The following is a 57671-nucleotide window of genomic DNA, read 5'->3' on the forward strand; positions in this document are numbered from 1 at the left end:
CCAAATCTATTTTATAGTAAAAAAGAAAGAGTGTCGACTTTGTCGACACTCTGAGCTGTTCATTTATAGTGAACAGCTTCTTTTTAGCTTACTCATTAAAGCATTTTATAATTTTCTAATAATTACAAATTCCATTTTCAGGATATATTGGCAACAATATATTTTTTATCTAAATGCTGTAATAAATAAACTACATCTTGTTTTCCAATACTAACACAGCTGCAGTTCCGCCACCTACAGTATAAGAATGTAGGTAGCACTTCCCCATCCCTGATATGGATTAACTGTATTTTAATTTTGTATTAATTTACATCAATATAACTAAACTTTAATCCGACTATCTTTTCTATCCATTTAGAATAAGTTAATACTGACTTATAAATCATTATTAACATCATAATAAGTCATTATAGACTTGCTTATATTCTAAAACAATGCATTTTCGACTTATTTCATCTTTTTTCTTATCTAGAAATTTATAAAACCTCACTAAACTCCCCATTTTAATTTTTGGCATAACTCTTGCTTTAATATTAAGCATAAAAATAAATTATATTTCTATATAAATTTAATGATAAGGACGTGATTAATATGTGTACAGCATTAACATTAAAAACTAAAGAAGGTAATCATTTATTTGGACGAAATATGGATATTGAATATACTTTCGGTCAATCTGTTGGTATTATTCCAAGAAATTTTGAATATGAAGATAGAACTAATGGATGTACAGGTCATACTAAATATGCAGTTATAGGAATGATGACTGTTATGGAAAATCATCCAATGTTAGCAGATGGAATGAATGAGAAAGGCTTAGCAGTAGCTGGATTAAACTTTCCTGGATTTGCTTATTATGAGCCTAAAAAAAGAGATGATAAAATAAACGTTTCAGTTTATGATTTTATGTTTTGGGTAGTTTCTCATTTTGCAAATGTATCTGAGGTAAAAGAACAAATTAAAAATATTAATATTATGGATACGCCTTTCAATGCAGATACTCCAATCCCAACTCTTCACTGGATGGTTACTGATAAAACAGGTGAAAGTATTGTAATTGAAAAAACTAAAGATGGTTTAAAAGTATTTGATAATACTGTTGGTGTACTAACTAATTCTCCAACCTTTGATTGGCATTTAACTAATTTAAGACAATATTTAGGTATATATGCAGATCAATCTACTAATGCTCAATGGAGTCATCAAGAATTAAATCCACTCGGACAAGGTGTTGGTGCAATTGGCTTACCTGGTGATTTTACTCCAGCTTCTAGATTTGTAAGAGTTGCTTTTTTAAGACATTTTGCTTTAGCAAATGATAGTACATTAATGGATGTTAATGAATTTTTCCATATTTTAAATAATGTTGCTATGGTAAGAGGCTCAGTAAGAACCCCTCAAAATATGAGTGACATAACAATTTATACGTCAAGTATGAACTTAGAAGAAGGAATCTATTATTATAATACTTATGACAATAACAGTATCAATGCCATAAATATGAATAACGTAGATTTAAATAGTTCTGAATTAATTTTATTTCCTTATGAAGATAAATTAAAAATTAATTATCAAAATTAATATTTCTATTTAAACTTTAAAATAAATAGGTTCTTTATTTAAATATACTAAGTTAAATAAGGAACCTCATTAAAAGAAAGGTGTGATTTTAATGGGATCAGTGTCTACTACACATACAAGCAATAGTAAAAGAAAAATTTTCATGATTTTTATCGCAATGATTATTCAAGCAATACCTTTTGGTGTTGCTCAAAATATACAACCTCTATTTATTCCTTATGTTGTTAAACATTTTTCATTTTCATTAGCAGCTTTCTCTCTTATATTTACTTTTGGAGCTTTAGCATCCTCTGTTTGTTCTCCATTTTTGGGTAAGTTATTTGGGAAAGTGAATTTAAAGATATTATTTATAATTGGTACAGTTTTATCTAGTTTAGGATTCTTAGGAATGGGACTTGCCACAAACTTACCTGAGTTCTATATCTTATCTGCTATAATGCAAGTTGGATGCGTATTATTCTCAGGATTAGGTATTCCATTCTTAATTGGTAGTTGGTTTCCTACAACTGGTAGAGGTAAAGCTTTAGGAATTGCCTTTGCTGGTGGATCAATAGGTAATGTATTTTTACAACCAATCGTTTCAAACATTTTAGGTAGCCATGGTGAATCTTTTTCATACATTCTTTTTGGAATAATTTCTCTTATTTTTAGTTTAGTTATTGTTCTACTATTTGTAAGAATTCCTAAACAAGGAGAAATCGAAGAAGTTACTAGTGAAAAAACTCAAGAAAATTCTACTACTTCTAAAGCAGTAGTTTATGAAGGTCCTGGTGCTGCTGCTACAAGAAAAGAAAAATATTTTTGGTTATTTGCTACTGGATATGCCTTTATTGGTATTGCTATTTCAGCATGTAGTACTCAATATGCTTCATACTTTAGAATGCAATTGCATTTAGATGCTCATTTAATAGGAATTTTAGGATCGGTATTTGCTTTATTCTGCTTAATTGGAAATGTAGGTGGTGGAGCTTTATTTGATAAAATAGGTAGTTTTAAAGCTATGATACTTGCTTTCATATTCCAAGGATTATCTATTATCGGAATGTTACTTGCTGGAAGTTCTCATGGTTTTGCATTTCTATTCTCTATTTGTTATGGATTATGTGTATTCTCATATATGTCAGGACCTGCATTCCTTTCTACAGATGTATTTGGTAGAAAAGATGCCAGTGTTAACTTAGGAACTATGAGTTTACTATTTGCTATAGGATTTGCTTTAGGTTCAGTAATCTTTGGTGCTTTTGCTCAATCAATAGGATTTAAAGTTGCATGGATTGCTATGATTGTATTCTTAGTAGTCGGATATGGTCTTCTATTAACATCAATTAGTGTTATGAAACGTAGACAAAAAGCAGAGCTTAGTAAAGTAACTGCATAAAATGGTTAAAGAGCTAGCTTTATCTAACAATTAGATAATCTAGCTTTTTTCTTTAAATCTAAACTAAAGGAGATGAGTACATGAAATCATCCCAAATAAATCTAGAAAATTCAAAAGGAAAATATTTAAATATAAAGATTATAATTGGATGTATGTTAATACAGGCTATCCCTTTCAGTATTGCCTCTAATATACAACCACAATTTATTAGTTATGTAACAAAAGGCTGTAATTTTTCATTGACTGGCTTCTCTCTTATATTTACAATTGGAACTCTTGTATCAGCCCTATCTTCTCCTTTCGTTGGAAATTTATATACAAAGGTTCACCCAAAAATATTGTTTATTGCAGGATGTCTATTATCCGGAATTGGCTTCTTATCTTTTGGGTTTGCAAGAACTTTAATGGAATTCTATATTATTTCTGCCATTGTTCAAATTGGAACATTAACCTTTTCTGCTATAGGAATTCCAACTATTATCAACACATATTTTAACGAAAAAACTAAAGGTAGTGCTCTAAGCCTAGCTTTTGCTGGTGGTTCTATCGGAAATATCGTTTTGCAAGAGGTTGTCGTATATTTATTAACAATGAAAGGATTTAGATTAACCTATGTAGTTTTTGGATTGATATCTACAATTACTAGTGTATTATTCACATTAATTTTTTTAGATTTTAAAAAATTAGATAAGAAAAATCTTATTAGTGAACAAAGAAGTATTAATCCAAATGTAGAACATAAAACAACTATGGAAAAAATTCCTGCTAGAGAAATGTTTAAAAGCAAAACTTTTATATTTTTCTCAATAGGCTTTATATTTATGGGGCTTGCTATGGCTGCATTATCAATCCAATATCCCAATTATTTAAGACATTTAATGAAAACAGTTACTAGCTATAAAGATGTATCTCTCACCTTTTTAGGTAATATTGGTGCACTATTTGCTATATTTTCTTTAATAGGAAATTTAGTTGGTGGTATTCTTTTCGATAAAATTGGTACAACTAAAACTTTGATAATTGCATTTATTTTAACTGCTTTATCTAATATTGCATTAATTTTATCAATTTTTTCTCCAATCTTTGCTTATATCTTTGCTATAACAAAAGGACTTTCTGTCTATTCATACATGATGGGTCCTTCTTATCTATCAAGCTATTTTTTTAAAGGAAAAAACTTTTCTAAGATATTAAGCTTAATAAACTTTATGTTCGCTATTGGTTTTTCAATTGGATCTACATTATTTGCTATAGTTTCTAGCAATTTAGGCTTTGTAACTAGTTGGATACTGATTTTAGTATTTGTTACTATTTCTTTTATACTTTTACTTTTCGCAAATTCAAGTTGCAAACAAAATCACATAATTTTAAACCCAACTATTTAATATGAAAAAGGCCAAGCTTTTATATGCTTGGCTTTTACTACTATTAAATTCTTAATGTGTATGTTTATGTTCCTTACATCCACAATGACATACTTCTTTTACATGACTATGTTCTTCACATCCACAGTTGCACTCTTCATGAGTGTGAGTATGTTCATGATTATGTGCATGTTCAGCACATCCGCAATGACATACCACCTCTTCATGTTTATGTTCTTCACACCCACATTTACATTCTTCATGTATATGTGGATACTTTTTTAAATCTTTCATAATATTTCTCCCCTCATAAATAATATTTATTCTACCTCGCTTTTTTCTTCTTTTATATATATTCTCTTTTATTGTATTATATGACTTAGTTTATTTTTTAAATACCTAACTTTTCAATATTTAATTACTCTTCATTATTATTAAATATTGAATCTCCTCATATTTTTTTATTTCTTCATTTAGTTTATTTATTAAATTTTCTTTTCTCTTTATTTTTAGTTCATTTTTTATAGTTCTTATATTTTCTTCTAGTTCTTCTCTCACTCTTTTTAATTCCTCTATCCCCTTAAATTTTTCTGTCTCTTGATTTTTTTTCTCCAAAACTCTCCCTCCTACTTTAAACTTACTCTTTTCTTTATTATACTATTTTAATTACATATTTTGGAATAAATTATCATTTTAATATAGAAAAAGGAGCGAAATATTTCTATCCCACTCCTTTTTTCACTTATTTAATTTTTCTTAAAATAAAGATGTTATATAGTTCCAAATTGAACCCCAAATTGAGTTTGATTTGTTTTCTAACCCCTTCATTCCATTCTCTATATTTTCATTTGCTTTATTTACTTCTTGCTTTGTAGAGTTAGTATTAGCTATAACCTTTTCTCCACTCACTATATCTCCATTTAAATTTTCAACACTTTTCGATGTATATTTAGATGAATCTTTTAATTTATTTTGTGCATTAGTTACTGTATTAACTAATGTATTTAGTTCTGGTCTCTTTTTAATTATACTTAATGCATAATTAATTAAATTAGTTGCTTCTATAGTTTGCTCTTCTGGATAATTATTTTCTATAATATAATTTCCTACCTCAAGTCTTTGTTGTAATAATTTTATGCTTTCTGCAGTATATGTTTCTGTTTCTTTTGGATTTGAAAGTATATTAACTACACTATTTAATGCACTTGTAAATTTAACTATATAAGGTTTAGTTGCTGATGCTCCATTATTTTTAACAACTTCTAGCTTAGTTATAGCATTTTCAATAGCATTAGTTGCATCTTTTACTTGTACTAATGTTACTAAATTATTACTCATTATCTTATTTCCTACCGCAATTGCATTTTTTAAGTTTTCTTTACTAGCTGCAGTATAATCTACTTTTGATATCAGCTTAGCATTTCCATCTTTAATTGCATTACCTAAAGGTTCTACGTTACTCTTTAATGCACTTAATCTCACTTTAATATTATTTATTGCCGTAGTAATTTGCACCTCTGTTACATTCGAACCAATTAATAACTTACTTCCTTCATTCATTGCATTTTTTAATAGGTTTAATGAAACTTCTGTATATCCAAAACATCCATTTTTACTTCCATTATTTATAGTATTTTGTGCATTTTGAATTTCTGTTTTTAATATAGATTCATCTTGTGTTACAGGATTTTTAATTAATTCATTCATAGTATTAGTTAATAATTCTGTTATCTCTTGTACTTGTTCTGTTGTTGAGTTACTATTATTGTTTATAGATTCTGCTATATTAAGCATTCTTTGTAAAGTAGCATTACTTTCTGCTGTATACTCCTTACTGCTTAGCTTTTCTTTCCCTTCATTTATTGCATTTATTAATGCTTGTTTTATAGTATTTTCTGTATTATTAGTTCTTGATTTAGTTGTGGAATTACTCACATTTGATCCTGTTGTAGCTGGTTTTGATACTGTCTTCTTTACTTCATTTGATGAATTCACAGTTAATCCTCTAGTTGTAATATATAGAGTTTCTGTTGTAGCTACTCCTTGTTTTAATGCTATATTTCCTTTTTGTTCATTTGCTAAAACTACATTATTTGCACTAATTAAAGATGAATTTAAATAATCTATAACAATTTTATCTCCATACGAGTATTTAGCTCCATTAAATACATTTGCAATATCTTGACTTGCATTATAATTGCACTCATTAAGTGTAATTTCCTTTATTACTTTACCTTCACTATTTTCTAGTTTTAATGAAAAAGCTTCTGCTGTTCCATATGGATTTGTTGCATTTCCACCTTGTGCTACTGTAATAGTGTTGTTTTGAGGATTAAATCCTATATCTGCAATATTACAATTCCAAACATTATTTATAATAATAGATGAATTTCCTAATTCATTATCTCCTAAATAAAGACCATTTCCTTGCATTTGAGTTAATAAATAAGAAGCTACTGAACTTTGACTTTGTGGTAAATTTGCATTTACTTCATTATTCAATGTACTAGTTATTGTATTAACATAATTATTAAAATCTTCTTGTGTTCCTTTTGTCATGTATATGTCTTTTAATTGAAGCAATAAATCATACATTGGCATTGGATAATCATTAAAAGTCTTAATTATACTATTTACCAAACCATTATATTGAGTAATTGTGGTATTTGAATTGCTCTTTTCTAAATTAACTAAATCAATCCATGCTCCAAGATTTAACGAATTTACTTTTATTGCTTTTTGTAAATCTTGCACCTTAGATTCATATGATGTTTGAGTTGTTGCTAAATATTTATACATATTAGATTCAGCTAAAGTTCCATTATCTGCAGCTTGATATAATAAATTATATGATGCAACATTATTTCCTGGTGCTATTGAACTTGACCAAGTACTCATATCTGCATCATAAGTTGTAGACCATCCATCGACAGCATTTCCAATTTCCCATTGGTTAATCTGCGAATCATACCATATAAATGCATTGTGTCCTGTTTGTGGTGTTTGAGTTGCTGGAATCCCAAATACTTTTTCTACAGCTCCTCCCATCATACCTGTTGCTCCACAAACTCCTCCTACATACCATACACTATAAATATTAGGATTTGGTCCATAAAAGTTATTTCCAAATACACTTGCTCCTGTATATGGATTTCTTGTATTGTAATTTATTGTATATGCTCCATTATGAAGTGTTCCTTCTCCAATAAGTCCATTATGATTTTGAAGAAGTACATTTCTCATATCTATAATTTGATTATTTGCTATATCTATATTAGTGATAAAACATAAATGACTTACATCTAAAGTACTAAACTCTGGTAACATTCCACCCTCTTTATTTAAAGTTTGGAATATATTATATCTTTGAACTGGACTACCAACTGGTGTTCCTGCTGGATATGCCCTTATCGGTTGTCCATTTGTAAGTGCTACTGCAATAGCTAATTTTAAATTAAATCCATAATGAGAATTTGTATATGTGTTCCAAATATTTGACCATACTTTTATACAATCTATATATGTTGCATTTGGTTGATCTTCTGGCTCATATGTGGCATTTGGATTTGGTCCTCCTAAGAATTCTTCCATAGCCGTAGTATTATTTAAAACCCAATTTAAAAATGCTGCATTTTGACTATTTTCTCCATAGAAATCCTCTAGATTTTGAAGCCCAACTTTATTAATAAATTCCGATGCTATAACACTATTTTTTGCATCTGAATTTACATTAAAGTTTACATTTTGACTATTTATCTTTTGAATATTTTCATTTAAGGTATTTGCATATGTTCCTATTTCCTTTTGATTCGTTAAAGTTACATATTGCTTTCCTTTTAAATTAATCATTAATTCATTTGAAGAATTTCCTGATAATACATATTCACCAAAACTTGGAGTACTAGAATTTATAGTTATTGGTACTAGCTTTCCATCTGCTTGTATTTCAATTTTATATTTATTCCCCTCTTCAATCTTTTGTAAAGCTTCTTTACTTAAATCTCCTCGAACAACTTGCCCATCTTTTGAAGAAGTCATCTTCTCTGATGCAATTGCTCCATTATTTGAGTTAACTAATACAATATTTTTATTAGCATCTAAGAATTCTTTTGAATTACCTTGTCCTAAATTTGCTGTAATTTGAAGATTTCCATTATTCCAAGTAACATTTGTTGTACTTGCTTTTTCTCCAAAATTTACTCTAACTAATCCGCTTGGTGTTATTTCAAAATATTCTTTATTACCATTTATATTTCCAATAATATTAGTTCCATTTAATACAACCGGTTTATATGTTGCTGAATTAAATGATAATCCTATAATATCTCCATACTCATATTTTTTACCATTTAAAGCCTCTGAAATTGAATTAATTGAACCATTATTAAACTCTCTATTATATATTTCTTGTCCATTTGAATTATATAAAGATAAATTAAATAATGAGCTTTGTCCATTTCCTAAACTATTTGTATAATTATGAACTGTAAAAGTTTGGTTTTCTATATTAAATCCAATCTTACTTGCAATATTACTCATTTCAAAAGTATATCCATTTATATAGCAATTAATAGAACTATTTTGTAATCTTACACTACTTGAATAAGAAGGATTAATATTTGATTGTAAATATCCATTAGCAGAAACGTTAATATTTGTATTTAATGTAAAGCCATTTTCATCGGAAATCTTTATGCTATATTCTCCATTTGAGTTTGTCTTTCCTGTAAAGTCCTTTCCATTTATATTAACTGTAACATCTTCATCTTTTCCTGCTTTTCCTGTTAATGTAGCTTCTGTAATTTTACTTCCATTTATTATTTCTAATGGATTTATAGTTACAAATTTCTCTGTTAAATTGACTAATCCTTTATTAGTTATTTCAAAGTATTCAGTTGCTCCACTAGTATTTCCTATCTCTTTGCCATCTTGCATAACATCTGTTTGAACATAATTTTTATCATATTGAACTTTTAAAATATCACCTGGAGTAAATTTCAAATTATTTAATTCATTCGCAAAAGATTGTATCTCTCCTGGATTGCTTGATGTAACACTTTTTATTACTTGACCATCTTTTGATAAAAGACTTATATTCATTTTATTTCCATAGAATACACCTGCATATATTTTATAATATTGATTTACATTAGCTTCAATTTCATTATTAATATAATTAAATTGTAATCCTATAACAGGGAAATTCGCATTATTTATTATTTGGATACTATTTGATGTATTATATTTTTTACTATCATAAGTTACCAAAGTACTTTGTATATTATCTTTATTTACATATGCTTCTACTTGTGTACCAAGCTGTGCATCTGCTATTGGTAATTGTAATGTAAATTCTCCTTTTGCATTAGATTTTACATCTTTACTCATATTTAAACTACTACCATAATATAGACTTACATTTGTATTAGGTGTAGTGTTTCCTGTAATATTTATCTCTGAATTTCCTACATATTCTGCTAAAACATTTGTTAAATTTTCATTTGCTACTGGCACTAATCCTTGTGGCTCTATAGTATATGATTGAAATTTTCCTACTGCATTTATATCAGTTGTTGTTGAATTCTTTGATTGATTACTACGTAATTCAACTGATCCATCTGATAAATAAGATTCTTCTGGTTCATATACAGTAATTATATCTCCATATTTAAAAGTAGATCCATTCAAATCATTTTTAGAATTAAATACACTAAAATTACTATTTCCAATACTTGATATAACTTGACCGTTATCTGGATTTATCAGTTCTCCTAAAAATGAATTTCCGTATTCATTAATAGTCATAGTAGTTGGATTAAATGATATATTTTGAGCTGTTCCTAATGCGTTATTTGGAAGATCTATATTTTCTTGTCCAATTTCTAAATTGGCAGGAGCTGTTGGTGTAATAGTTATTGGTATACATCCTTTAGTTGATACTTCTATTTTTACATTTCCATTAAATACATTTTTATCTACTAAATTTAAGCTAAAATCTCCCTTTGAATTAGTTGTAGTTTTAAACTTTTCTCCATTTACTAAAATATTAACTTCTTGGTTTGGTAATGTCTTTCCTGTAAGCGTTCCTTCAGTAGGGTTTGTTCCATTTAATACATCAAATGGATTTACAGTTAAATTTTCTTTAAAAGGCATCAACCCACCTTCTGTTATTTCAAAGTATGAAATTCCATTATCATCATTTGATATAGTAGTTTTCCCATTATTTATAGATATTTTTCCTTGACTACTATCATGTGAAATTGCTATTACATCTCCATAATTAAATGATTTTCCATTTAAAATGTTATTCAATGCTGATGTATTATCATTTCCTTTAAAGCTTCCTTGATTTATTGCTTTTTCTTTTTTTAGATTATATACAGATATATTTAAAAAATTATTACCATTACTCCCCAAATAGTTATTATATTGTGATACACTCATTTTCATAGTAACTGGATTAAATCCAATTTTTCCTGCTGGTGTTCCCCATGCATTTATAATTTGAATATTTGAAGATTGAAGTAATACTTTACTATTTTCTGTTGGATTTACTTCAGTTATTCCTACATTCTTTGCATAAATAAATATATTTGTTTCTTCTGTAAAAGGTTTTGTTCCTGAGATTTTGATACTATATTCTCCACTTGCATTCGATGTGCCTGTGAATATTTTCCCATCTACTTGTGCTACAACTTGGGTATTCGGTTTTGTCTTCCCTGTTACGTTAGTTGTGTCTAAATCAGGATTTCCATTACCTAATATATCTAATGGATTTACCTGAAGCGATTTATTTGTATTCTTAACAAACCCTTTTTCTGTTATTTCAAAAGATGAAGTCCCACTATTATCATTTGATATAGTTGTCGCGCCATTATTTATAGCTACCTGACCTTGATTTGCATCATGAGAAATAGATACTATATCTCCATAACTAAAAGTTTTACCATTTAAAAGATTATTTAATGCTGACGTATTATCATTTCCATTAAAGCTACCACTATAAACAATTTCTCCATTAGCTGGATTATATACTGTTATATTTAAAAATTCATTACCAGTACGTCCTAAATACGCATTGTATTGTGATACTTCCATTTTCATTGTAAATGGATTAAAGCTAATCTCTCCTGCTGGTGTTCCCCATCCATTTGTAATTTGAATATTTGAAGATTGAATCTCCACTCCATTACTTTGTACTGGGGTTATAGTAGTCATTCCTAGCCCCTTTGAAAAAACTAGTATATTAGTTTTTTCTGTAAATGGTGTTGAACTTGAAATACTAACACTATAATTTCCATTCTCATTTGATATCCCTGTAAATGCTTTTCCATCAACTACTACTGTAACTTCTGTATTAGGATTTGCCTTTCCTGTAACCTCTGTTTTAGATAAATTCGGATTCCCCTCTCCTAATATTGCTAAAGGATTTACTTGTATTGCCTTTACCCCATTTTGAACTAACCCTTGTTCTGTTATTTCAAAATAAGCTATTCCATTATTATCATTAGATACAACACTATTTCCATTATTTATAGATACTTGTCCTTGACTTCCATCATGTGAAATAGCTACTACATCACCATAATTAAAACTTTTACCATTCAAAAGGTTACTTAATGCTGAAGTATTATCATTTCCATTAAGATTACCGCTATATGCAATTTCTCCAGTAGTTGGATTATACACTGTTATATTTAAAAAATTGCTGCCATTATGCCCTAAGTATGCATTATATTCTGATACTTCCATCTTCATTGTAAGAGGATTAAATCCAATATTACCTGCTGGCGTTCCCCATCCATTTATAATTTGAATATTTGATTTATTTAAAGATACATTATTACTTAATACTGGACTAATATTTTTATTCATCATTCCAATTTCTGATGGTACTTCTAAGCTAACTTTAGTATTTGAATTAAAACCATTATTGTCAGTTACATTTAAACTAAAATTTCCTTCTGCATTTGTCATTCCAGTAAATGTTTGTCCATTTATTGATGCTGTAACTTGCGAATTAGCTTTCCCTGTTCCAGAGATACTTCCCTCTGTAACTTTATCTCCAGTTAAAATTGCAAAAGGATTAACTTTAATATTTGGAGTATATTTTTCCAATCCATTTTGAGTTATTTTATAGTAAACCATTTCATTCTTTTGAATAGTTCCTTTATTTTCTATATTAGGAGCATTAGTCCCCTCTTCAAAATCGATTCCAATTACATCTCCATAATTAAATGATTTAGAATTTAATAAATCTGCTAAGTTAGTACTACTACCATCTTCTACTGCTTGATTTATTTCAACTTTATTTTCCTTAGAATTATATAAAAATAGTTGCATATATGTGTTGTTTCCATTACCTAGATCTCCACTTTCTCTAGTAGCTTCCATTTTCATAGTTGCTGTATTAAACTCTAATTTAACCGAATTACCTCCCCAAATGTTATAAAAGTCGATATCATTACTTTCTAAAGGGCTTGCTTGAACTGTTTTTGTATTTAGCTGATCTGCATATGAAATTACAGTACTACTTATAGGTGCAAAATAATTTCCTGCTACGGAAATAGCGATTATTAAGGCCAATTTCTTTTTCTTCATCTTCTTACTTCTCCTTCGTTTGGTAAAATTATTATTTAATTATCGTACAATATATAATAATAGTTTGATTATCAAACAAAATCCACTGAATTGAATTTAATTAAATAAATGTTAATTTATTTTACTTTTTATTAAATTTGTTCACCTTAAATTTTCCTCTCAAAGCCCACTATTGCTTACATCCAAGCATCACTATATATAGAAATAACAAATTTTAATATATCGTAAAACTCTATTTTAATTACAAATAAATCCCAATTTATATTCCATTACTATTCATTTAAACTTTATTATTCTAGCTAATAATAAAAAGAGATAACTAAAAGCTATCTCTTCTATTTCATTTAATATTTTCCATTTTTTATTTTAAATGTTTATAATAAGCAATTCCTATACTTCCTGGTCCAACATGTAATCCAACAACCGGTCCTATAGATTGAATTTTTATTTTTCTATTTAATCTTTCTTCTAATACTTTAGCTAATTTCAATCCCTCTTCTTCACAATTTATATGATGTACAATAATATCTCCTAAGCCTCCATTTTCTATATCAGATAATGTTTCTTCTACTATTTCATCTATAGCTTTCTTTCTAGTTCTAACCTTTTTAAATATAGATGTTTCACCATCAATAATTGTTAAAATAGGCTTTACCTTAAGCATATTACCAAATAGAGTTGCTGCTGTACCTATTCTTCCACCTTTTTTTAAATACTCTAAAGTTTCTGGAGTAAATAAAAATCTACTACTTTTAATAACTTTTTTAGCATCATCTATTACTTCATCTATTGATTTTCCTTCCATTGCACTACGTGCTGCCTGTACAGCTATAAATCCTAATTGCATACAATTAGTTTCAGAATCTAATATAACTATTTCTGCATCTGGATATTCTTCTAGCACCATGTTTTTAGCCATATTAGCAGTAGAATATGTTCCGCTCATCTTTGATGATATAAATACACCTACAACGGAATCACCTTTTTCAACTATATTTTTAAATATATCTACCATTTCCTGCGGCATAGGCTGAGATGACTTTGGAAGCTCACTGCTCTCATTCATTTCTTCATAAAAATACCTATTATCTATTTCAACCTCTCGTCTACTAATTCCATTCATAATAACATTTAAAGAAGCTACCTCTATATCGTATTTCTCAATATACTCCTTTGATATATATGATGTACTATCCGTAACTATTTTAATCCCCATCTTTATTTCCCCCTTCAACATAGCACTACTATTTTTCCCAATTTGTACCATTTAAATTATTTTAGCATATTTCTCTTCATATAGAAATGATTTTTAATTTATATTTATTTAATCTTCAAACAAAAACAGAATCAAGCTTTTACTTGATTCTGTTTACTTATTTAGACATTTTCACTACAGTTTCCGCATGTGGTGTGTTAGGGAACATATCCTTAACTCTTGTCTTTTCTATTTTATATCCTGCTGCTTCTAAAACTTTTAGATCTGTTACTAGTGTTTTAGGGTTACATGATACATATATTATTTCTTTTGCATTGAATTTTATTACGTAATCCATTGCTTTTGGATGTACTCCACTTCTTGGTGGATCTAGGATTATTATATCTGGTTTATCTGTAACTGTTTTTATTGTTTCCGCTACGTCTCCAGCTATAAATGTACAGTTTTCTAGTCCATTCAATTTAGCATTTTCTTTTGCTGCTTCCACAGCTTCTGCTATAAGCTCTATTCCAACTACTTTCTCAGCTTTTGGAGCTACTATTTGACCTATTGTTCCTGTTCCACAGTAAAGGTCAAATACTACCTTATTTTCTGAATCTCCAATATATTCTCTTACTATACTATAAAGACTTTCTGCCCCTTTAGTATTTGTTTGGAAGAATGAGAATGGTGATATCTTAAATTTTAATCCTAAAAGTTCTTCCATTATATAATCTCTTCCATATAGAAGATTTAATTTATCACATATTACTGCATCAGAGAATGAATCATTTTCTGTGTGTAATACTGATACTAATGTTCCTTTAAAGTCTAATGCTTTTATAACTTCACACCATGGATTTAAATCAAAGTCTTCTTGTGTTGTTGTTATAAGATTAACTAAGATTTCTCCTGTATTTTCTGCTTTTCTTATCATTAGATGTCTTAAGAACCCTGTTCTTTTCATTACTCTATAATAATCTAAGTTTTTATCTTTAAAATAATTTACTGTTGCAGTTATTATTTTTCTAAAATCTTCATCTATTATTTTACATTGGTCTACAGTTATAATTCCAAAGCTTTTACCCTTCATGTGCATTCCCACACAAAGTTCTCCGCCTTTTTCCATATCTCCAAATGTGAATTCCATTTTGTTTCTATATTCCCATTGCTTTATGCTTCCTGCAACTCCTTCATATTCTCCTGTAGTTACTTCTGCATTTTTGAAAAGTTCTAAAACTTCATCACTTAAAAGTTCTATTTGTTTTTCATAAGTTAAGTTTTGTGATGAACATCCACCACAATCTTCAAAGTGAGGACATTTTGCTTCTATTTCATATGGTGCTTTTTCTAAAACTTCCATTAATTTAAGCTCTCTATATCCTTCTCTTCTTTTCTTAACTCTTCCCTTTATCTCTTGTCCTGGGAAACAGTTTTTTACGTATATTTTTTTATCTTCATAATGTGAAACACCTACTGATGGAAACTCAGTTTTCTCTATTTTCACAATCATTTCTGGTTGTTTTCCTCTTCTTCTGCCCATAAAAAGCTCCTATCTTAAAATTAAAGTATTCCTAATATTCTTTTTCCAATTGATCTACCTTTATTTTTTTCAAATACAGGTAAGTATAGTATGTTTAATACTACATATGCTATAAGAAGCATTGGTACTGGGAATGCAATATAATATCCAAATAGTTTTATTATAAGTGCAAATAAAACTACTACTATTGCTGATAATCCAAATAATATCGCTTGATCTAAAATACTTGCAAATATTCTTTTTCCTATAGATGGATTTTCATCTAGTTTATTTATATCTTCCTTTTTTTCTTTTACTTCTTCTGGCTCATCTATTATCTTTGTTGCTTCTTCTACCTTTTCTACTTTAGCAATAGAATCTTCTGTTCCCATTTCTACTGTTTTAGTTTCATTATTTTCTTTCACTTCATTTTCTACTAATTCTTCATTTACATTCTCTTTTTTACTCATTTATTTACTCCTTTTTAGAAATAAATAGCTATATACCAGATTCTTCTTTTACAAATTTATATTCTTTTGTTTCTAGAGTATAGACTATATATTCTTTACTTATAGCTATCTCTTCATGAAGCCCATAAACTTCATCTTCTACAACACTTTCTGGTTTATCGCTCTTTATTACTTCCATTATTTTTTCATTAATATTTGAATAATCCCTATTCTCATCCCCTGTTATTGTAGCTATATATTTAGCTAATGATGTATCTCCTAAATTGAAGTTTTCATCCTGAATTGCTTTTTCTCCATCAAACTTTAATGACATCTTTAATTTAAATCTGCCACCCTCTTGTGATTTTCCTAGAAATTCAGTTGAAAATTGCATACTTTCAAGTTTATTTTCTTCTGGATCTAAATTGTCAGCAGAAATAGATTTTATATTTGCTACTATACCATCTATCTCTTTAACTTTTTCATCCTCTTTACATTGTAACCCAAAATCACTACTTAATGCCTGAATTTTATCTGAAAGTTTATTTCCTTCTTCTTTAAAAGACTCATATGTAAATTCCTTTGATGCCCACTCGCCTGTTAATCCGTTAGTTTTTTCATTTTCTCCAACTTCTCTAGTATTCTCTATAGTTATGCTTCCCGTTTCTTTTCCATCCTTTGCTCCACAAGCTACTAATGTCCCCATTAAAGTAGTTACCATAATTAATCCAAGTATTGTTTTTTTTCTCATAAATTTATCCCCCTTAAAATATATCTATAAAATCCTATAAATGAATAATTTGTTAATATATTTACGCATATTATATCATTCTATGTCATATTTTTAAAGGTTTGCTAACTTATTATATCCCATAATCTCCCCATAAAAATGTAATTTTCCTTAAAATTTAAAAGGCTGCCTTAAAGACAGCACTAATTTTATTTTACTATAATATTATATTTTTCTTTTTTTATAGCTCGACCTATAACCCAAGCCTCTATATTTTTTTCTCTAAACTCTTTTAGAATTTTATTACCTTCTTCTTCATTACACGTAACTAAAAGTCCACCTGATGTTTGTGGATCAAATAATATATCTTCAAGAGATGGCTCTACATTTTCTAAAACATATTTATCTTTTATATAATTTTTATTTTGATATGCTCCAACTGGTATGATTCCCATATTAGCATATTCTTTTGCTGCATTTATATATGGAATGCTTTCTTTATATAACTCATATGAAGTCTCTGAACCATCTGCCATTTCATTTAAATGTCCCATAAGTCCAAATCCTGTTATATCAGTACATGCAGTTAATTCATATTTTCTAACTATTTCACCAGCATATTTATTTAAAAGTACCATCCATTTTACAGCTTCATCTATACTTTCTTCAGATGCTACTTCACCTTTTGCCGCTGTATTAATTATCCCTGTCCCTAAAGGTTTAGTAATTATTAATATATCTCCTTCTTTAGAACCACAGTTTTTAAGTATTTTACTTGGATGAACAGTTCCTGATACTGAAAGTCCATATTTAGGTTCATCATCTTGAACAGAGTGACCTCCTATAACAACAGCTCCAGCTTCTAAAACTTTATCAGCTCCACCTCTTAATATTTCTCCTAAAATCTTTCTATCAAGACAGTTTGGAAAACATACTATATTTAATGCAACTTTTGGATCTCCTCCCATTGCATAAACGTCACTTAAAGAGTTTGCTGCAGCTATTTGTCCAAATAAATAAGGATCATCTACTACAGGAGTAAAAAAGTCTAAAGTTTGTATAAGTGCAATATCTTCACTTAACTTATATACTGCACCATCATCTGATGTATCTATTCCTACAAGTAAATTTTCATCAATCATCTTTGGAATACTTTTTAATATATCTGAAAGAGCCCCCGGCTCTATTTTAGCTGCTCAACCAGCTGTTTTTGCGTAATTAGTCAATTTTATCATTTTACGTCACCAGCCCTTTTCTATTTAATTTAATCTCTATTGTACATTATATCCTATAATTATCAAACTTTATGCTATCATTATCACTTATTATTTAATTAATTATAGAAATTTTGTAACTTTTCTGTTAAAATATTGTCATAAACTATGATTTTTGAGGAGATTTTATGAGAAAATTTAATTTTTTTTACAAATTCCTTTGTCTTTTAGGAATTTTTTTAGGGTTAAACATACTAAATTCAGACATTACTACATATGCACAAACTATTAAACCACCATCAGTTTCAGCAGATTCAGCTATAGTAATCGATGCGGATACAGGACAAGTTATCTACTCAAAAAATGGAGATAAAAAGCAGTTTCCAGCTTCTACAACTAAAGTTATGACTGCTCTTTTAGTATTGGAAAATACTAATTTACATGATGAGGTTACAGTAGGTAAAAAGCCACCATATGCTGAAGGTAGTTCTATTGGATTAAAAGAAGGGGAAATTTTCACTGTAGAAGATCTTCTAACAGGACTTATGCTTGAGTCAGGTAATGATTGTGCTTTAGCTTTAGCTGAGCATATTGCAGGAAGTGAAGAAGAATTTGCGAAGCTTATGAATAAAAGAGCTATTGAAATTGGTTGTAAAAATACAAATTTTCTTAATGCTAGCGGATTACCAAATTCTCAGCATATAACTACAGCTTATGATTTATCTCTTATGCTAAAAGAAGCAATACAATACGATGATTTTATTAGAATAGCTACTTTACCTACAAAGAAATTAGCTGCTAGTAATCTAGATGGATATGAAAGATATGCTAATAATCATAATCATCTTATAAATAAGGATTCAAAACTTTACTACAAGTATGCTTTAGCTGGAAAAACTGGTTATACAGATACAGCAAGACATACTTATACTGTTTCTGCAAAAAAAGATGGCAGAACTTTAGTTGCATCTTTTATTAAAGCAGAAGATAAAAATAAAAATTTTAAAGAAGTTGCTAGCCTTTTAGATTTTGCTTTTAATACAAGTGAGAATGTTACTTTATTCTCTAAAGATTATATTGTTGAAGAACTTAAGCTAACTAAAAATAATACTCTTCCTTTAATTTTAGAAGATGATTTTATATATACTAAAACCGCTTCTGATATGCCTGAACCTAAAATCAACTTTGATTTACCAAATAATTTAAAATCAAAATCTTTAAAGAAGAATGATTTAGTTGCTAAAGGAACTGTTGTTATAGATGGTTTAGAAGTTGGTCAAGTAAACATTCTTAGTGGTAAGGATAGAACCTTTAATGCAAGTATCGCTTTAAAAGAATTTTTTATCAATCAACCTGCTAAGGCTTTAATCATATTAGGTAGTTTATTATTTGGTCTATTCTTAATATGGAGAATTGTATTATCTAAAAAAGATAAATTTGATAGGAAGAGAAAATGGAGAAAGCTAACTAAGAATGTTCGAAAAAATTAAATATATTATTAAAGTGTGGCTCCTTTTTTCAAAGTAGCCACACTTTTTTATTTTAATTTATCTATAAGCTCTATTATATCTTCTGGAAGTTCTGCTTTTAATTCTAGCATTTTCTTGTCTTTAGGCTCTTCAAAACTTAAACTATAAGCATGCAATGCTTGCCTTTCGATTAAATCTTTTTCATCATCACCATATCCATAAAGAAAGTCTCCAAAGATAGAATGACCTAAATGAGCCATATGAACTCTTATTTGATGAGTTCTTCCAGTTTCTAAAGTACATTCAACTAAGTCTGCATCTTTTAATCTTTCTACAACCTTATAATGAGTTACACTTCTTTGACCTTTTTCATCAATAACTCTTTTTATTTCATAACCTTCTTTATCTTCTTTTGGAACTCTATATATAGGAGCATCTACTGTACCACTTTCATTTTCTAAATGTCCATGTACTACAGCTAAATACTTTTTAGTAACTTCATCTCTTTGCATAGAATTTGAAAGTGCCATATGTGCAAATTGATTTTTAGCCACTATCACAAGACCAGATGTATTCATATCTAACCTATTAGCAAGTCTTACTATGCAATCTTGACCTGTTATCTTAAAATGATTCATAACACCATTAGCTAATGTTCCTGATTGATAACTTTTAGTTGGATGTACAACCATAAATGGCTTTTTATTTAAAACTAAAAGATTTCCATCTTCATATACAACTTCTATATCAATTTCTTCTGGAGCTATATCTTGAGTTTCTTTCCTATCTAATACAACCTTTATATTATCATCCTTTTTTATTTTAAAGTTCATCTTTACAGGTTTTTCATTTACAAGGATTCTTTTTTCTAAAGCTGATTTTCTTATAAGTCTTGAAGAAAGCTCCATTTCTTCTTTTAAAAACTCTCTTATCTTATATCCATCATATTTTTCATCCACATTTTTTTCTAAGGTGTTCATTTTTTCCTCCTAATCTTTAACCGGCTGAATCTAAACCTAATACTACAACTAAATCATACTTTGAGTTTTCATCTCCATCTTTCATAACCTTATACTCATCTATTCCTATAAGGTCTTTTTCTACGATTTTTTTTATATCCTTTGATTTAACTAAAGCATAAGTATTTTTTGAAACATTATTCTCTATAGTTCCAACATCTATTTTTTTAAAGCCTTCTCTATCTAAAGTTGTTTTATATCTTGCTGCAAGTCCCGAAACCTCCGTACTATTTAATATCTTAACCGATATTTCACCTTTTGATTCAGGTCCTTTATTTTCAGTTGTTCCATTTTTTAATTCTGCTAATAAATCTTTATTTTTTTCTTTCTCAAAAATAAAATATGATTGTCCGCCAATATCTTTTGGAACTCCTTTTATTGTTGTCATATTTACATTGTTAGATTTTACAAATATCATTTTTAAAGCATATTTAATTAATGTGCTTCCCTCCATATTTGTACTAACATTCTTTTCGATTGCTTTCAATATAGATGGTAATCTTAATACTATTGCAGGGCTTGTACACTTATCTACTACAGCTTGTAAAAACTCATGTTGATTTTCTATTCTATCTAAGTCTCCCATAGCAAGTCCTGTTCCATCATTATTTTTTCTCCATCTAAAGAATTCTTCTGCTTTTTTACCATCTAAGTGTTCTGTAGTGCCTTTTTTAAACTTAATTCTTAAGTTTTGACTCTTATCAGTATAATCCATGTCATGTTTGATTTTAACTGTAACTCCACCTATTGCATCAATAATATCTCTAAATGCTTTATAATCAATCTTTGCTAAATAATTTATATTTATTCCTAAAATATTTTCAACTTGCTTTGTAATTTCTTTTTCTCCACCAATAGGATAAGCTGCGTTTATCTTCCAGCTTCGCCCGTTAATATCGATTTTTGTATCCCTTGGAATTGAAACAAGATTTATTTTCTTTGTTTTAGGATTAAAATTTAAAACCATTATAGTATCTGTTCTCTTAGATGAATTATCATTTGGATTTTCAACACTACCAACATCCATTCCGAGTAATAGTATATTTACGGTTTCATCTGCCGCTACAGGCTTAGCTGCCATCATATTTTCATCTGTTATCTTAGAGAGCATACTAAATGCACTAATTGCATTAAAACCTATAAACATTATTAGTATTAATCCTATTATCCCTAATATTTTTTTCAATCCAACTCTACTATTCTTAAATTTCTTTTTCTTATTTTTTGAATTTCTTTTAGATTTCTTTTCTTTTTTCTTCCGTTCACTTCTTCTAATCTTAGAACTTTTCCCATTATTACTTCGTTTTTTTGCATCTGATGAATAGCTTTCTCCTTCTGAGTAATCTTCATCTAAAAGTTGCTCGTCATCTTCTTCATATAGACTTCTTTCTCTTAGCAGTTCTTCATTTATACTATCATCGTCTACTCTTCTTCTTGGATCATTTGCTCCTATTCTAGGAGCATTCCTTCGTATCTTCTTATTTCTTTCTTGTATTCTTCTCTGCATTATTATTTGTTCTTCACGAGAAAGCCTACGTTTTGGCTTTCTTCCCCTATTATCGTCGTCCCTTACCATTTCTCACCTCATAAAAATTACTTAAAAATTCTAGGCCTTACTTATTTCACATAATAAATAATTTCTAGCCTTTACTGTATTTTCATCTATCATTCCATTTTTAGATAATAAAAATGCAATTGTATGATTCATTCCCATTAATACACCCTTATCTAATCCCTTTAATACTTCTTCCCTAATTTCATTTACTCCATCAAATGTTCTTGATGGTTCTATCATATCTGCTATATATATAATTTTTTCTAAAGTAGTCATATTTTCTTTCCCTGTTGTGTGCCATCTTATAGCACCTAATATTTCTTCATCATTTATATTAAACTTTTCTTTAGCTTGGATAGGTCCCACTATACTATGCCAAAGTTCTGGTGTTTCTTTCTCACTTAATGTTAATTTTATATCATTCTTTTTCATTATTTTTAGCATATCCTCTTTTGATATATTTTTACTTATATCATGCAAAAGAGCTGCAAGTTCTGCTCTGGCCACATCTACATTATTTATACTTGCCAGTTTCTTCGAAGTAGAAACTACTCCTAAAGTATGCATAAATCTATTTTCCCTAAGGTTTTCCTTTAGATAATCATATATAACTTCTATACTCATAATGATACCCCCTTATTATTTATAAAGCTTTTCTCTTTTTATTATGTCTAAAACTCCATTTGGTAAGAAAAACTTAACATTTCTATTTTCTTTTATTCTTTTCCTTATATCTGTTGATGATATGTCTAAATCCTTTAAATTTAAAAATATTATCTTAGTCTCATATTTTTCTTCAATATATTTTTTCTGTTCTTTTAAATCTTCAAAAGTAAATCCTGGTCTTTTAAATACAACTAAATTGGCGTTATTAAAAATTTCTTTTATATTTTCCCACTCTTCTAAGTCCATAAGACAATCTGCCCCTGTTATAAAAAATAACTCTACATCCTTTTCTTTAAAAGCCTGTAGAGTTTTATAAGTAAAACTTGGTTCATCTCGCTTAATTTCATAGTCTGAAGCAATGAATCCATCTAATCCTTTTATTCCTTCACATACCATCTCATACCTTAGAAACCCTTCACTAACTTCTTTTAAAGCTTTATGTGGAGGGTTCCCATTTGGCATAAATATGACCTTATCTAGCCCTAATGAATATTTAGCTTCATCTGCTATATAAAGATGTGCAAAGTGAATAGGATCAAAGGTTCCACCTATAATCCCATATTTTTTCATTTTATTTGTTTGGTATTTCTATCTTAGGCTTTTTAAGTGATTTCTTATAAATTACTATTTTACTACCAATTGCTTGTATTCCTTCAGCTCTAACTTCTCTACAGATAAGATCTGAAGCTTCTCTAGTTACTAATCCACTATTTTCTAAAACTTTTATTTTTATAAGTTCTCTAGCTTCTAATGCCTCAGCAACTTGCTTTAAAAAGTTTTCCTCTATTCCATTTTTACCAATTTGAAATATTGGATCTACTCCATGAGCTAATTTTCTTAAGTATGCTCTTTCTTTTCCTGTTAACATTAATGTTCCTCCTATAATAAGTACTCGAATTCGAAGTCGTTAAGATTTACCATATCTCCATCTTTTATTCCTAATTCTCTTAATTCACTGAATATACCTTTGTTATTAAGAACTTTATGGAAGTATCTTAATGAATCTGCATCATGTACATTAACAGCACTTAAAAGTCTGTCTACGAAGCTTCCTTCAACAAAGTAAGTGTCGAATTCTTCACCTTTTTCAACTCTAATTTCATATGTGAATCTTTTTTCTTCTGGGATATACATTTCATCTTCTGAAATATCAAGTCCTGTTATAGGAATATCTTTAAGCATTGTAGCTGCTTCTTTTATTACAGCATCAACATTATCTCTAGTTGCTGCTGACATTTTGAATACCTTGTCATATCCAAGTTCGTTAACTTTCTTTTTAAACTCGTTAAATACTTCTTCATCATAAACAAGATCTGCTTTATTAGCTACAACTATTTGTGGTCTATCATATAGCTTAACTGCATATTTTTTTAATTCTTCATTGATTTTTAGGAAATCTTCAAAAGGTTCTCTTCCTTCTAATCCTGATAAATCAACTACATGTATTAAAAGTCTAGTTCTTTCAATGTGTCTTAAGAATTCTAATCCAAGACCAACACCTTCACTAGCTCCTTCAATAATCCCTGGAATATCTGCCATTACAAATGGTTCGATTCCTTCTGTTGCTACTACCCCTAAGTTTGGTTTAATAGTTGTAAAATGATAGTTTGCTATCTTTGGCTTAGCTTTTGTAGTCATTGATAAGAATGTTGACTTACCTACGTTCGGGAATCCTAAAAGTCCAACATCTGCTAAAAGTTTTAATTCTAAAACTACATTTAACTCTTCTCCTGGCATTCCTGGTTCAGCAAAATGTGGTGCCTGTCTTGTTGGTGTACAGAACTTAACATTTCCTTTTCCACCTTTTCCACCTTTAAGTAAAGTAAATTCATCATTTTTATCTGAAAGATCACAAATTATCTTATTACTTTCTGCTTCTCTTACTATAGTTCCCATTGGTACTATAATAGTAAGATCTTTTCCATCTCTTCCGTAACATTTTGATTCTCCACCATTTTGTCCTGGATCTGCTACGAATTTTTTCTTATATTTAAAATCCATAAGAGTAGTAACTCCAGTGTCAACTTTTAATATAACGCTTCCACCTTTACCACCATCTCCTCCATCTGGTCCTCCAAGAGGTACGTATTTCTCTCTTCTAAAAGAAACCGCTCCATCTCCACCTTTACCAGATTTTACGAATACTTTGGCTTTATCTATAAACATATACTCACCTTTCCTTATGTAAAATCTTTATATTTTTATTATTCCTTATCTTCTAATATTAAAACAATAAATTAAGTATTTTTCTTCATTATAACAATAATATTAGTTTTTAGATACCAATAAGCCTTTAATTTATTTTTTATATTTAAAAAGCACCCAAAATTCGGGTGCTTTCTATATAAAAAATTAAATTATTCAGCTATTTCTACTGCAACTGGATAAACAGAAGCTTTCTTCTTGTCTTTTCCAACTCTTTCGAATTTAACTACTCCATCAATTTTAGCGAATAGAGTATCATCCTTACCTCTTCCAACATTGTTTCCAGGGTGGATTTTAGTTCCTCTTTGTCTTACGATGATGTTTCCAGCAAGTACGAATTCACCGTCAGCTGATTTAACACCTAATCTTTTTGATTCAGAGTCTCTACCGTTCTTTGAGCTACCTACCCCTTTTTTGTGGGCAAATAATTGAAGGTTCATTATTAACATATCTACACCTCCTCTGTTTTAATATTTATATATTCTCTACGTTTATTTGTTCCTATTGTCCCATCTAAACCCATAATTACACTATCTAAGCTAAGCTTAAAAGTTTTAAGTAAAACTTGTGCTTTTTCTAATTCTTCTTGCGAAAAATCTCTTAGGTCTAAACTAAGGTATCCATCTCCAATCTCATAAGTACAGTTAAGTCCTAAAACATTATCTAAACCTATGATTACACTTTGTGATAAAACTGAAACTGAGTTACAGATCATATCAAAAGCTTCACCTACTAGAAGTTCGTTACTGTTAAAGTCTCTTCCTTCTGGCATTGCATGACTGTCAATAGTAAAACCTATTAAATTTTCGTTATTAGAATAAATCTTTCCGCTAATCATTTGACTATGCTTCGATCTTTTCTATAACTATTTTAGTGTAAGGTTGTCTGTGACCAGCTTTTCTTCTATAATCCTTTTTAGGTTTATATTTGAAAACAGTAACTTTTTTAGCTTTACCTTGAGATAAAACTTTAGCAACAACTTTAGCACCTTCAACTACTGGAGTTCCAACTTTTAAAGTTTCTCCACCAACAGCTAAAACTTCTGTTAATTCAACAGTTGAATCAACTTCTACTTCTAATTTTTCAATGAATAATACATCGCCTTCTTGAACTCTGTATTGTTTTCCACCTGTTTTTACTACTGCGTACATTCTAAAACACCTCCTCATAACGGTCTCGCCACTGTGGGTACAAAGTAAACTTTGTTTAATAAAACCCATTCATGAGCGGTTTACTAAATCATATTATCATAAACTACATTTTTTGTAAAGAATAATCCTAACATTTTTCTACAGCTTTTATAAGGTAATTTTTAAGATTTTCTCTTTGATTTAAGAATATTATTGGTTCCACCTTATATCCACTTATTCCATCAACATAATTTAAATATATCTCTTTATCTATTCCATCTATATTTTTAAGGAATGTAATAATATCTCCTGATACTCTTTCTTTATATGTTGAATCTAGTTCTATATAAAAACTTTTTATTGTATTTTCCTCTAAAGATTTTAGTATTTCATTCTTTATAAGAGTTTCTACATATGCAAGTCTTAATACATTTCCTGTTCCTTGGCATAGAGTACATTTTTCTTCTATACTATCATAAATACTCTTACCTCTTCTTCTTCTTGATATTTGAATTAAGTCTAACTCTGTAAATGGGAATATTTTAGAGTTCCCTCCATCTTTACTTAATGATTTTTTTAATTCTCTCATTACAGTAAATCTATCATTTTTATCTCTTAAATCAATAAAATCAATAACTATTATTCCACTTAAGTTTCTAAGCATTATTTGTTTTCCAATTTCTCTAGCAGCTTCTACATTTGTTTCTAATACAGTCTTTTGAAGATTTTTTTCTTTTATATTCTTCCCGCTATTAATATCTATAACATACATAGCTTCTGTTCTCTCGATAACTATATTTCCACCACAAGGTAGTGCTATTTTATTATGTCTTAACTTAAGTATTTCTTTTTCTATATCTAAATAATCAAAAAGTGTTCTAAGTCCTTCGTATCTTTCTATAATTACATTTTCTTTATCTAGAAACTTTTTTATAAACTCTTCATCATTTTCATTATTTACATATATTTTTAAATCTTCCTTAGTTATATTATCTATTATAACTTTACTTAATGCTGCTTTTTTTCCAAATACTCTCTCACAAGTATTACTATAATTAAGTTTTCTTAAAAGCTCATCATAAATATCTTTTAATCTATTACTCTCATTTTCCAAAGCTTCTAAAGGAGCTTTTGCTCCTTCAGTTCTTATTGTAAGCGTAACTCCATCTATCTTTTTAAGTTCTGCTAAAATAAGCTGTTTTTTAACATCATCATTTATTCTTTTAGAAAATACTATTCCATCATTTCCTTTAGATAAAACAATATATTTTCCTGGAATACTAACTTTATGCGTAACTTTAGCTCCCTTATCTCCTAAGGGCTCTTTTAAAACTTCAACTAAAAGCTCATCGCCTTTTTTTACATTTAATTTTTTAAGTTCATCACTATAATACATGTAACCTTCTTTTGAAAGTCCCATATCTAAAAATATTGAATTTATTCCAGGTACAATATTTTTAATCTTTGCTTTATATATTTCTCCTACTGTAGGCTCTTCTGTTTTCTCTTCTATAAAACATTCTTCTAAAATTCCATTATCTCTTACAGCTACTCTTAAAAACTTTTCGCTTCTTTCAATACAAATTTCTCTCATCAATTTCCACTTCCTATATACATTCATATAATGGAACTAATTTGTCCCCTTTAAAACAATACATTTCTTCTCTTTTTATATCAACAAATTCATCATTTAAAACATTAGTAGTATTTTTCTTTATTAAATCTACTACTAAATCCGCTGATAAATGTTCTCTACTTCCTGCACTTATAAGTACATTGAAGATTCCTTCATCATCTTTAGACCAGTACTTTATCTCTTTAACCATTGGTCTAATATCAACTTCTCTTTCTGAACGTTTTGATCTTTTTGTCATTATCCATTCTTCTTTATTCATTAACTCTTCCATTTCTTTATCAAAGTTTGAAAGGTCTGAATATTTTATTTTCATTATATATCTAGCTCCATCTATTAATGCCATAGCTTGTGGAACCTTTTTTTCATTTTGTTTTGGCGCTGGAATAAATACAGCTTTTGAAAACTTTACGCCTCTAGCAGAACTTTTATTTAATCTTTCTACTATTTCATCTAAATCTACTTCTTCATCTAACTCCATGTCCATATACTCTCCATCTGAATATACTCCTACCGATAGAGGTTGTGCTATTGATGTAGCCATATGTGGATTGAATCCTTGTGAGTAGTGAATTGGTAGTTCTGACCTTCTAATAGATCTTTGTATAGTTCTTAAAAGATCTAAGTGAGATATAAATTTTATATCTGCTTCTTTTGTATATTTAATTAAGTAACGCACCTTCAAAACACTTCCCTTCTTTAAAGTTTACGTTAACTCCACACCCTGTACATCCTTTTCTACAGTTTTGTGTAAGTTCTGCTTTTTTAGCTTTTTCATTTTCATTCTCTAAATATTTTCTTGTAACACCTATATTTATAAAGTCCCATGGTAATATTTCATCATAACTTCTCTCTCTAAATGCATAGAAGTCTCCATCTATATTACATTCTTCTAAAGCTTCTATCCAAGTATCAAATTTGAAATATTCACTCCATCCATCAAATCTACATCCTTTTTCAAATGCCTTAATTAATACATCTCCAAGTTTTCTATCTCCTCTTGCAAATATAGCTTCTAAATATGAAGTTGTTTGCTCATGATAGTTATAAACTACTGCTGGAGATTTTAATGAATATTTAACAGCTTTAATTTTTTCAATAACTTCTTCTCTTCTTTCCATAGGTGCCCATTGGAATGGTGTAAATGCCTTTGGAATAAGTATTGATGTACTTACTGTAACTCTAAGCCCTCTATTTCTTACCTCTTTAGGAACTTGGAAATATTGATCCACAATCTTTTGTGCTAAATCCCCAATTGCTGCACAATCCTCTCTATTTTCATAAGGTAATCCTATAATAAAGTAAAGTTTTAATCTGCTCCATCCTGCTTCAAAAGCACTTTTAGCAGCTTCTAATATCTTTTCTTCTGTTAACCCTTTATTTATTATATCCCTCATTCTTTGAGAACCAGCTTCTGGTGCAAAAGTTAATCCAGATTTTCTTACCTTTTGAATTTCCTTAATTAAATCTACTGAAAAAGCATCAACTCTTATAGATGGTAGTGCTACTCCTACTTTATTTCCTTCATGCTCTTTTATTAAATCATTTATAAGATTTTGAATATCTGAATAATCACAGGTACTTAATGATGCTAGAGATATTTCCTGATACCCTGTAGCTTTAACCATTTCTCTTGCTTGATTTACAAGTGTTTCACGTGTTTTTTCTCTAACTGGTCTATAAATCATTCCTGCTTGACAAAATCTGCACCCATTTGTGCATCCTCTAAATGTTTCAAGGACTATTCTATCATGAACAATCTCACTATATGGTACAACCATTTCTGTTGGATAATCTACTTTATCAAAATCATTTATTATTCTTTTTTTAACTTCCTTAGGTACATCATCATATTTTGGTTTAAATTCTTTAATAGTACCATCTTCATTATAAGAAACTTCATATAATGATGGTACATAGATACCTTCTATCTTAGAAATTTCTCTTAAGAAACCTTTTTTATCATTTTTTCCTTTATATTTTTTATAAACATCAAGGACATCATTCATCATTTCTTCCCCTTCTCCAAGTTCGAAGAAATCAATGATTTCATGAAGTGGCTCTGGATTATAAGCACATGGACCACCTGCCATTATTATAGGGTCATTCTCACTTCTTTCAGAAGATCTTAGTGGAATCCCTGACATATCTAACATATTTAATATATTTGTATAGCTCATTTCGTATTGAAGGGTAAACCCAAGCATATTAAATTCTTTTAATGGTGTTTTTGTTTCTAAAGAATATAAAGAAATATTATTTTTTCTTAGTTCTTCTTCCATGTCTGGCCATGGTGCAAAAACTCTTTCGCAATATGTATCTTTTCTTCCATTTATCGTATGATAAAGTATTCTTGTTCCTAAGTGTGACATTCCTACCTCATATACATCTGGGAAACAAAAAGCAAATCTTAAATCTATATCTTTTAAATCTTTTACTACTTCGTTTAATTCTCCACCAACGTATCTTGATGGCTTCTCAACTCTACATAAGATACTATCAGTAATTTTATTCATGAATATATCCTCCTAAATTTCAAAGTTCTTTCCTATATATATTTCTTTATTCTAGCATAAAACCTTAATTTCTTCTATTATTTTATAAAAGTGAATCTTCCCATTTTATTCACCATTATATAAAATTTAAGCCCTTAAAAAAACAAAATAAGCGGAATACTTAAACTTGTTTCATTAAGGGCTTTCTATCTTTGCGAAAGATAGCTTTTAGTGTGGAAATTAATGGTTTCATTTTGAAAGATATTGTAAAGATAGCTTTCTTTTATATTATTGCTCATTTTTCAAAATTAAATACTCCTTTAGAGAAATATTTCCATATTTTTTCAGAGCTTCAATTACTTCATCTTCTTTTATCATTCCTAAAAATTTTAATTCCTCATCTAATATATAAAATTCATTAAATTTATTTCTATCTATTATCTTTAAAAGATTTAAAAGTTTATTCTTATGAGAAACAGAAACACTTCTATTTTCTATGTACTCATATTTTTCTATTAGGTTTCCCTTTCTAAAAAGATTATCCATCATCATATAAATAGTTGATTTTTTTTCAATATAACTAGAATATATTATAAGTCCCGAAACTAACACTAAGCCTATTTCAAAATTATTTTTTGATAATCCCAATATAAAGATATAAGATAAGAAAAAGACAAATATATAACTAGTACCTCTTATTACTCTCTTTGCTTTCCTATAAGTAATCCACCTTGATAATATTATCTCTAAAATCTTAGATCCATCTAAAGGATATGCAGGTATCATATTAAATATAAATAATCCCAAATTAATATTTCCAATTATCATTAAATGCTCATTATAACTAATATTACTTATACAAAAACATAAAATAAAAATCAAAAGATTCATACTAGGTCCACTTAAATATAAATTTAATTTTTGAAAATCTTCTAAATCATTAACATCTGTTAATTTTGCATTTGTCCCAGTTAAACTTACGTTAAACTCATGTAGTTTACAGCCATATAAATTCCCTACAATTATGTGAGTAAATTCATGTATCAATACTGATATTACACTTATGAATATTCCTTCATTTATAGTCATTATTATAATTAACAAGATAGCCTCTAAGATTAAGCTTTTTATAGATTTATTCATTTTAGTTCCAATAAACCTTATTTTTCTATCTCTATCTTAAATTCTTTTATCGCCTCTAAGACTTTACCTTTTAAACTCAAAGCTATTTCTTTTTCATTAAAATAATAATCTGTTTTTATAATTCCACTTATGTTCTTATAGACTTCTTGTAATCTAGTATCTTTAGATACATTTGTAAAATACACTATTCCCCCAATTAAAGATATTCCTATTATTTGTGTTAATATCATCTCAACAGTTCCATTTTTCTTTTCTCTTTTAGTTCTTCTTGAAGAATTCACTATATTTTGATTTGTATAACCTTCTCCTCTTACGTAACTACTTTTCCCTGTAGAAATCCCTCTCACTCCTCTGTAATAATCCTCATATTCGCTTCTATAATATCCCATTTCTCCTTCCTCCAATTCCCTTCTATTATTAATTTATATTTTTTCCTCCTATCCTTTATTCCTATTTAAGATTCTTAACTTATCCTTTTTTATATTTTTTTATTTTTTCCATACAAAAAAGGCCACATCTTTTGATGTAGCCTTTAAACTATTTAAAACCTTATTGATTTCCTTCTCATTCCTATATTAATTACCAATCCTATTGTCATCATAATTGATAGAAGTGAACTTCCTCCATAACTAATTAATGGAAGTGTTATTCCTGTAATCGGCATAAGTCCTATAGTCATCCCAATATTCTGGAATATAGCAAATAAGAAATATGCAGTAATTCCTATACAAATTATCATTCCAAAAGTATCTTTTGCGCTCCGTGCAATATTAATCATTTTCACGATTAATATTCCATACATTGTAAGTAAGAATATTACTCCTACAAATCCCCAATTTTCTGCTGTTGTTGAGAATATAAAGTCTGTTTGAATTTCTGGAACGTGTTGAGCTGCATATCCTGATGTACCATCATTAGCTAGTGATGGTCTATCTCCAAACAAGCCTCCAGTACCAACACTTATTAAGGATTGACTTAAATGGTATCCTGTTGTTGATGCATTGGCTGATGGATTTAAGAACGATGTTACTCTGGCCTTTTGATATGGCTGAATTAACCCTACATTCCATACAATTGCAACAAACACAACTAATCCTAAAAATCCTCCAATAAATATTCTCTTATCTAATCCGGCGACAAAATATATCCCTAATACAATAAAGAAACAAACCATTGTCATTCCCATATCCGGTTGTATTACGATAAATATCATAGGAATAAGAGCATATATAGTAAGTTTTATAAAATTTCTTAAATTATTTATTTGTAAATCCATTTCTTCTAAACATTTTGCAAGCATCATAATCATTGCAACCTTTGCAATTTCCGATGGTTGAAAAGATAGAGGTCCAAGCCTTATCCATCCTCTTGCTCCATTTATGGTAGTTCCTAAAACCCTTGTAAGTAATAACAATGCTATAGAAACCCAATAAAATATTGGAACATAATTGTAAAAAACTCTATAATCTATTGCTATACATATATACATCGCTACTAGTGAAACAATCATCCATGTAAATTGTTTTTCAGCAAATGTTAATCCATAAGTTCCCTTTGTACAAAGATATATATTAAGTATTCCAAACATAACTATCACAATAGTTACAAATAATAACACTTTATCCATGTCTCTAAAGTTTCTTCTAATAGATCCTTTACTACTGCTTCCACTATTATCAAATAGTAAATCTCGTCTAAGCAATACTACACCTCCTAGTATGTTATTGTTCAGTAACATACTCTATTATATATCATAATCTTTTCATTCTCTATAAAAAACATACTTACATTATAAAAAATAATAAAATTTTAATAAACATCTTTTATTTCATTCTTTTAAAATCTAATTTTGAGATATTCTGTTATTATTTTAATTTTATTCTTTATAACATAATTTTATATAGAAAAAAGCCACGTAGTAATATTACTATTTTGTCTACGTAGCATAAATATTATTGGCCTTTTATATTTTTAATCGGTATATTTGCAATAAGTGATGAAGGACCTTCACCTTCTTCAATACCACTTTTGCTTACCGATATTTCAACATCTTCGCCTTGAATTTCTATATATTTTGTAATAACTTGTAAGATTTCTGTTCTTATTTTTTCTAATGTTTCTTCTGGCAAGTCACCTCTATCGTGAATAAGTATAAGCCTTAGTCTATCTTTTGCAATTTCTTTTGGTTTTTGTTTTCCGAAATTAAAAAATCCCATACTAAAAGCCTCCCTATTTACGTTTAAAAAGTTTCATTAAATTCCCGAAAAATCCTGAATTTTCTTCGGTAAATTCCATTATTGGAACATCTTCACCATTTAATCTCTTAGCAATATTTTTAAATGCTTTTCCTGTTTGTGAATCCTCATCTAAAACTATTGGCTCTCCTTTGTTCGTTGACACTGATACTCTTTTATCATCTGGAACTACACCTAGAAGTTCTACTGATAATACTTCTATAATATCATTTACTCCTAGCATATCCCCTCTAGCTGCCATTTCTGGGTTTAATCTATTTACTACTACTGAGTGATCAGTTATTCCTTTTGCATCAAGTTTTCCAATTACTCTATCAGCATCTCTGATTGAAGTTATTTCTGGATTTACTACAACTACAGCTTTTTCTGCTCCGATAGCTGCATTTTCAAATCCGCCTTCTATTCCTGCTGGAGAATCTATTAACACATAATCAAACTCTTCTTTAAGTTCTCTCACTATTTTAAGCATATCATTTGATTTTACATCATCTTTATCCTTTGATTGTGCTGTTGGTAACAAATGTAGATTTGGAAATCTCTTATCTTTTATTAAAGCTTGCTTTAATCTGCATCTATTTTCTATAACGTCTATTATTGTATACACAATTCTATTTTCAAGTCCCATTAATACATCTAGGTTTCTAAGTCCTGTATCACCATCAACTACAACTACTTTTTTCCCTAGTGATGCAAGTGCAGTTCCTAAGTTAGCTGTTGTTGTTGTTTTACCAACTCCCCCTTTACCTGATGTAATTACTATAGATACTCCCATTTAATTAATCCCTCCACTAATAAATGTATTTATTTACTAAGTATGGCTCTACTGTTATCATGCCATCTTTTATCTTCGCTATTTCTGGATATGTTGGCTTTTCAGAATCAGGTGACATAGCTATTCTATCAGCTATTTTTAGTATTTCTGGGTAAAGTGAAAATGCTGCTATAACCGCTTTATCGTTTCCATTAGAACCAGCAAACACTGTTCCATTAATACTTCCAAGCACAATTACATTTCCTGTTGCTATAACTTCTGCTCCACTATTTATATCTCCAATAATGACCATATTGCCATTATAACTAACACACTGTCCGCCTCTTATAGTTTTTCTTAAAAACTTTGTTTTTCCTTCATATATTCCAGCAAATACCTTACTGTTTTCTACTACTTTCTTTTCTTCAGCATTTGAATTTAAAACAATTTCGTTTATTCCAATTTTGTCTTTTAGACCCTCTTGTAGATGAATTAAATCCTTCTCCGTAATCATATTAAGATCGATTGTTATAGCCAATGAAATCCCCTTGTAAAATTGCTTTCCTTTTTCTAGCTTTTCTATAAGTTCTTTAAACATCTCACTATAATCTGGATATTTATTCATATCAATATCTGCAACAAGTCCTTTTCCATTTCCTTTGATTATTATGCCATCTTGCACGCTGATACCTCCGCTATACAATACACTTTAATATGTATTCTACAAATTTTTGTAAAAACCTTTATTTTAAATATTTTTATACTATATCATTATATCATCATTATACATTTTTTGATATAATCCTTTTATTTTTTCCTAATTTTTTATTTACAGCTTCATTTTTTCTAAAATTTCATTTCAAACTTTGCAAATTTATAACTTTATCACCTCTTTAAAAGAATTAAACATAACTCTATAATTTTAAATCTATTTTCAATTTTAAAAATTATTTTTTAATTAAAATTAGGGCCACTTTAAGCAACCCTAACCTTTAATTTTCTTTATTTTCAGTTTCTTCTTTATTATTCTTTGAATCATCATTATCTTGTGATTCATTATTATCTTTTGGCGCATTTAAAACATACTTTTTAAATGTGTCTGAATTTGCCACATAATTTGGATAATCCTTTTCTAAAGTTTCCTTATAATATGCTTCATATGCTGCTTTTGCAACTGGCGCTGTATAAGAACCATGTCCCCCATCATAAATTCCGCCTACAAATGCTATTTCCGGCTTATCTATAGGAGAAAAACTCACATATGTTGCATATGGTGATCTACCAAAACTTCTTTGGTCATTATGGTAATCTGCTGTTCCTGTTTTACCAGCTGTTGATATTGGGAATGTTTTAAATACAGATGCAGCTGTTCCTTGCTCACCATCATTTGCTCTTCTCATTCCTTCTTTCACAGCATCTAAATTTCCTTTATCAATCTTAGTTTCACTTAATATTGTTGGATCATTTTGCTTTAATATTGTTCCATCCACTGAAGTAACTTTATCTACAAGATTTAATGAATATCTAGTTCCACCATTTGCTAATGTTGTTATATAAGACATTAATTGTAATGGTGTAAATTGATTTATACCTTGTCCTATAGATGCAGAAATTATTTCAGTAGGCGACATTATATTAACTGGTTTATCATGTATCGTAAATCTACCTATTACTGATGCTACTTTTTTTGCTTGCTCATCTATGTTAGTATTTCTCCCACTTGCATTATAAGTATTTATATTTTCCGTATACTTTGGAGAAATTTCCATTATTTTTTTAACATCCGGAAGAACTAGCTCATAAAAAGCTTCATACTCAGTTCCTTTATCTCCTGTTCCAACAACTTCTAATCTGTCTGTTATTTTTTTCTTTAAATTAATTTTAGCTTGTTCAAGTTCAGGTGTATCTGCTAAATTAGCTGCAAAATCAAATGGAACGTAACTCTCTCCACCTGCATAAGTTCCATTAGCTAAATAATCATTCAGTTCAAACTTTGCAAAACTTATTATATTCTTTTTATTTGTAGTAAAATTATATGTTTGCCCTGTTGTATTTTCTTCAATTTCTATTCCTGTTGATGGATTTTCTTGACTATTAGGATCAGATCCTAGTCCAAATTTCCATGCCCAATTAGCTAAACTATTTAATGCTTTTTGTTTTGCTTCCACTTCTGGTAAATCCTTATTTTCATTCATTGTTTTTGTATATAATCTATATGCTGTTTCATACATATAAACATTGCATGAAACTTCTAAAGCTTTAGCTGCATTTGTAAGTCCATGACTTCCACCATTTGCATGAATCCAGCATGCTGGAGTTCCAAAATCACTTGGTCTACCTGTAAAAACTCCACCTGCCATTATTTGTTCTGAAGGTGTTATAACCCCCTCTTGAAGTCCTGCCATAACTGTAAGTGGCTTAAATATTGAACCTGGAGGTAATGTTCCTAATGTTGCATAGTTATAAAATGGCTTTGGATATAAATCATATTTATCTTCTCTATTTCCATTTTTATCTTTTGGAAATAATTCATCTATACTCTTACTCACTCCTGGCATTTGAACAATTTTCTTTCCATACGCCTCTAAATCTGGCGCAAAATACTGCTGTATCTCTTCTTGACTCAATTGTCCTGGAATTGCAAATTTATTAGGATCGTAATCTGGATAACTTGCCATACCTAAAATTTTTCCTGTATTTACTTCAGCTACCATTGCAAATCCTCTAGTTGCATTTCCAAATGTATGTCCACTATTATCTCTTTTATTTTGTTGTATATTTTTTATAGTATCCTCTAATGCTTGTTGCATTGCATATTGAACATCTTTATTTATATTTAAATGAACAGTATTTCCTGGAGATGACTCAAGTCTAAATAATTCTTCTGTTTCTCTTCCTTGAGAATTAACTTTAACAGTTTTTCCTCCTTTTGTTCCTTTTAAATCATTTTCATAAGATGCTTCTATTCCTGCTTTTCCTATAAGATCTGTTGATGCATCATATCCTCTTAATTCATAACTTGCTTGTGTCGAAGAATCAATTTTAGAAACATACCCTAATACAGCTGATCCTAATGTACCATATGGATATTCCCTTACAGGTTGCTTGTCTACATCAACTCCAGGTAAATCATTTAATCTTTGATAAATAGTAAATGCTGTTTCCGTTTTTATATTATTTGCTATAACAATTGATTTATCATTTTTAAAACTTTGAATTCTTAGTGCATCTTTTACAATAAAATACTTATATAAATCTTCTCTTGAATATTTTCCTTCTATTTTTGCAAGGATTTCATCTCCAGTCATATCTTTGTATATTTTCTTTCTTTCATTATATGCACTTAATTCAGTATCATAAGCTTGTTTATCTTCTTTAGTTAAAGTTCCACTTTTTTTAACTGGTTTTGAATCGATTATATCAATTAAGTCATATGTTTTAATTAAATAATTAAAAGCTTCTTTTGCTGTAACTTCTTTTAGTTTTTCATCTATTTCTTGCGATTGTTTTTCATCTAAATCTACATTTTGATTAGAAAATAATTTTCTTTTAAAATAATCGTTCATCCCTCTATCTTTTAAGAATCTTATCTTATCATAATCTTGACTTTCTGTATCTGAACTTTTAAATTCGTAATATGGTTCTCCATTTTCATTTAATTTTAAAATCGTATCATTTAATAAAACTTCCTCATTTTCTTCTAATATTTCAAATACTAACCCCATAGTTTCATAAAAATTATATTTCCCTTCTGTTGGAGTGCTATATTTTAATATGTATATTTGTTTATTTCCTGCTAATACATTTCCTTCATTATCTAATATTTCACCTCTCGGTGTCTTTTCATCTACAAATCTAATTGAGTTTGTTTTAGCTCTATCTACATAATAATCATGTTTATATACTTGCAAATATAAAGTTTTAACTGCAAGAACAGTAAATACTCCCCCCATTATGGCTTTCATTATAGTATAACGGGATATTTCCTTTTTTCTTTTTTTAGGCTTGTTTACTATCATCTTAATCCCCATTCTTTTTAATATAATTCCTTATACTTCATATTATATATCATTTAATTCATTATTCATTAACATTATATTAATAATATTACCATAATTTTTATATTAAAAAAATAGTTATTTTAAACTTTATAAAAAAAAAGCTGCTTTTTAGTAGATTTTTGTCTACAAAAGCAACTTTTCCCTATTTTTCTAGTTATTATTAAAATCTTTCATTACTTGTTCTTGTTCTTGTTTTGTTTTTTCTTGAGCCTGAGCCTGCGCTTTTCCTTCTGCACTTTCTGGATTATTATCCTTTGGTGCATTTAAAACATATTTAGTAAAGCTTGTCGATGAATAATGCATTTGCGTAAGTTGATCTTTAAAATATGCTTCATATGCTGCTTTTGCAACTGGTGCTGTATATCCACCATGTCCTGCATCATAAATTACTCCAACAAATGCGATTTGAGGATTATCAAATGGCGCAAAACTCACATATGTTGCATATGGTGCTCTACCAAAATCTCTTTGATTTTCTGCATAATCTGCTGTTCCCGTTTTACCTGCTGTTGCAATTGGGAAACTACCAAAAACAGCTTCAGCTGTTCCTCCCTCTTCATCATTTGCTCTTCTCATACCTTCTTTAACTGCCGCCAATGTTGATGGCTTTAGATTTAGTTTTTCTACAACTTCCGGTTCTTGTTTTTCTAACACACTTCCATTTGGTGTAGTTACTTGATCTAATAAATGTAATCTATATCTAGTTCCACCATTTGCTATTGTCATTGTATACTCTGCTAATTGCATTGGTGTAAAATGATTTATCCCTTGCCCTATAGCTGAATAAATAAGCTGTGCTGGTGACATTATTTCCCCTGCTACATCTCTTATAGTAAATTGTGTTATTGTTAATGCTACTTGCTTTGCTTGAGCTTCAACAGTTGTATTAGGGTTTGATTTTTTATAATTTTCAAAACTAGCCTGATAACTTGGAGATTCCTTCATTATTTTAAGGACTATTGGATAAACTTGATTATAAAATTCATCATAATCAGCAGATTTTTCATTTGTTCCCACTTTTTCTAGTCTATCATTTATTAGATTCTTCAATTGATTTTTTAAATCTGCTAAACTTTGTGAGTCTCCTGAATTTGCCGCAAAATCAAATGGTGCAAATTTATATGTTCCCTTATAGTCTCCTGCTTCTAAATAACTATTTAAATTAAATTTTGAAAATTGTATTGCATTATCTTTATAGCTTTGGAAATTATATACTTGCCCACTTGTATTTTCAGGAATTTCTATTCCTGTTCCTGGGTCTGAATTACTATTTGGATTATGACCTAATCCAAATTTCCATGCCCATTGTGCTAGTGAATTTAAAGCATATATTTGTGCATCCGTTCCTTGTAAATTTGAATCTTTTAAAGCTTTTTCATATAATCTATATCCCATTTCATAGAAGAAAAAGTTACATGATACTTGAAGTGCTTTTTCAACATCTACTGGTCCATGTCCTCCACCTGTTTGTGGATATATCCAACATTCTGGTCCAAAAGCTTTTCCAAACACATCTGGATGTACATTAAACTTTCCTGTATCATTTACAGTTTCTTCTGGCGTTACAACACCTTCTTCTAAAGCTGCAATTGCTGTAAGTGGTTTAAATATCGATCCTGGTGGCATTGTTCCTAATGTTGCATAGTTATAAAATGGCTTTGGATATAAATCATATTTATCTTCTCTATTTCCATTTTTATCTTTTGGGAATAATTGATCCACAGTTTTAGTTACACCTGAAAGCTTAGCTTCCTGTTCTCCAAAACTTTGCAAGTCTGGTGCAAAATACTGTTGATATTGTTCCTTTGTAAGTTGACCTGGTATTGCAAATAGATTTGGATTGTAATCTGGATAACTTGCCATTGCTAGTATATTTCCTGTATGAACATCAACTACAAGTGCTGCTCCCCTTGTTGCATTTGGGAATGATTTTCCTGCATCCTTTGCATTTTTTCTAATGTTATCTATAGTATCTTTTAAGGCTTCTTGTGTAGCATATTGTACACTTTTATTTATTGTTAACTGTACATTATCTCCTTGCGATACTTCTTGTGAGAAAAGACTTTGAGTTATTCTACCTTGTGAATTAACTTTTACAGTTTTTCCACCTTTTGAACCTCTTAAATATTCTTCATAGCTTTTTTCTATCCCTGCTTTTCCAACTAAATCAGAAGCTACATCATAACCTCTAAGTGCATATTCATCTTTTAACGAACTATCTATTGGTGATACATATCCCATTACTGATGATGCTAAATTATCATATGGATAATATCTTACTGGTTGTAAATTCACATCTATTCCTGGTAACTCATTTAGTTTTTGATAAATTGTAAAAGCAGTTTCCTTCTTTATATTATTTGCTATTGTTATTGATCTATATCCTTTAAAACTTTGCATTTTCATTGCATCTTTAACTACTACATAGTCTCTTATAGTTTCTAATGGATATTTTTGAAGTAATACTTTTAACTGCTCTGCTCCAGTCATTTCAGAATATTTTTTTACATTTTCATTGTATGTATTCATTTTGTTTGTATATTCTGCTTGCTTTTCCTTACTTGAATTTTTCCCAATATCCGCTGGTTTTGGATTAAGAATAGAAATTATATTGTATGTTTTAACTAAATAATCAAATGCGTCCTCTGGTGTTACTTTTAAAAGTTCTTCATTTATCTTAGCATTTTCTACATCAGTTAATTCTCTATTTTGTCCCCCATATATTTTTTTCTGAATTACTTCATTCATTCCTCTATCTCTCAAAAATCTTATTTTTTCATACTCCTGAGTTTGCTTTTCAGTAGTACTGTATGAAAAATAAAACTTCCCATTATCAAGCTTTAACATCATATCATCTTGAAGTGTTTCCCCATCTTCTTTTAGTATATTAAAAACTTGCCCCATAGTATTATAAAATTCGCCTTCTCCTGTAGATGGAACTGTATATGTAATATTATAGATTTCTCTGTTAGTTGCTAAAATGTTTCCTTTATCATCTAAAATTTCCCCTCTAGGAGCATCTTGCGCTATAAATCTAGTAGAATTCTCATTTGCTTTTCCCTTATAATATTCATGTTTATATAATTGTAGGTAAAGTACTCTTAAAGCAATTATTGTAAATACACCTATCATTATAAATTTTACAATTGTGTACCTTGATATAGGTTTCTTTTTCTTCTTAGGTTTATTTACTATCATTTAGCCCTCCTATTTTCTTTATTTTATTCATATTCTATATGTTAATTTAATAAAAACCTTTTCTTATTCACCTTCTTCATATTTATTTTAAAAAATTTGATTTCATTTAATATTTTATCATAAATATTAAAATACAAAAGAAAAAACTGTAGAAAAATTCATTTTTCTACAGTTTCTTAACTTAAATTTAATTTTTATATTAGTTTGATGGAGTTATTTCTCCTCCAACACTATCTTGTTGTTTTAACTTTTCATTTTCTTGGTTTGTTTTTTCGCTTCCTGCATAGTTATCAGCTGGTGCATCTAAAACATATTTAGTGAAACTTCCTGATTTATAACCATCTTTTATAAGTTGATCTTTAAAGTAAGCTTCATATCCAGCTTTAGCAACCATTTGTGCCATTGCTCCATCATACATAACTACCATTACTGCAACTTGTGGATCTTTATATGGTGCAAATCCAATATATGTTGCATAAGGTGATCTTCCATATGTTCTTTGATCTGATGAAACATCGGCTGTTCCTGTTTTACCAGCTGTTGCTATTGGGAAGTTTCCAAAACTTGCATAAGCTGTACCATCTGGTGTTGAATCAACTTCTCTCATACCTTCATGTATTGTATCAATAGTTGATTGACTCATAGGAATTTTGTCGACTACTTCTGGATCTGTTTTTTGTAATACTTGCCCACTTGGACTTGTTACTTCACTTACTAAATGTAATCTATATCTTGTTCCACCATTAGCTAATGCCATTATATATGATGCTAATTGAATAGGTGTAAAGTTATCAATACCTTGACCTATAGCTCCATAAACAAGTTGTGCTGGTGATAACATTTGATTTTGTTCATCTATTGTAAATGATGCAATTGTGTAAGCTACTTCATATGCTTGTTGTTTAATATTTGTATTTGGATTTTTAGCTTTAAATGCATCAAATGACTCTTGATATTGTTTTGATGTTTGCATTAATTTCAATACATCCGGATAAACTTGTTGATAGAACTGTTCAAAATCCGGTTGTGGATTATTTGTTCCTACAGCTTCTAATCTCGTATTTACCTTATTTATTATATCATTTTTAAGCTGATTAGCTTCACTTGAATCACTTGATGTTGTTTCGATACTAAATGGTGCAAATACAAATGAATCATAATTTCCTGAAATTAATCTATCATATAAGTTGTACTTTGCATAAAGAAGTGTATCTGCTTTAAAACTTTCAAAACTATAAACTTGCCCAGAATTATTTTCTGGAATTTCTATTCCTGTTACTGATGTTTGTGTATCAGCAGGTGAATGACCTAATCCAAATTGCCATGCCCATCTAGCTAAAGAATTCAATGCATAAATTTGTGCTTGTTGTCCTTTTAACTTAGTTGTTTGTAATGCATGTTCATATAATCTGAATCCCATATCATAGAAGAAAACGTCACTTGATTGTTGAAGTGCTGTTTGCAGAGTTATAGGTCCCATTCCACGTCCATAAGCTTTTCCATACCAACCTTCTGGATCAAAGCCTTTACCAAACACTTCTGGATATTGGTTGAACTTTTGAGGTGTATCATATATTTCACCTGGTTTATATAAACCTTCTTGCATTACTGCTGTAGATGTCATAGGTTTAAATATTGACCCCGGTGGAATAGCTCCCATTGTTGCGTAATTATAAAATGGTTTTGGATAAAGATTATATTTATCTTGTCTTTGACCATCTGGTCCTACTGGGAACATCTCATTTACTGTTTTAGTAACTCCAGGTTCATGTATCATTTTTTCACCGAATGCTTCTAAATTCGGATCAAAATATTCATCATATTGAGCTTTAGTAAGTTGCCCTGATACTGCAAATAAATTGGGGTTAAAGTCTGGATAACTTGCCATTCCTAAAATGTTTCCATTTTTAACATCTACCATTATTGCAGCCCCTCTTGTTGCATTAAACTCTGATGGGTCTCCTGGTGCAAGGTTATCACGTACATTTGCTCTTACATATGCCATTGTATCTTTTAAAGATTGTTCTAATGCATATTCAACATTTTTATTAATTGTTAAATGTACATTATCTCCTGGATATGGATTAATAGTATCTAATGTTGCTGTTGTTCTACCTTGAGAGTCAACTTTAACTGTTTTCCCTCCAGATTCTCCTCTTAAATACTCTTGATATGCAGCTTCAATACCTGAAGCTCCAACTAACGCTGTAGAAACATCATATCCTTGTAATTCATATTGTGCTTGCTCTGCTTGACTAATTGGAGTTAAATATCCAATTACTGATGAGGCTAAATTATTATAAGGATAATATCTAACTGGTTGCATTTGAACATTAATTCCTGGTAACCTATCAAGTTCTTGATAAACATCGAAAGCTGTACTTTGTTTAATATCTGATGCCATTGTTACAGTTCTTTCACCTTTGAAACTTTGCATTTTTATTTCATCTTGAACTATAGCATACTGCATTATATCTTGTTTGCTATATCCTTTTGCTTCAATAAGATTTAATAATTCTGCACCTGTCATTTTATTATATTTTGCCATTTGAGCATTATACTCTTGTAAATTTGCTTTATAATCATTTTCTACTTTATCTGATGCTCCTTTAGCAGGTTCAGTTGGTGCTGAATAAATAAGATTTATTAAGTTATACTCTTTAACTAAGTAATCAAATGCTTGGTCTGGAGTAACTGTTAATAACTCTTTGTTTATTGCATCAGTTTGTTGTTGTGTTAATGCACGAATTGCATCTCCATAAAGTTTAGTCTGAATAGCTTCATTCATTCCGATATCTGTTAAATATCTTATTTGGTCATCTTCTTTTGCTTCTTGATTATTTGTGTCAAATCCATAATACAAATTACCATTAGCATCCATCTTAAGAAGCATTGTATTAACTAATTTATCATTGTTTTCTTTAATGATTCTAAATACTTCTTTAAGCGTTGGATAGAAATCAACTTCTCCATTAGATGGTTCTGTATAAGTTAAATTATAGATTTCTTTATTAGTAGCTAAAATATTACCTTGGTCATCTAAGATTTCTCCTCTTGGAGCATCCTCTTGTACAAATCTTATAGAGTTTTCACTTGCTATATTGGAATAGTAAGAATGTTCTACTATTTGTAAATAAACAAGCCTACCTAATATAGCTGTGAAAATAATCCCCATAATTACTTTTAAAACAGTAAATCTCGAAAACCTTTTTCTTTTTTTCGTCTTTGGTTTGTTAACTATCATCTTAGCCTCCATTTATTTTTCAAATTATCTTTTTGTTTCGAAAATTTGAAAACCAATCTATATCCTATTAACATTATTATCGAGTTATAAATTGCATTGTAAATTATGCCACTTAAACTAACTTCATAATGCATTACATGGAATATAGCATAAACCGCCAAATGTTTTAATATAGTCATTGCAAAAATAGTTACAATCGGAACAAGTTTACTTCTTTTAAATACGCTACGTCCAATATATGCACATATAAGACAAATTAACATGTTTGTTAGTGCATTTACTCCAAATACTCCACCAAAAAATATATCTTGTAATAATCCACTTACTATCCCTATAAAAACTGCTTCTCTTTCATTATTTATAAGTGAGTATGCTATTGCAAATGTAAATAATAAACTTGGAAAGGCACCTCTTATTGCTAAGAAAGGTGCCACTGTGTTATCAATTATTAATAGTAAAATGCAGATTATTATAGTAATTACTCTTTTCATATCTTCACTCCTTAACTATTATAGTTGATATCACGTGTATTTTTAGGTGCTACTACAAATAATGAATCAATTTGATTAAAGTTAACTGCTGGTTTTATTATTGCAGTTTTCATTATATTTACATTATCTGTGCTAACACTTTGTACAGTTCCAATTAAGATATTTTGCGGATAAATCCCTCCAAGTCCTGAAGTAACTATTGTATCTCCAGCTTTAATGTTAGAATCCATAGCAATATTTTCAACCTCTGCATTTGCAGTTGTTTGATTTTGTCTTACTCCTCTTAATATACCTGTATTATCATTTGTATTTTGTACCTTAACTGCTACAGCTATATTTTCATTTAGTATACTTTGAACAGTTGCCCAATTACTTCCTACTGAAGTTACTTGGCCTACTAATCCATTTGGAGCTATAACTACATATCCTTTTTTAATTCCACTATCTGTACCTTTATCTATAATGTATCCATCTAATATATTTCCACCACTATACCCTATTATGTGTGTAGCAATATAATTATATTCACTGTTTTCAGTTTCAAAGTTTAAAACTTTTCTTAACTGATCATTTTGTGCTTCTAATCCTGAATACTGTAAAAGCTGATTTTTTAATTGAGCATTTTCAGCCTCTAATTGAACATTTTGGTCCTTTACTTCTGTAAAGTTTAAGCATAAATCAACAAACCCCTTGATTTTTGAATTTATAGTATATGTTATTTTTTGAATCGGGTTAAGGGCCGCGCCAGCTCCATTTGATATTATATTCTCTTGAGAACTTTTAAAGCTCCATGAGATTAATGCTAAAAATACAACTGACAGCACTACAACAGTGACTGCCAGTTTGTTTTTTCGAACTCTCATTCTATAATCTATCTTCCTTGCTTATCTTGTCGAAGTCTTCTAATGCTTTTCCAGCACCTAAAACAACACAATCTAAAGGTGATTCTGCAATGTGAACTGGCATGTTAGTTTCTTTAGTTATTAATTCGTCTAACCCTTTTAACATTGCTCCCCCACCGGCTAACATTATACCTTTTTCCATGATATCTGCAGCTAGTTCTGGTGGCGTCTTCTCTAGAGTTGTCTTAATTGATTCAATAATAGCATATACAGGTTCTTTAAGGGCTTCTCTTATTTGAGATTCTGATATTTCAACTATCTTTGGAAGACCAGTTATCATATCTCTACCTTTTATTTCCATAATTTTATTTTCATCATCTACATCATGAGCTGAACCTATTTCCATTTTAATTTGTTCTGATGTTCTTTCACCAATCATTAAGTTAAATTCTTTTTTAACATATCCAATGATTGATTGATCTAATTCGTCACCAGCAACTCTTAATGATTTACTTGTAACAATTCCCCCTAATGAAATTATAGCAACTTCTGTTGTACCTCCACCGATATCAACAATCATACTTCCTGTTGGTTCACTAACTGGAAGTCCAGCACCTATTGCTGCTGCCATTGGTTCTTCCATAAGAACAACTTCTCTTGCTCCAGCAAGTTTAGTAGCTTCTTCTATAGCTCTTTTTTCTACTTCTGTTACTCCTGATGGATAACAAACAATTATTCTTGGAGCTTTAAATGCACTTTTGCTAGCAGCCTTTTCTATTAATGATTTAATCATTGTATGTGCAATATCAAAGTCTGCAATAACTCCATCTCTTAGTGGTCTTATAGCAACAATGTTTCCTGGTGTTCTACCAATCATCATTTTCGCCTCTGTTCCTACAGCTAATGGTTTTCTTGTAGTATTATTTATAGCAACAACTGATGGTTCTCTTAAGACTACACCTTTACCTTTTACAAATACAAGTGTATTTGCTGTTCCTAAATCTATTCCCATGTCTTTGCTAGTTCCGAAAAATCCCATTTTTTTTATTCCCCTTTCAGTTATATAATTCCTTTTTCTCGTAGGCTCACATACTTATTATTTCCAATAATAATGTGATCTGTTAAGTTTATTCCTAACAATATTCCACAATCACTAAGCCTTTTAGTAATTGCTATATCTTCCTTACTAGGAGTTGGGTCTCCAGAAGGATGATTATGACATATAATTATTGAAGCAGCACTAGATTTTAAAGCTTCATTAAATATCTCTCTTGGATGTACAAGGGATGAATTCAAAGTTCCCTTAAACACATCTTTTGTTTTTACTATTTCATTCTTAGTATTTAAAATAATTAATTTTAATACTTCTTGCTTCAAGTTAATCATTTCAGGATAAAGAAGTTTTGCTAAATCATTAGGTTTATTAATTTTTTGCCTAATTGATGTTTTCAAACTTCCAATTCTTTTACTCAATTCTGCAATTGCAAGAATTTGAGCACCCTTTGAATCTTTAATTCCTTTTATGGTTTTAACTTGTTCTAATGAAACATCCCGTATTCCATCTAAGCCATTTAGTTCTGAAATTATTCTTTTACTTAGATTTACTACATTTTCGCCTTTAATCCCTTTGCAAAGGATTATAGCTAAAAGTTCTTCGTTGCTTAAACTTTCTACCCCTTGTGCTAATAATTTTTCACGAGGTCTTTCGTATTCTGGAATATCCTTAATTTTTAAAGCTTTCATTTTAAAAGTCTCCTTAACTTAGAATACCCATCCACCTTTATTTTATAATCTCTTTTAGTAGTTTAGCTGTTTTATTTAAGGATAACCCTACAACATTATAATAACACCCTTGAATTTCTTCAACAAAAACTCCACCTAATCCTTGAATTCCATAAGCGCCTGCTTTATCTAAAGGCTCCTTACTTTTTATGTATTCCTTTATTTCAGTGTCTGTCAACATTGAAAATTTAACCTTTGTAACAATGCTTGTTGTTAATCTCTTTTGGGTTTTTGTGTTATATACAGAAATGCCTGAATAAACCTCATGTATATTTCCGCTTAAAGATTTAAGCATTTTAAATGCTTCATCTTCATCCTTAGGTTTTCCTAAAATATTGTTGCCATATGAAACTATAGTATCTGCTGAAATTATAATGCTATCTTCCTTTACAGAATCTAATATAGCTTCACCTTTTTTTTCTGCTAGCTCTTCTACATAAGAGTTTAAATTCCCATTAAACACCACTTTTTTTTCATCCAAATTACTAACCTTAATTTCAAAATCAGTGATAATTCTCTTAAGAAGTTCCTGTCTTCTTTCTGAAGCGGAAGCTAATATATATTTCATATTTCCCTCCTAAAAAGTTCATATAATACTATTATTGACATACTTCTTCAAAATATATTCAAAAAAATAATATTAAACAACGCATTTTAAGGTGCAGTTTAATAAATATACTACACCTTAATTAGTTTATCATTTTAAGGCTACCTTAACAAGTAGCTTTAATTCATTTAATTTTTTTTTAAGATTTATTTTAAACTCTGTATTTATTTAAAATGTTATATAAAAATTCTACAGAATTCTGACTATCCTTTCTTTCAAAATTTTCTGGAAGTTTAGATACATGTTCTTTTAATTTTTTTACCTCTTCACTTTCATCTCCATCTTTTTCATTTTTCAGTTCACTTGTCCAAGTTTTAAATTCCTTTGTATTTACGCTTTTAGTTTCACTATTATCAAACTTCTTTAAGATTTCCATATATGCTTTAATAATCTTAGCTAATTTTATTTCATTTTCATCATCTATCGGAATATTAGTTTTTATTCTTACATTTTCAATTTGTAATCCATTTAATGTTTCAGACTTCTTTTTCCAGTCTTCCTCATTTCCTATTCCTGCAATAACTCTAAATTTATCACCATCTTTTGCAACAAATCCACTTAGCTCTTTAGGAAGATTTTCTAACGAACTTTTAGCATTCTCTTCTTTTCCATAAACTCCACATTGAAGAATGAAAAACTCTTCTCCCTCGCCAGTCTTTGTTGAAGTATCTACACTTTCATTCTCTTTTTCTACTGTACTAGCCTTTTCCATTTCCTCGCTATTAGTTTTTTCTTTGTTCCCCTCTGAATTTCCTCCATTCTCTTGCGCCACCGGAGCTTTTTTATCATCTCCAGTTCCCTCAACGCTATTTGGTTTAAATATCATAGGTCCAAAAATCATCCCTATTCCAATAGCTAATGGAATACATATAACTAATCCAATTAAAAAAAAGTTATTTCTTCCACCTCTTCTTCTATTATTGTTATTATTTTGATTTTGATTATATCGTGTATACCTCATTCTTCCCTCCCCTAAAACATATATATCTATATATATTAATTAAACTTTTATAATATTCATTATGTTATTTTTAATTTTATATTATTTCTCATACACCAATAATCATATAGATTTCACTCTTAAAACTTCTTTGTTTTTGACAGTACTCTATTTAAAGTTATTTTTGCATTTACCCATTATATTTTCTCATAAAAAAAAGAAAGCTCAGTTTTAACGCTAAGCTTTCTCTTTGTCTAATTATTTATTAAGAGAATAAAAACATCTCTTTGGTGAGATTATTTTCTCTTCTTTTTTTAAATCTTTTATAGCTTTATCAATTTCTTTCTTATCAATTCCTGAAATTTCTGCTATTTGTCCGCCCTTTAAAGGTTCTTCTGAATTAGTTAGTACTTCTAATACTTTTTCTTTTATATCCATGTTAAATCCTCCATACATATGTCATATAATTTATTTCATTATATTCCATATTTTAGAGTTAATCAATAATTATTATTCAATAATATTAATTATTTTATTTCTTTTAATACTTCTAATAAGTATTTCCATATATTTTGTACTGAAGAAATACTCATATGTTCATTTGGAGTATGAACATCATAAAGATTTGGTCCAAAACTTATCATATCTAAGTTCCCTAATCTTTCTTTAAATAAACCACATTCAACTCCAGCATGAATTGCTGTAAGTTTTGGTTCTTCTCCAGTCATTTTCTTATATACTTCTATACATATTTCTCTTATTTTAGAATCTGAATTGTATTCCCATTCTGGGTAGCTAGCACTTGTTGTAAATACTCCACCTAATAAATTTGTTATAGTTTCAGTTCTTAAAACTAATTCATCTTTTAATGATGCAACTGAACTTCTAATTGAACTATCAAATACTACTTCTCCATTTTCTGTATGAACAACACCTATATTCATTGAACTTTCAGTTAATCCATGCATACTCTTACTCATAGTATTTACTCCATTTGGATACATGTATAAAAGATCTATAGTTCTATCAGATACTTCTTTAGTGAATACAGTATCTAATTTTGCATCTGAAACTTCTAAGTTTATTCCTGAATCTTGTACTTTAAACTCATTTTGGAACATTCCTTCTAATTTTACTACCATATCTTTTACATCTTGAACATGACCTGCTTTAACTCCAATTATAGCATCTGCTTCTCTTGGAATTGCGTTATTCTTTGATCCGCCTTCAATATATGAAAGTCTTATTTCATATTCATCCATTAATGCTTTTAATATTCTTCCCATTAACTTATTTGAATTTGCACGCCCTTTATTTATTTCCATTCCAGAGTGACCACCTTTAAGTCCTCTTACTTTAACTTCTAATCCTTTAAACTCATTGCTAGCTTCAGTAGCTACTTTTACTACTGATTTACTTCTTATACCACCTGCACAGCTTAAAAGAAGTTCTCCTTCTTCTTCTGAGTCAAGATTTAAAAGAATTTTCCCATCTACATGCTCTTTGCTTATATTCATAGCTCCTGTCATTCCTGTTTCTTCATCAACAGTTAAAAGAAGCTCTAATGGTGGATGTTCTATTTCATTACTTGCTAATATAGCCATTCCATATGCTACTGCAATTCCATTATCTGCTCCAAGTGTAGTTCCGTTTGCAAAAATATTATCTCCATCAATTCTTAAATCTAGTCCATCTTTTAAGAAGTCATGTTCTGTTCCTTTATTTTTTTCACAAACCATATCCATGTGTCCTTGAATTATAACTCCAGGTGCATTTTCATGCCCTTTTGTTCCTGGTTTCTTTATTATTATGTTTAAGAATTCGTCTTGAATTACTTCTAATCCTAATCCCTTTGCAAATGAAACTAGATAATCACTTATCCCCTTTTCATTTCCAGATCCTCTTGGTATTCTTGAAATTTCTTCAAAGTAGTGAAAAACTGCTTTTGGTTCTAAATTACTTAATTTCCCCATTTTTATTTCTTCCTTTCCATTTTAGTGTTAAAATTATATTGTGGATAATTTTAGTATATCATATCCTACTATTATAATAAAAGTTTGCACATAATAGTTTAATATAATACTAAATTTCTAATATAAATTAATGAGGTGAAACTATGCAAAAAACTAAAATGATTTTTACAATTGGACCTGCTAGCGATAATGAAAATGTTCTAAGACAATTTATCCAAATCGGAATGAGTGCTGCAAGACTTAATTTTTCTCACGGAACTCATGAAAGCCATAAAGAAAAAATTGATTTAATTAAAAGACTTCGTGATGAAATGAAGACTACAACCTCAATAATTTTAGACATTAAAGGGCCTAAAATTAGAACTCATAACTTTGTTAATGATGGTGTTTCTTTAAAAAAAGGAGATTCATTCTCTTTTATTTGCGGAGATGAACTACTAGGAGATACTTCAAAATGTTCTGTTACTTATGATGATTTATATTTAGATGTTACTGAAGGTGGCACTATATTAGTTGATGATGGGGTAATGCAATTTAAAATAGATAAAATCATAGGAAAAGAAATAAAATGTACAGTTTTAATTGATGGGGTAATAAAAAACCACAAAGGTGTAAATGTTCCTAACATTTCTATTAATTTACCTTCTATTACTGAAAAAGATAAAGAAGATATTATATTTGGATGTGAAAATGGTGTAGATTTTATTGCTGCTTCCTTTATAAGAAAAGCCTCTGATATTTTAGAAGTTAGAAAAATATTAGATGATCATAATGGAAATCATATCAAGATTATTGCTAAAATTGAAAGCCAAGAAGGTGTTTCTAATATTGATTCTATTTTAGAAGTTACTGATTGTATTATGGTTGCTCGTGGTGATATGGGAATTGAAATTCCAATTGAAAGAGTTCCAATAATTCAAAAAAGTATCATTAAGAAATGTAATTTAGCCGGTAAAGTTGTTATTACAGCAACTCAAATGCTTGATTCTATGATAAGAAATTCTATTCCTACTAGAGCTGAAGCTTGTGATATATGTAATGCAATTTTTGACGGAACTGATGCTATAATGCTTAGTGGTGAAAGTGCATCTGGTGCATTCCCTATCGAAGCTGCCACAACTATGTCAAATATAGCTAAAGAAACAGAAGCTCATTTAAATTATGATCACCTTAATATTTCAGGTAGTAATCAAGATATAATAACTAGTTCTTATGCTGATGCTATAAGCTATTCTGCTTGTCGAACTGCAAATGCTATTTCTGCTGAAGCAATAATTGCTGCAACTCAAAGTGGAGCTACTGCTAGATTAATTGCTAAGCATAGACCAAAAGCTCATATTATAGCTATAACTCCTTATGCAAAAGTTAGACGTGGTCTTGCTTTAAACTTTGGTGTTATTCCAGCACATTGTGATAATTTTAATACTACAGATCAAATATTAATAGAAGCTAAAAAAATAGCTTCTGCTTATGATTTTATATCTAAAGGTGATGAAATTATTGTTGCTGCAGGTATGCCAACACAGCATACTGGTGGAACTAATATGCTTAAGATAGAAAAAATTTAAATTTTAAAATAAATTAAGGACTGTTTTTTAACAGTCCTTAAAATTTAATTATTGTATTTTATTTTTTAAATCTGCAAATAAGTCACCTAATGTTGCTTCATTTTCTGATTTATCCACATAGTTAACATATTCTTTAGTTTTTCCTGAAGCATCTTTTATGCTAAGAGATAATTTCTTTTCATCTAAATCTACTTTTAAGATTTTAACTTTAACAACATCTCCAACTTTTACTACTTCAGCAGGATCTTTAATAAGTTCTGGAGTTATTTCTGATAAGTGAACTAATCCTTCTACACCCTTGAATACTTCTACAAAAGCTCCAAATTTAGCTAACTTCTTAACTTTACCTTCTACTATATTTCCAATTTTTAAACTTCCAGCGTTAACTGTCCAAGGTTCTTCTAAGTTATTCTTTAAAACAAGTGATAATCTTTTAGCTTCTTTATCTACTTTTCCAATAAATACTTCTACAGTATCACCAGTTTTAACTATATCTTCAACTCTCTTAACTCTTTCCCAAGCTAAATCATTGATATGAACTAACCCTTGAACTCCTGGAAGAACTTCTACGAAAGCCCCAAATTTAGTAGTATTTCTAACTACTCCAGTGATTTTTTCACCTTCTTTTAAAGCATTCCAATTCTTTTCTTCTTCCACTTTAAAAGCTTCTTCTTCTAAAACTTTTCTTGAAGCAACAACTTTATTGCTTTTTAAGTCTAGTTCTATTATTCTAACTTCTAAATCTTCACCTACTAAATCTTTAGTAGCTCTTCTTATTCTGCTAACTAGTGAACCTGGCATAAATACTCTAGTTCTTCCATAGTAACATAATAATCCACCTTTGATTTCCTCTTTAATGCTTACATTTATAGGATTTCCACTTTCAAAAGCTTCTTTTAATTCTTTTCCTTCTTCTTTTAGTACTGCTTGAAGAGCTTCTCTCTCTTCTCTAGCTAATAATCTTCTTCTTGAAAGAATTACAGTTCCTTCTCCGTCATTAGGTGTTACAACGATAACTCTAACTTTATCTCCAGCCTTTAATTCATCAGTTGGATTAACTTCTTTATTGCTTATTTCATCTTTTGAAATGAATCCATCAAAAGCATAGTTTATATTAACGTTCGCACCTTTTTCGTCTACACTTATTATTGTTCCTTCTAGAACCTCACCTTTTTTGATTGTTTTTACATCATATTGGTCTAATAATTCTTGCATAGTTTCATTACTCATGCTATTCACTCCTTTTTTATAATACATATCTAATTTTAATCTATTGAATATTTTTTCTCAACTATTTTCTAATAACTAACTTTTATAACCTTTTTATCCCCTTCTTCATATAATTATACTATAATAAATTTTTGGAGGAACTTATTTTGAGATTTTTCAATAATTTTAAGCTTAAAAAAGAAAAATTTAATTATGAAACATTACTAAGTTTAAAGGATTCTTTAGATGATATCTCTTTAAAATCTTCTATTCTAAATGATAGAATTATTTCTTATAAAAAGAATCTCTCTTTATCTTTTGATAAAATAGATCTTTATATAACTAAAATTTCTATCGCCTATAGAAAAAATAATATTTCACTTTGTAAAAAGGGGTTTATTAAATATTATAAAGAAACTTTAATCTTAAATAATGCAACTGACACCTATTCAACATTAAAATCTACTTATGATAATTTAACTAACTCTTTAATTGCTCTACAAAATCTATATACATCTATAGAGAATGAATATTCTATTCAATCTTCAAGTCTTTTTTCTCCTTCTCTTAAATCTTTAAATAATGCTTTTTCAAAAGAAGCTTCTAAAATCCATATCTTAATTTCTACTATTGAATCTATTGTTCCTAAAAAAAATATTATCTTTGAAGATATAAATGAAAATCAGCTTTTTAAAAATAAAGATGAATTCTTGTATGCTTTTCAATCTTTTATTAATAAAAATCTTCTTAATTCAAAATAAAAGGTTGTTGCATAAATAGAATTTATGCAACAACCTTTTAATTATTTAAATTAAAGATTATTCTCCGATTTCTACTACATCGTATCCTTCTTCTTCAATTAAATCTTTTAATTCTTCTTTAGTAATGCTTCCTTCAACAGATGCAAGACCTATTTTAACCTCAAAGTTATCTACCTTTGAGTTTTCTTTTAATGCCTCTTCTACATGCTTAACGCAGTGTTCACAAGACATTCCTGTTATTTTAGCTACTAATTTTGACATATAAATCACTCCTTAATCTTTTATATTATTTATTTAACACAAGGTACAATGCCCCTTGTTATGGCAATATATTAAAACTTTGTTTTAAATCTTTTTAATCTTAATGCATTAAGTAATACTGATACAGAACTTAAACTCATTGCAAATGCGGCTATCATAGGATTTAATAATGGACCTCCAAGTGCATAAATAATTCCCATTGCAAATGGTATTCCAACTACGTTGTATGCAAATGCCCAGAAAAGATTTTCTTTTATATTTCTTATTGTCGCTTTACTTAATTGAATTGCCGAAACAACATCTAAAATATCACTTCTCATTAAAACTACATCTGCTGATTCTATAGCTACATCTGTTCCTGATCCTATGGCTATACCTATTTCTGCTGTTACAAGTGCTGGTGCATCATTTATACCATCTCCAACCATTGCAACTTTTTTACCTTCTGCTTGAATATCCTTTATTACATTTGCTTTTCCATCTGGTAAAACATCTGAAACAACTCTGTCAATTCCAACTCTACTTGCAATTGCTTTTGCAGTTTTTTCATTGTCTCCTGTAAGCATAACTACTTCAATTCCCATATCATGAAGTGCTTTTACAGCTTTTTTACTGTTTTCTTTAACTGTATCAGCAACTGCAATCATACCTTTAAATTTTCCATCTATAGCCATAAACATAGGTGTTTTTCCCATATTAGCTAATTCACCAATTTTTTCTTCACTAGAAGTTATATCAATATTGAATCTAGACATAATTTTTCTATTTCCAATAACAATATCTTTCCCTTCAATTTTAGTTTCAATACCTTCTCCTAAGATAGCATTAAATCCTTCTATTTTAGGAAGTTCTATTTTTCTTTCTACAGCTTCATTTACAATAGCTTCTCCAAGTGGATGTTCTGATCCTTTTTCTGCTGCTGCTGCAAATCTTAAAAATTCATTTTCATCCAAGCTATCTGAAATAATATCAGTAACTTTTGGTTTTCCCTCTGTAATAGTCCCTGTTTTATCAAATACTACTGTTTGTAATTTATGAGCTTCTTCTAAGGCTGTACCACTCTTGATTAATACTCCATTTTCTGCTCCTTTTCCTGTACTAACCATTATTGCTGTTGGTGTTGCTAATCCTAACGCACATGGACAAGCAATAACTAATACTGAAATAAGAATATTTAATGAGAATTCAAGACCTTCTCCACCAAAGAAATACCAAGCTAAAGTAGCTAATATTGCAAGAATTATAACTGTTGGTACAAAATATCCTGATATAATATCAGCAAGTCTTGCTATAGGTGCTTTAGTTCCTTGTGCACTTTCAACTAAACTTATAATTTGTGATAATGCAGTATCTTTCCCTACTTTTGTAGCTTTAAATTTAAACATACCTGTTTTATTTATACTAGCTCCAAAAACTGTATCCCCAACTTTTTTATCTATAGGAATACTTTCTCCTGTAAGCATTGATTCATCTATTGTTGAACCACCTTCTATAATTTCACCATCTACAGGAAGTTTTTCTCCTGGTTTAACTAAAACTATATCGCCAGTTTTTACTTCATCAATTTTTACTACTCTTTCTTCACCATCAATTATGATTACTGCTGTTTTAGGTGCTAATCCCATCAACTTGTTAATTGCATCTGAAGTTTTTCCTTGAGTAATAGCTTCTAAGAATTTACCTAAACTTATAAATGCAACTATAAGTCCTGCTGATTCAAAATATAAATGATGTGCAAAATTAAGATTTCCAGTTGCTATCTTATAGATTGCATATATTCCATAAATAGTAGCTGATGTACTACCAAGGGCTATCAAACTATCCATGTTAGGACTTAAATGAGCTAGATTCTTAAATCCATGTATAAAGAAGTCTCTTCCTACAAAAATTATAATTAATGCTAATATAAGTTGTATTATTGCAAAATTCAATGGATTAGTATGCATATCAATAATATTAGGTAATGGCATATTAACCATTGGTCCCATTGCAATTAAAAATAGTGGAATACCAAATATAAATGCTAATATAAGTCTTAATCTAGTTTTTCTTATTTTTCTTTGTGCTCTATCTCTTGGTGTTTCTTCTTTACTATCTTCTTCTACTTCAAAAGCTTCATATCCAGCTTTTTTAACTCTTTCTTCTATATCGCTTCCTCTAAGAATATTTGAATCATATTCTACATTTAAATCTTCTGTGGCTAAATTTACTACTGCTGAATTTACTCCTTCAAGTTTATTTAAAACTCTTTCAACTCTAGTTGAGCACGCTGCACAAGTCATTCCTTTTACTTTATAATGTTTCTTCACGAAAACATTTTCTTTTATTTCTTCTGCTCCGTATCCAGCTTTCTTTATTGCCTCTATAATTCCTTCTTCA

General features: G+C 29.2%; 46 protein-coding genes (1 of these 46 running past the window's edge). 6 read left to right on the top strand and 40 right to left on the bottom strand.

What is annotated here, in order from left to right:
• The first annotated feature begins 591 nt into the window (after positions 1-591).
• The 3 genes from bsh (at position 592) to Q0W06_RS08815 (ending at position 4344) form a co-directional block, all read left to right on the top strand.
• Positions 592-1581: a choloylglycine hydrolase gene (gene bsh / locus Q0W06_RS08805; RefSeq protein WP_297633996.1), complete on the top strand. Its 990-nt coding sequence runs from the start codon at positions 592-594 to the stop codon at positions 1579-1581.
• Between the two features lie 91 nt (positions 1582-1672).
• Entirely contained in the window at positions 1673-2959 is a 1287-nt protein-coding gene (locus Q0W06_RS08810) for a conjugated bile salt MFS transporter (RefSeq protein WP_297633999.1), read from the top strand.
• An 80-nt stretch (positions 2960-3039) separates the two neighbouring features.
• On the top strand, positions 3040-4344 hold the full coding sequence (locus Q0W06_RS08815; protein WP_297634002.1) for a conjugated bile salt MFS transporter: 1305 nt from the start codon (positions 3040-3042) through the stop codon (positions 4342-4344).
• Positions 4345-4395: 51 nt separating this feature from the next.
• Here Q0W06_RS08815 and Q0W06_RS08820 read toward each other — a convergent pair whose 3' ends face one another.
• The 8 genes from Q0W06_RS08820 to selD form a co-directional block, all read right to left on the bottom strand.
• Positions 4396-4617: a hypothetical protein gene (locus tag Q0W06_RS08820; protein WP_297634005.1), complete on the bottom strand. Its 222-nt coding sequence runs from the start codon at positions 4615-4617 to the stop codon at positions 4396-4398.
• Positions 4618-4737: 120 nt separating this feature from the next.
• Positions 4738-4938, bottom strand: coding sequence for a hypothetical protein (locus tag Q0W06_RS08825; RefSeq protein ID WP_297634008.1), 201 nt, complete (start codon positions 4936-4938; stop codon positions 4738-4740).
• A gap of 141 nt (positions 4939-5079) precedes the next feature.
• Entirely contained in the window at positions 5080-12924 is a 7845-nt protein-coding gene (locus Q0W06_RS08830) for a hypothetical protein (RefSeq protein ID WP_297634011.1), read from the bottom strand.
• A gap of 361 nt (positions 12925-13285) precedes the next feature.
• Entirely contained in the window at positions 13286-14140 is an 855-nt protein-coding gene (locus Q0W06_RS08835) for a DegV family protein (protein WP_297634014.1), read from the bottom strand.
• A gap of 157 nt (positions 14141-14297) precedes the next feature.
• Entirely contained in the window at positions 14298-15662 is a 1365-nt protein-coding gene (rlmD, locus tag Q0W06_RS08840; protein WP_297634017.1) for a 23S rRNA (uracil(1939)-C(5))-methyltransferase RlmD, read from the bottom strand.
• Positions 15663-15682: 20 nt separating this feature from the next.
• Complete coding sequence (locus tag Q0W06_RS08845; RefSeq protein ID WP_297634020.1) at positions 15683-16111, bottom strand: RDD family protein; 429 nt, start codon at positions 16109-16111, stop codon at positions 15683-15685.
• Between the two features lie 28 nt (positions 16112-16139).
• Entirely contained in the window at positions 16140-16841 is a 702-nt protein-coding gene (locus Q0W06_RS08850) for a hypothetical protein (RefSeq protein ID WP_297634023.1), read from the bottom strand.
• Between the two features lie 188 nt (positions 16842-17029).
• Positions 17030-18055: a selenide, water dikinase SelD gene (gene selD, locus Q0W06_RS08855; RefSeq protein WP_297634025.1), complete on the bottom strand. Its 1026-nt coding sequence runs from the start codon at positions 18053-18055 to the stop codon at positions 17030-17032.
• Positions 18056-18222: 167 nt separating this feature from the next.
• Between selD and Q0W06_RS08860 the strand changes: the two genes are divergently transcribed.
• Complete coding sequence (locus Q0W06_RS08860) at positions 18223-19524, top strand: D-alanyl-D-alanine carboxypeptidase family protein (protein ID WP_297634028.1); 1302 nt, start codon at positions 18223-18225, stop codon at positions 19522-19524.
• Between the two features lie 47 nt (positions 19525-19571).
• Here the strand turns inward: Q0W06_RS08860 and Q0W06_RS08865 are convergent, their stop codons facing one another.
• The 29 genes from Q0W06_RS08865 to Q0W06_RS09005 all read right to left on the bottom strand — a co-directional run bounded on the left by Q0W06_RS08865 (position 19572) and on the right by Q0W06_RS09005 (position 51493).
• Positions 19572-20483 carry an RluA family pseudouridine synthase gene (locus Q0W06_RS08865; RefSeq protein ID WP_297634031.1) on the bottom strand — a complete coding sequence of 304 codons (912 nt, stop codon included), beginning with the start codon at positions 20481-20483 and terminating at the stop codon, positions 19572-19574.
• A gap of 16 nt (positions 20484-20499) precedes the next feature.
• Positions 20500-22098, bottom strand: a complete 1599-nt coding sequence (locus tag Q0W06_RS08870) for an LCP family protein (protein ID WP_297634034.1) — start codon at positions 22096-22098, stop codon at positions 20500-20502.
• 30 nt (positions 22099-22128) lie between these two features.
• Positions 22129-22704, bottom strand: coding sequence for a bis(5'-nucleosyl)-tetraphosphatase (symmetrical) YqeK (yqeK, locus tag Q0W06_RS08875; protein WP_297634121.1), 576 nt, complete (start codon positions 22702-22704; stop codon positions 22129-22131).
• A gap of 12 nt (positions 22705-22716) precedes the next feature.
• On the bottom strand, positions 22717-23313 hold the full coding sequence (gene nadD, locus Q0W06_RS08880) for a nicotinate-nucleotide adenylyltransferase (protein WP_297634037.1): 597 nt from the start codon (positions 23311-23313) through the stop codon (positions 22717-22719).
• A 1-nt stretch (position 23314) separates the two neighbouring features.
• Positions 23315-23611: a ribosome assembly RNA-binding protein YhbY gene (gene yhbY, locus Q0W06_RS08885; RefSeq protein ID WP_297634040.1), complete on the bottom strand. Its 297-nt coding sequence runs from the start codon at positions 23609-23611 to the stop codon at positions 23315-23317.
• Positions 23612-23622: 11 nt separating this feature from the next.
• Positions 23623-24909 (bottom strand): GTPase ObgE, encoded by a 1287-nt coding sequence (gene obgE / locus Q0W06_RS08890; protein WP_297634043.1) that lies wholly within the window; start codon positions 24907-24909, stop codon positions 23623-23625.
• 191 nt (positions 24910-25100) lie between these two features.
• On the bottom strand, positions 25101-25397 hold the full coding sequence (rpmA, locus tag Q0W06_RS08895; protein ID WP_297634046.1) for a 50S ribosomal protein L27: 297 nt from the start codon (positions 25395-25397) through the stop codon (positions 25101-25103).
• Positions 25398-25399: 2 nt separating this feature from the next.
• A complete protein-coding gene (locus tag Q0W06_RS08900; protein WP_297634049.1) occupies positions 25400-25786 on the bottom strand; it encodes a ribosomal-processing cysteine protease Prp in 387 nt (128 codons plus the stop codon).
• Between the two features lie 4 nt (positions 25787-25790).
• A complete protein-coding gene (gene rplU, locus Q0W06_RS08905) occupies positions 25791-26099 on the bottom strand; it encodes a 50S ribosomal protein L21 (RefSeq protein ID WP_297634052.1) in 309 nt (102 codons plus the stop codon).
• Between the two features lie 127 nt (positions 26100-26226).
• Entirely contained in the window at positions 26227-27672 is a 1446-nt protein-coding gene (locus Q0W06_RS08910) for a ribonuclease E/G (RefSeq protein ID WP_297634054.1), read from the bottom strand.
• A gap of 13 nt (positions 27673-27685) precedes the next feature.
• Complete coding sequence (locus tag Q0W06_RS08915) at positions 27686-28390, bottom strand: TIGR03936 family radical SAM-associated protein (protein ID WP_297634123.1); 705 nt, start codon at positions 28388-28390, stop codon at positions 27686-27688.
• Positions 28374-30227: a TIGR03960 family B12-binding radical SAM protein gene (locus Q0W06_RS08920; RefSeq protein WP_297634056.1), complete on the bottom strand. Its 1854-nt coding sequence runs from the start codon at positions 30225-30227 to the stop codon at positions 28374-28376. Before Q0W06_RS08920 ends, Q0W06_RS08915 begins: the two co-directional genes overlap by 17 nt.
• 267 nt (positions 30228-30494) lie before the next feature.
• Positions 30495-31310 carry a site-2 protease family protein gene (locus tag Q0W06_RS08925; RefSeq protein WP_297634058.1) on the bottom strand — a complete coding sequence of 272 codons (816 nt, stop codon included), beginning with the start codon at positions 31308-31310 and terminating at the stop codon, positions 30495-30497.
• A 56-nt stretch (positions 31311-31366) separates the two neighbouring features.
• Entirely contained in the window at positions 31367-31738 is a 372-nt protein-coding gene (locus tag Q0W06_RS08930) for a hypothetical protein (protein ID WP_297634060.1), read from the bottom strand.
• 152 nt (positions 31739-31890) lie between these two features.
• Positions 31891-32976: a rod shape-determining protein RodA gene (gene rodA / locus Q0W06_RS08935; RefSeq protein WP_297634125.1), complete on the bottom strand. Its 1086-nt coding sequence runs from the start codon at positions 32974-32976 to the stop codon at positions 31891-31893.
• A 325-nt stretch (positions 32977-33301) separates the two neighbouring features.
• Positions 33302-33565: a cell division topological specificity factor MinE gene (gene minE, locus Q0W06_RS08940; RefSeq protein WP_297634062.1), complete on the bottom strand. Its 264-nt coding sequence runs from the start codon at positions 33563-33565 to the stop codon at positions 33302-33304.
• Between the two features lie 13 nt (positions 33566-33578).
• Positions 33579-34376, bottom strand: a complete 798-nt coding sequence (minD, locus tag Q0W06_RS08945) for a septum site-determining protein MinD (RefSeq protein ID WP_297634064.1) — start codon at positions 34374-34376, stop codon at positions 33579-33581.
• Positions 34377-34392: 16 nt separating this feature from the next.
• On the bottom strand, positions 34393-34980 hold the full coding sequence (minC, locus tag Q0W06_RS08950) for a septum site-determining protein MinC (RefSeq protein ID WP_297634127.1): 588 nt from the start codon (positions 34978-34980) through the stop codon (positions 34393-34395).
• A gap of 367 nt (positions 34981-35347) precedes the next feature.
• On the bottom strand, positions 35348-38374 hold the full coding sequence (locus tag Q0W06_RS08955; RefSeq protein ID WP_297634066.1) for a penicillin-binding transpeptidase domain-containing protein: 3027 nt from the start codon (positions 38372-38374) through the stop codon (positions 35348-35350).
• 192 nt (positions 38375-38566) lie between these two features.
• Positions 38567-41614: a penicillin-binding transpeptidase domain-containing protein gene (locus Q0W06_RS08960; RefSeq protein ID WP_297634068.1), complete on the bottom strand. Its 3048-nt coding sequence runs from the start codon at positions 41612-41614 to the stop codon at positions 38567-38569.
• Positions 41615-41813: 199 nt separating this feature from the next.
• Positions 41814-44858: a penicillin-binding transpeptidase domain-containing protein gene (locus Q0W06_RS08965; RefSeq protein WP_297634070.1), complete on the bottom strand. Its 3045-nt coding sequence runs from the start codon at positions 44856-44858 to the stop codon at positions 41814-41816.
• Entirely contained in the window at positions 44855-45349 is a 495-nt protein-coding gene (mreD, locus tag Q0W06_RS08970; protein WP_297634073.1) for a rod shape-determining protein MreD, read from the bottom strand. Before mreD ends, Q0W06_RS08965 begins: the two co-directional genes overlap by 4 nt.
• 11 nt (positions 45350-45360) lie before the next feature.
• Entirely contained in the window at positions 45361-46212 is an 852-nt protein-coding gene (gene mreC, locus Q0W06_RS08975) for a rod shape-determining protein MreC (RefSeq protein ID WP_297634075.1), read from the bottom strand.
• Between the two features lies 1 nt (position 46213).
• Positions 46214-47230: a rod shape-determining protein gene (locus Q0W06_RS08980; RefSeq protein WP_297634076.1), complete on the bottom strand. Its 1017-nt coding sequence runs from the start codon at positions 47228-47230 to the stop codon at positions 46214-46216.
• A gap of 20 nt (positions 47231-47250) precedes the next feature.
• Positions 47251-47934 carry a DNA repair protein RadC gene (gene radC / locus Q0W06_RS08985; RefSeq protein WP_297634078.1) on the bottom strand — a complete coding sequence of 228 codons (684 nt, stop codon included), beginning with the start codon at positions 47932-47934 and terminating at the stop codon, positions 47251-47253.
• Between the two features lie 37 nt (positions 47935-47971).
• The gene (locus Q0W06_RS08990; RefSeq protein ID WP_297634081.1) at positions 47972-48541 is read right to left on the bottom strand and encodes a Maf-like protein; all 570 of its coding nucleotides are present in this window, start codon (positions 48539-48541) and stop codon (positions 47972-47974) included.
• Between the two features lie 190 nt (positions 48542-48731).
• Positions 48732-49541, bottom strand: a complete 810-nt coding sequence (locus tag Q0W06_RS08995) for a hypothetical protein (RefSeq protein ID WP_297634083.1) — start codon at positions 49539-49541, stop codon at positions 48732-48734.
• A gap of 237 nt (positions 49542-49778) precedes the next feature.
• A complete protein-coding gene (locus tag Q0W06_RS09000) occupies positions 49779-49958 on the bottom strand; it encodes an HTH domain-containing protein (protein WP_297634086.1) in 180 nt (59 codons plus the stop codon).
• Positions 49959-50047: 89 nt separating this feature from the next.
• Positions 50048-51493, bottom strand: a complete 1446-nt coding sequence (locus Q0W06_RS09005; protein ID WP_297634089.1) for an aminoacyl-histidine dipeptidase — start codon at positions 51491-51493, stop codon at positions 50048-50050.
• A 143-nt stretch (positions 51494-51636) separates the two neighbouring features.
• On the opposite strand from Q0W06_RS09005, the gene pyk reads away from it, so the two are divergent.
• Positions 51637-53061: a pyruvate kinase gene (gene pyk, locus Q0W06_RS09010; protein ID WP_297634092.1), complete on the top strand. Its 1425-nt coding sequence runs from the start codon at positions 51637-51639 to the stop codon at positions 53059-53061.
• 48 nt (positions 53062-53109) lie between these two features.
• Here the strand turns inward: pyk and Q0W06_RS09015 are convergent, their stop codons facing one another.
• Positions 53110-54291 carry a S1 RNA-binding domain-containing protein gene (locus Q0W06_RS09015; protein ID WP_297634095.1) on the bottom strand — a complete coding sequence of 394 codons (1182 nt, stop codon included), beginning with the start codon at positions 54289-54291 and terminating at the stop codon, positions 53110-53112.
• Positions 54292-54437: 146 nt separating this feature from the next.
• On the opposite strand from Q0W06_RS09015, the gene Q0W06_RS09020 reads away from it, so the two are divergent.
• A complete protein-coding gene (locus Q0W06_RS09020; RefSeq protein WP_297634098.1) occupies positions 54438-55031 on the top strand; it encodes a hypothetical protein in 594 nt (197 codons plus the stop codon).
• A gap of 57 nt (positions 55032-55088) precedes the next feature.
• Here Q0W06_RS09020 and Q0W06_RS09025 read toward each other — a convergent pair whose 3' ends face one another.
• Positions 55089-55292 (bottom strand): cation transporter, encoded by a 204-nt coding sequence (locus Q0W06_RS09025; protein WP_297634100.1) that lies wholly within the window; start codon positions 55290-55292, stop codon positions 55089-55091.
• A gap of 71 nt (positions 55293-55363) precedes the next feature.
• Positions 55364-57671, bottom strand: the 3' portion of a protein-coding gene (locus Q0W06_RS09030; protein ID WP_297634102.1) for a heavy metal translocating P-type ATPase. 374 nt of this gene lie beyond the right edge of the window; 2308 of the gene's 2682 nt are visible here — the last part of the coding sequence; its start codon lies off the right edge, out of view; its stop codon occupies positions 55364-55366.

This window comes from uncultured Clostridium sp., from assembly GCF_947072515.1.
In the GTDB taxonomy this organism is placed as follows: domain Bacteria; phylum Bacillota; class Clostridia; order Clostridiales; family Clostridiaceae; genus Clostridium.

What these genes read in the sequence shown, in the direction of transcription:
- bsh (WP_297633996.1), top strand. Translation starts at nt 592, where the DNA reads ATGTGTACAGCATTAACATTAAAAACTAAAGAAGGTAATCATTTATTT.
- Q0W06_RS08810 (WP_297633999.1), top strand. Translation starts at nt 1,673, where the DNA reads ATGGGATCAGTGTCTACTACACATACAAGCAATAGTAAAAGAAAAATT.
- Q0W06_RS08815 (WP_297634002.1), top strand. Translation starts at nt 3,040, where the DNA reads ATGAAATCATCCCAAATAAATCTAGAAAATTCAAAAGGAAAATATTTA.
- Q0W06_RS08820 (WP_297634005.1), bottom strand. Translation starts at nt 4,617, where the DNA reads ATGAAAGATTTAAAAAAGTATCCACATATACATGAAGAATGTAAATGT.
- Q0W06_RS08830 (WP_297634011.1), bottom strand. Translation starts at nt 12,924, where the DNA reads ATGAAGAAAAAGAAATTGGCCTTAATAATCGCTATTTCCGTAGCAGGA.
- Q0W06_RS08835 (WP_297634014.1), bottom strand. Translation starts at nt 14,140, where the DNA reads ATGGGGATTAAAATAGTTACGGATAGTACATCATATATATCAAAGGAG.
- rlmD (WP_297634017.1), bottom strand. Translation starts at nt 15,662, where the DNA reads ATGGGCAGAAGAAGAGGAAAACAACCAGAAATGATTGTGAAAATAGAG.
- Q0W06_RS08845 (WP_297634020.1), bottom strand. Translation starts at nt 16,111, where the DNA reads ATGAGTAAAAAAGAGAATGTAAATGAAGAATTAGTAGAAAATGAAGTG.
- Q0W06_RS08850 (WP_297634023.1), bottom strand. Translation starts at nt 16,841, where the DNA reads ATGAGAAAAAAAACAATACTTGGATTAATTATGGTAACTACTTTAATG.
- Q0W06_RS08860 (WP_297634028.1), top strand. Translation starts at nt 18,223, where the DNA reads ATGAGAAAATTTAATTTTTTTTACAAATTCCTTTGTCTTTTAGGAATT.
- Q0W06_RS08865 (WP_297634031.1), bottom strand. Translation starts at nt 20,483, where the DNA reads ATGAACACCTTAGAAAAAAATGTGGATGAAAAATATGATGGATATAAG.
- Q0W06_RS08870 (WP_297634034.1), bottom strand. Translation starts at nt 22,098, where the DNA reads ATGGTAAGGGACGACGATAATAGGGGAAGAAAGCCAAAACGTAGGCTT.
- nadD (WP_297634037.1), bottom strand. Translation starts at nt 23,313, where the DNA reads ATGAAAAAATATGGGATTATAGGTGGAACCTTTGATCCTATTCACTTT.
- yhbY (WP_297634040.1), bottom strand. Translation starts at nt 23,611, where the DNA reads ATGTTAACAGGAAAAGAAAGAGCATACTTAAGAAAATTAGCTCATGGA.
- obgE (WP_297634043.1), bottom strand. Translation starts at nt 24,909, where the DNA reads ATGTTTATAGATAAAGCCAAAGTATTCGTAAAATCTGGTAAAGGTGGA.
- rpmA (WP_297634046.1), bottom strand. Translation starts at nt 25,397, where the DNA reads ATGTTAATAATGAACCTTCAATTATTTGCCCACAAAAAAGGGGTAGGT.
- Q0W06_RS08900 (WP_297634049.1), bottom strand. Translation starts at nt 25,786, where the DNA reads ATGATTAGCGGAAAGATTTATTCTAATAACGAAAATTTAATAGGTTTT.
- rplU (WP_297634052.1), bottom strand. Translation starts at nt 26,099, where the DNA reads ATGTACGCAGTAGTAAAAACAGGTGGAAAACAATACAGAGTTCAAGAA.
- Q0W06_RS08910 (WP_297634054.1), bottom strand. Translation starts at nt 27,672, where the DNA reads ATGAGAGAAATTTGTATTGAAAGAAGCGAAAAGTTTTTAAGAGTAGCT.
- Q0W06_RS08920 (WP_297634056.1), bottom strand. Translation starts at nt 30,227, where the DNA reads ATGAATAAAATTACTGATAGTATCTTATGTAGAGTTGAGAAGCCATCA.
- Q0W06_RS08930 (WP_297634060.1), bottom strand. Translation starts at nt 31,738, where the DNA reads ATGGGATATTATAGAAGCGAATATGAGGATTATTACAGAGGAGTGAGA.
- rodA (WP_297634125.1), bottom strand. Translation starts at nt 32,976, where the DNA reads ATGGATAAAGTGTTATTATTTGTAACTATTGTGATAGTTATGTTTGGA.
- minE (WP_297634062.1), bottom strand. Translation starts at nt 33,565, where the DNA reads ATGGGATTTTTTAATTTCGGAAAACAAAAACCAAAAGAAATTGCAAAA.
- minD (WP_297634064.1), bottom strand. Translation starts at nt 34,376, where the DNA reads ATGGGAGTATCTATAGTAATTACATCAGGTAAAGGGGGAGTTGGTAAA.
- minC (WP_297634127.1), bottom strand. Translation starts at nt 34,980, where the DNA reads ATGAATAAATATCCAGATTATAGTGAGATGTTTAAAGAACTTATAGAA.
- Q0W06_RS08955 (WP_297634066.1), bottom strand. Translation starts at nt 38,374, where the DNA reads ATGATAGTAAACAAGCCTAAAAAAAGAAAAAAGGAAATATCCCGTTAT.
- Q0W06_RS08960 (WP_297634068.1), bottom strand. Translation starts at nt 41,614, where the DNA reads ATGATAGTAAATAAACCTAAGAAGAAAAAGAAACCTATATCAAGGTAC.
- Q0W06_RS08965 (WP_297634070.1), bottom strand. Translation starts at nt 44,858, where the DNA reads ATGATAGTTAACAAACCAAAGACGAAAAAAAGAAAAAGGTTTTCGAGA.
- mreD (WP_297634073.1), bottom strand. Translation starts at nt 45,349, where the DNA reads ATGAAAAGAGTAATTACTATAATAATCTGCATTTTACTATTAATAATT.
- mreC (WP_297634075.1), bottom strand. Translation starts at nt 46,212, where the DNA reads ATGAGAGTTCGAAAAAACAAACTGGCAGTCACTGTTGTAGTGCTGTCA.
- Q0W06_RS08980 (WP_297634076.1), bottom strand. Translation starts at nt 47,230, where the DNA reads ATGGGATTTTTCGGAACTAGCAAAGACATGGGAATAGATTTAGGAACA.
- radC (WP_297634078.1), bottom strand. Translation starts at nt 47,934, where the DNA reads ATGAAAGCTTTAAAAATTAAGGATATTCCAGAATACGAAAGACCTCGT.
- Q0W06_RS08990 (WP_297634081.1), bottom strand. Translation starts at nt 48,541, where the DNA reads ATGAAATATATATTAGCTTCCGCTTCAGAAAGAAGACAGGAACTTCTT.
- Q0W06_RS08995 (WP_297634083.1), bottom strand. Translation starts at nt 49,541, where the DNA reads ATGAGGTATACACGATATAATCAAAATCAAAATAATAACAATAATAGA.
- Q0W06_RS09000 (WP_297634086.1), bottom strand. Translation starts at nt 49,958, where the DNA reads ATGGATATAAAAGAAAAAGTATTAGAAGTACTAACTAATTCAGAAGAA.
- Q0W06_RS09005 (WP_297634089.1), bottom strand. Translation starts at nt 51,493, where the DNA reads ATGGGGAAATTAAGTAATTTAGAACCAAAAGCAGTTTTTCACTACTTT.
- pyk (WP_297634092.1), top strand. Translation starts at nt 51,637, where the DNA reads ATGCAAAAAACTAAAATGATTTTTACAATTGGACCTGCTAGCGATAAT.
- Q0W06_RS09015 (WP_297634095.1), bottom strand. Translation starts at nt 54,291, where the DNA reads ATGAGTAATGAAACTATGCAAGAATTATTAGACCAATATGATGTAAAA.
- Q0W06_RS09025 (WP_297634100.1), bottom strand. Translation starts at nt 55,292, where the DNA reads ATGTCAAAATTAGTAGCTAAAATAACAGGAATGTCTTGTGAACACTGC.